Origin of the sequence: Clostridium sp. ATCC BAA-442, assembly GCF_964239415.1 — a bacterium.
GTDB classification, from domain to species: domain Bacteria; phylum Bacillota; class Clostridia; order Oscillospirales; family Oscillospiraceae; genus Flavonifractor; species Flavonifractor plautii.
On the sequence record NZ_CAXSQB010000006.1, the window covers coordinates 41,945 to 97,234 of the forward strand.

General features: G+C 60.2%; 61 protein-coding genes, 1 tRNA gene, 1 pseudogene and 1 other annotated feature. Of the genes and pseudogenes, 31 read left to right on the top strand and 32 right to left on the bottom strand.

Features of this window, described 5'->3' with window-relative positions; genetic code table 11:
• Positions 1-48: 48 nt before the first annotated feature.
• The 22 genes from ACESY8_RS04205 to ACESY8_RS04310 form a co-directional block, all read right to left on the bottom strand.
• Positions 49-1,218: an AI-2E family transporter gene (locus ACESY8_RS04205; RefSeq protein ID WP_009256828.1), complete on the bottom strand. Its 1,170-nt coding sequence runs from the start codon at positions 1,216-1,218 to the stop codon at positions 49-51.
• Between the two features lie 109 nt (positions 1,219-1,327).
• On the bottom strand, positions 1,328-2,557 hold the full coding sequence (gene tyrS / locus ACESY8_RS04210; RefSeq protein ID WP_007489385.1) for a tyrosine--tRNA ligase: 1,230 nt from the start codon (positions 2,555-2,557) through the stop codon (positions 1,328-1,330).
• Between the two features lie 108 nt (positions 2,558-2,665).
• Positions 2,666-2,912: a binding site (T-box leader), on the bottom strand.
• Positions 2,913-2,978: 66 nt separating this feature from the next.
• A complete protein-coding gene (recN, locus tag ACESY8_RS04215; RefSeq protein WP_054339249.1) occupies positions 2,979-4,682 on the bottom strand; it encodes a DNA repair protein RecN in 1,704 nt (567 codons plus the stop codon).
• A gap of 24 nt (positions 4,683-4,706) precedes the next feature.
• Positions 4,707-5,159 carry an arginine repressor gene (locus tag ACESY8_RS04220; protein ID WP_007489387.1) on the bottom strand — a complete coding sequence of 151 codons (453 nt, stop codon included), beginning with the start codon at positions 5,157-5,159 and terminating at the stop codon, positions 4,707-4,709.
• Positions 5,156-6,025: an NAD(+)/NADH kinase gene (locus ACESY8_RS04225; protein ID WP_054339246.1), complete on the bottom strand. Its 870-nt coding sequence runs from the start codon at positions 6,023-6,025 to the stop codon at positions 5,156-5,158. The genes ACESY8_RS04220 and ACESY8_RS04225 overlap by 4 nt, the downstream gene beginning before the upstream one ends.
• The gene (locus ACESY8_RS04230; protein WP_021631185.1) at positions 6,022-6,840 is read right to left on the bottom strand and encodes a TlyA family RNA methyltransferase; all 819 of its coding nucleotides are present in this window, start codon (positions 6,838-6,840) and stop codon (positions 6,022-6,024) included. The genes ACESY8_RS04225 and ACESY8_RS04230 overlap by 4 nt, the downstream gene beginning before the upstream one ends.
• The gene (gene dxs / locus ACESY8_RS04235) at positions 6,833-8,674 is read right to left on the bottom strand and encodes a 1-deoxy-D-xylulose-5-phosphate synthase (protein ID WP_054339247.1); all 1,842 of its coding nucleotides are present in this window, start codon (positions 8,672-8,674) and stop codon (positions 6,833-6,835) included. The genes ACESY8_RS04230 and dxs overlap by 8 nt, the downstream gene beginning before the upstream one ends.
• Positions 8,675-8,728: 54 nt before the next feature.
• Positions 8,729-9,190 carry a divergent PAP2 family protein gene (locus ACESY8_RS04240; RefSeq protein ID WP_007489392.1) on the bottom strand — a complete coding sequence of 154 codons (462 nt, stop codon included), beginning with the start codon at positions 9,188-9,190 and terminating at the stop codon, positions 8,729-8,731.
• 10 nt (positions 9,191-9,200) lie between these two features.
• Positions 9,201-10,082: a polyprenyl synthetase family protein gene (locus ACESY8_RS04245; RefSeq protein WP_021631187.1), complete on the bottom strand. Its 882-nt coding sequence runs from the start codon at positions 10,080-10,082 to the stop codon at positions 9,201-9,203.
• 2 nt (positions 10,083-10,084) lie between these two features.
• Complete coding sequence (gene xseB / locus ACESY8_RS04250) at positions 10,085-10,318, bottom strand: exodeoxyribonuclease VII small subunit (protein ID WP_009256822.1); 234 nt, start codon at positions 10,316-10,318, stop codon at positions 10,085-10,087.
• A gap of 16 nt (positions 10,319-10,334) precedes the next feature.
• The gene (gene xseA / locus ACESY8_RS04255; protein ID WP_054339248.1) at positions 10,335-11,540 is read right to left on the bottom strand and encodes an exodeoxyribonuclease VII large subunit; all 1,206 of its coding nucleotides are present in this window, start codon (positions 11,538-11,540) and stop codon (positions 10,335-10,337) included.
• Complete coding sequence (locus tag ACESY8_RS04260) at positions 11,537-12,466, bottom strand: tRNA (adenosine(37)-N6)-threonylcarbamoyltransferase complex transferase subunit TsaD (protein ID WP_434308003.1); 930 nt, start codon at positions 12,464-12,466, stop codon at positions 11,537-11,539. The genes xseA and ACESY8_RS04260 overlap by 4 nt, the downstream gene beginning before the upstream one ends.
• Before the next feature lies 1 nt (position 12,467).
• The gene (nusB, locus tag ACESY8_RS04265) at positions 12,468-12,965 is read right to left on the bottom strand and encodes a transcription antitermination factor NusB (protein ID WP_007489398.1); all 498 of its coding nucleotides are present in this window, start codon (positions 12,963-12,965) and stop codon (positions 12,468-12,470) included.
• A 200-nt stretch (positions 12,966-13,165) separates the two neighbouring features.
• Positions 13,166-13,555 carry an Asp23/Gls24 family envelope stress response protein gene (locus ACESY8_RS04270; protein WP_007489400.1) on the bottom strand — a complete coding sequence of 130 codons (390 nt, stop codon included), beginning with the start codon at positions 13,553-13,555 and terminating at the stop codon, positions 13,166-13,168.
• Positions 13,556-13,649: 94 nt separating this feature from the next.
• On the bottom strand, positions 13,650-14,234 hold the full coding sequence (locus ACESY8_RS04275; protein WP_009256819.1) for a SpoIIIAH-like family protein: 585 nt from the start codon (positions 14,232-14,234) through the stop codon (positions 13,650-13,652).
• Positions 14,235-14,244: 10 nt separating this feature from the next.
• Entirely contained in the window at positions 14,245-14,778 is a 534-nt protein-coding gene (locus ACESY8_RS04280; RefSeq protein WP_009256818.1) for a SpoIIIAG-related protein, read from the bottom strand.
• Entirely contained in the window at positions 14,775-15,266 is a 492-nt protein-coding gene (locus tag ACESY8_RS04285; RefSeq protein ID WP_009256817.1) for a stage III sporulation protein AF, read from the bottom strand. Before ACESY8_RS04285 ends, ACESY8_RS04280 begins: the two co-directional genes overlap by 4 nt.
• 5 nt (positions 15,267-15,271) lie before the next feature.
• Entirely contained in the window at positions 15,272-16,375 is a 1,104-nt protein-coding gene (locus ACESY8_RS04290; protein WP_498794646.1) for a stage III sporulation protein AE, read from the bottom strand.
• A gap of 18 nt (positions 16,376-16,393) precedes the next feature.
• Positions 16,394-16,780, bottom strand: coding sequence for a SpoIIIAC/SpoIIIAD family protein (locus ACESY8_RS04295; RefSeq protein ID WP_007489407.1), 387 nt, complete (start codon positions 16,778-16,780; stop codon positions 16,394-16,396).
• Positions 16,781-16,783: 3 nt separating this feature from the next.
• Complete coding sequence (gene spoIIIAC / locus ACESY8_RS04300) at positions 16,784-16,978, bottom strand: stage III sporulation protein AC (protein WP_007489408.1); 195 nt, start codon at positions 16,976-16,978, stop codon at positions 16,784-16,786.
• A gap of 13 nt (positions 16,979-16,991) precedes the next feature.
• Positions 16,992-17,504, bottom strand: coding sequence for a stage III sporulation protein SpoIIIAB (spoIIIAB, locus tag ACESY8_RS04305; RefSeq protein WP_498794647.1), 513 nt, complete (start codon positions 17,502-17,504; stop codon positions 16,992-16,994).
• Positions 17,498-18,415 carry an AAA ATPase domain-containing protein gene (locus ACESY8_RS04310; protein WP_007489410.1) on the bottom strand — a complete coding sequence of 306 codons (918 nt, stop codon included), beginning with the start codon at positions 18,413-18,415 and terminating at the stop codon, positions 17,498-17,500. The genes spoIIIAB and ACESY8_RS04310 overlap by 7 nt, the downstream gene beginning before the upstream one ends.
• A 312-nt stretch (positions 18,416-18,727) precedes the next feature.
• On the opposite strand from ACESY8_RS04310, the gene ACESY8_RS04315 reads away from it, so the two are divergent.
• The 6 genes from ACESY8_RS04315 (at position 18,728) to ACESY8_RS04340 (ending at position 23,261) form a co-directional block, all read left to right on the top strand.
• The gene (locus ACESY8_RS04315; protein WP_154249985.1) at positions 18,728-19,789 is read left to right on the top strand and encodes an ABC transporter permease; all 1,062 of its coding nucleotides are present in this window, start codon (positions 18,728-18,730) and stop codon (positions 19,787-19,789) included.
• Positions 19,786-20,784, top strand: a complete 999-nt coding sequence (locus tag ACESY8_RS04320) for an iron chelate uptake ABC transporter family permease subunit (RefSeq protein ID WP_154024772.1) — start codon at positions 19,786-19,788, stop codon at positions 20,782-20,784. The genes ACESY8_RS04315 and ACESY8_RS04320 overlap by 4 nt, the downstream gene beginning before the upstream one ends.
• Positions 20,785-20,787: 3 nt before the next feature.
• Positions 20,788-21,540, top strand: coding sequence for an iron ABC transporter ATP-binding protein (locus tag ACESY8_RS04325; protein ID WP_054339410.1), 753 nt, complete (start codon positions 20,788-20,790; stop codon positions 21,538-21,540).
• 50 nt (positions 21,541-21,590) lie between these two features.
• Complete coding sequence (locus ACESY8_RS04330; protein ID WP_498794648.1) at positions 21,591-21,944, top strand: hypothetical protein; 354 nt, start codon at positions 21,591-21,593, stop codon at positions 21,942-21,944.
• A complete protein-coding gene (locus ACESY8_RS04335) occupies positions 21,853-22,626 on the top strand; it encodes a siderophore ABC transporter substrate-binding protein (protein ID WP_498794649.1) in 774 nt (257 codons plus the stop codon). The genes ACESY8_RS04330 and ACESY8_RS04335 overlap by 92 nt, the downstream gene beginning before the upstream one ends.
• A 116-nt stretch (positions 22,627-22,742) precedes the next feature.
• The gene (locus ACESY8_RS04340) at positions 22,743-23,261 is read left to right on the top strand and encodes a methyltransferase family protein (protein ID WP_195446107.1); all 519 of its coding nucleotides are present in this window, start codon (positions 22,743-22,745) and stop codon (positions 23,259-23,261) included.
• A gap of 44 nt (positions 23,262-23,305) precedes the next feature.
• On the opposite strand, the gene lgt is transcribed toward ACESY8_RS04340, so the two are convergent.
• From lgt to yfmF, 3 genes are read right to left on the bottom strand one after another with little or no spacing between them, the layout of a single operon-like run.
• A complete protein-coding gene (gene lgt / locus ACESY8_RS04345; RefSeq protein ID WP_148341083.1) occupies positions 23,306-24,379 on the bottom strand; it encodes a prolipoprotein diacylglyceryl transferase in 1,074 nt (357 codons plus the stop codon).
• Positions 24,376-25,653, bottom strand: coding sequence for an EF-P 5-aminopentanol modification-associated protein YfmH (yfmH, locus tag ACESY8_RS04350; RefSeq protein WP_196058012.1), 1,278 nt, complete (start codon positions 25,651-25,653; stop codon positions 24,376-24,378). Before yfmH ends, lgt begins: the two co-directional genes overlap by 4 nt.
• Positions 25,654-25,657: 4 nt before the next feature.
• Positions 25,658-26,932, bottom strand: coding sequence for an EF-P 5-aminopentanol modification-associated protein YfmF (gene yfmF / locus ACESY8_RS04355; RefSeq protein ID WP_065534763.1), 1,275 nt, complete (start codon positions 26,930-26,932; stop codon positions 25,658-25,660).
• 176 nt (positions 26,933-27,108) lie between these two features.
• On the opposite strand from yfmF, the gene ACESY8_RS04360 reads away from it, so the two are divergent.
• The 18 genes from ACESY8_RS04360 (at position 27,109) to ACESY8_RS04445 (ending at position 41,241) form a co-directional block, all read left to right on the top strand.
• Complete coding sequence (locus tag ACESY8_RS04360; RefSeq protein ID WP_054339408.1) at positions 27,109-27,888, top strand: formate/nitrite transporter family protein; 780 nt, start codon at positions 27,109-27,111, stop codon at positions 27,886-27,888.
• Positions 27,889-27,984: 96 nt separating this feature from the next.
• Complete coding sequence (gene ylxM, locus ACESY8_RS04365) at positions 27,985-28,353, top strand: YlxM family DNA-binding protein (RefSeq protein ID WP_054339407.1); 369 nt, start codon at positions 27,985-27,987, stop codon at positions 28,351-28,353.
• Between the two features lie 3 nt (positions 28,354-28,356).
• Positions 28,357-29,715 (top strand): signal recognition particle protein, encoded by a 1,359-nt coding sequence (gene ffh / locus ACESY8_RS04370; protein ID WP_009256807.1) that lies wholly within the window; start codon positions 28,357-28,359, stop codon positions 29,713-29,715.
• Between the two features lie 67 nt (positions 29,716-29,782).
• On the top strand, positions 29,783-30,022 hold the full coding sequence (gene rpsP, locus ACESY8_RS04375; RefSeq protein WP_007489428.1) for a 30S ribosomal protein S16: 240 nt from the start codon (positions 29,783-29,785) through the stop codon (positions 30,020-30,022).
• A 17-nt stretch (positions 30,023-30,039) separates the two neighbouring features.
• Positions 30,040-30,270, top strand: a complete 231-nt coding sequence (locus ACESY8_RS04380) for a KH domain-containing protein (protein WP_054339406.1) — start codon at positions 30,040-30,042, stop codon at positions 30,268-30,270.
• A gap of 83 nt (positions 30,271-30,353) precedes the next feature.
• Positions 30,354-30,854, top strand: coding sequence for a ribosome maturation factor RimM (gene rimM, locus ACESY8_RS04385; RefSeq protein ID WP_007489430.1), 501 nt, complete (start codon positions 30,354-30,356; stop codon positions 30,852-30,854).
• The gene (gene trmD / locus ACESY8_RS04390) at positions 30,847-31,596 is read left to right on the top strand and encodes a tRNA (guanosine(37)-N1)-methyltransferase TrmD (protein ID WP_021631157.1); all 750 of its coding nucleotides are present in this window, start codon (positions 30,847-30,849) and stop codon (positions 31,594-31,596) included. The genes rimM and trmD overlap by 8 nt, the downstream gene beginning before the upstream one ends.
• Positions 31,597-31,703: 107 nt before the next feature.
• Entirely contained in the window at positions 31,704-32,540 is an 837-nt protein-coding gene (locus ACESY8_RS04395; RefSeq protein ID WP_434308001.1) for a DegV family protein, read from the top strand.
• Positions 32,541-32,646: 106 nt separating this feature from the next.
• Positions 32,647-33,144, top strand: coding sequence for a GNAT family N-acetyltransferase (locus ACESY8_RS04400; protein WP_054339405.1), 498 nt, complete (start codon positions 32,647-32,649; stop codon positions 33,142-33,144).
• The gene (locus ACESY8_RS04405; protein ID WP_054339404.1) at positions 33,144-34,370 is read left to right on the top strand and encodes a zinc ribbon domain-containing protein; all 1,227 of its coding nucleotides are present in this window, start codon (positions 33,144-33,146) and stop codon (positions 34,368-34,370) included. The genes ACESY8_RS04400 and ACESY8_RS04405 overlap by 1 nt, the downstream gene beginning before the upstream one ends.
• Positions 34,370-34,798, top strand: coding sequence for a DUF3788 domain-containing protein (locus ACESY8_RS04410; RefSeq protein WP_434308000.1), 429 nt, complete (start codon positions 34,370-34,372; stop codon positions 34,796-34,798). The genes ACESY8_RS04405 and ACESY8_RS04410 overlap by 1 nt, the downstream gene beginning before the upstream one ends.
• Before the next feature lie 165 nt (positions 34,799-34,963).
• Positions 34,964-35,626 carry a GNAT family N-acetyltransferase gene (locus ACESY8_RS04415; RefSeq protein ID WP_065534771.1) on the top strand — a complete coding sequence of 221 codons (663 nt, stop codon included), beginning with the start codon at positions 34,964-34,966 and terminating at the stop codon, positions 35,624-35,626.
• Positions 35,610-36,470 carry a 16S rRNA (adenine(1518)-N(6)/adenine(1519)-N(6))-dimethyltransferase RsmA gene (gene rsmA / locus ACESY8_RS04420; RefSeq protein WP_054339403.1) on the top strand — a complete coding sequence of 287 codons (861 nt, stop codon included), beginning with the start codon at positions 35,610-35,612 and terminating at the stop codon, positions 36,468-36,470. The genes ACESY8_RS04415 and rsmA overlap by 17 nt, the downstream gene beginning before the upstream one ends.
• 119 nt (positions 36,471-36,589) lie before the next feature.
• Entirely contained in the window at positions 36,590-38,353 is a 1,764-nt protein-coding gene (locus ACESY8_RS04425) for a phosphoenolpyruvate carboxykinase (GTP) (RefSeq protein ID WP_434307999.1), read from the top strand.
• Between the two features lie 118 nt (positions 38,354-38,471).
• Positions 38,472-39,212 (top strand): N-acetylmuramoyl-L-alanine amidase, encoded by a 741-nt coding sequence (locus ACESY8_RS04430; protein WP_009256798.1) that lies wholly within the window; start codon positions 38,472-38,474, stop codon positions 39,210-39,212.
• Between the two features lie 9 nt (positions 39,213-39,221).
• Positions 39,222-40,502 (top strand): LysM peptidoglycan-binding domain-containing protein, encoded by a 1,281-nt coding sequence (locus ACESY8_RS04435; protein WP_054339402.1) that lies wholly within the window; start codon positions 39,222-39,224, stop codon positions 40,500-40,502.
• A gap of 378 nt (positions 40,503-40,880) precedes the next feature.
• Positions 40,881-41,036: a hypothetical protein gene (locus ACESY8_RS04440; protein ID WP_162861049.1), complete on the top strand. Its 156-nt coding sequence runs from the start codon at positions 40,881-40,883 to the stop codon at positions 41,034-41,036.
• Positions 41,037-41,164: 128 nt separating this feature from the next.
• Positions 41,165-41,241, top strand: a tRNA-Arg gene (locus ACESY8_RS04445).
• A 38-nt stretch (positions 41,242-41,279) separates the two neighbouring features.
• On the opposite strand, the gene ACESY8_RS04450 is transcribed toward ACESY8_RS04445, so the two are convergent.
• Positions 41,280-41,540, bottom strand: a complete 261-nt coding sequence (locus ACESY8_RS04450) for a hypothetical protein (protein WP_243427561.1) — start codon at positions 41,538-41,540, stop codon at positions 41,280-41,282.
• Positions 41,541-41,683: 143 nt separating this feature from the next.
• Between ACESY8_RS04450 and ACESY8_RS04455 the strand changes: the two genes are divergently transcribed.
• From ACESY8_RS04455 to ACESY8_RS04475, 5 genes and pseudogenes are all read left to right on the top strand, one after another.
• Positions 41,684-43,360 (top strand): formate--tetrahydrofolate ligase, encoded by a 1,677-nt coding sequence (locus ACESY8_RS04455; protein ID WP_204681315.1) that lies wholly within the window; start codon positions 41,684-41,686, stop codon positions 43,358-43,360.
• A gap of 139 nt (positions 43,361-43,499) precedes the next feature.
• A pseudogene (locus ACESY8_RS04460) lies at positions 43,500-43,577 on the top strand (formate--tetrahydrofolate ligase); the annotation flags it as partial.
• A gap of 270 nt (positions 43,578-43,847) precedes the next feature.
• On the top strand, positions 43,848-44,465 hold the full coding sequence (locus tag ACESY8_RS04465) for a cyclodeaminase/cyclohydrolase family protein (RefSeq protein ID WP_054338577.1): 618 nt from the start codon (positions 43,848-43,850) through the stop codon (positions 44,463-44,465).
• A complete protein-coding gene (locus tag ACESY8_RS04470) occupies positions 44,465-45,325 on the top strand; it encodes a bifunctional 5,10-methylenetetrahydrofolate dehydrogenase/5,10-methenyltetrahydrofolate cyclohydrolase (protein WP_204681317.1) in 861 nt (286 codons plus the stop codon). Before ACESY8_RS04465 ends, ACESY8_RS04470 begins: the two co-directional genes overlap by 1 nt.
• A gap of 65 nt (positions 45,326-45,390) precedes the next feature.
• Positions 45,391-46,749 (top strand): MATE family efflux transporter, encoded by a 1,359-nt coding sequence (locus ACESY8_RS04475; protein ID WP_434307998.1) that lies wholly within the window; start codon positions 45,391-45,393, stop codon positions 46,747-46,749.
• Between the two features lie 39 nt (positions 46,750-46,788).
• Here the strand turns inward: ACESY8_RS04475 and ACESY8_RS04480 are convergent, their stop codons facing one another.
• The 6 genes from ACESY8_RS04480 to ACESY8_RS04505 form a co-directional block, all read right to left on the bottom strand.
• A complete protein-coding gene (locus tag ACESY8_RS04480) occupies positions 46,789-48,033 on the bottom strand; it encodes an MFS transporter (RefSeq protein ID WP_434307997.1) in 1,245 nt (414 codons plus the stop codon).
• A 48-nt stretch (positions 48,034-48,081) separates the two neighbouring features.
• Entirely contained in the window at positions 48,082-49,371 is a 1,290-nt protein-coding gene (locus ACESY8_RS04485; RefSeq protein WP_434307996.1) for an amidohydrolase, read from the bottom strand.
• Between the two features lie 17 nt (positions 49,372-49,388).
• Positions 49,389-50,822, bottom strand: coding sequence for an aminotransferase-like domain-containing protein (locus tag ACESY8_RS04490; protein ID WP_007495246.1), 1,434 nt, complete (start codon positions 50,820-50,822; stop codon positions 49,389-49,391).
• 121 nt (positions 50,823-50,943) lie between these two features.
• Positions 50,944-52,644 (bottom strand): recombinase family protein, encoded by a 1,701-nt coding sequence (locus ACESY8_RS04495; RefSeq protein ID WP_204681318.1) that lies wholly within the window; start codon positions 52,642-52,644, stop codon positions 50,944-50,946.
• Positions 52,641-52,988 carry a helix-turn-helix domain-containing protein gene (locus tag ACESY8_RS04500; protein ID WP_338154733.1) on the bottom strand — a complete coding sequence of 116 codons (348 nt, stop codon included), beginning with the start codon at positions 52,986-52,988 and terminating at the stop codon, positions 52,641-52,643. Before ACESY8_RS04500 ends, ACESY8_RS04495 begins: the two co-directional genes overlap by 4 nt.
• Positions 52,989-53,298: 310 nt before the next feature.
• Positions 53,299-54,000, bottom strand: coding sequence for a helix-turn-helix domain-containing protein (locus ACESY8_RS04505; RefSeq protein ID WP_204681322.1), 702 nt, complete (start codon positions 53,998-54,000; stop codon positions 53,299-53,301).
• 244 nt (positions 54,001-54,244) lie between these two features.
• Between ACESY8_RS04505 and ACESY8_RS04510 the strand changes: the two genes are divergently transcribed.
• Both ACESY8_RS04510 and ACESY8_RS04515 read left to right on the top strand, forming a co-directional pair.
• Positions 54,245-54,604 carry a cysteine-rich VLP domain-containing protein gene (locus ACESY8_RS04510; RefSeq protein ID WP_441316695.1) on the top strand — a complete coding sequence of 120 codons (360 nt, stop codon included), beginning with the start codon at positions 54,245-54,247 and terminating at the stop codon, positions 54,602-54,604.
• Positions 54,605-54,720: 116 nt separating this feature from the next.
• Positions 54,721-55,119, top strand: coding sequence for a replication initiator protein A (locus tag ACESY8_RS04515; protein ID WP_204681325.1), 399 nt, complete (start codon positions 54,721-54,723; stop codon positions 55,117-55,119).
• Positions 55,120-55,290: the final 171 nt, after the last annotated feature.

Consider the following 55,290-nt stretch of genomic DNA (forward strand, 5'->3'; position numbering starts at 1 on the left):
GCGAAGCTTCGCTTCGCACCTCCCTTCACTACTCTACTCGTTCAGTTTTTAAGGAGCGCCGTCCAGAGGCCTCCCGTTTCCGTCCAGGCGCTTGAGTGCCAAGCGTTTGTTGACCCAGTCCCGCACCAGTGCATACAGCACGGCAAAGGTGGGCACACCCAGTACCATACCCGGGAACCCAAACAGGCCGCCGCACACCACAATGGAAACCAGCACCCAGATGGCTGACAGGCCCGTGCTGTCGCCCAAGATCTTGGGGCCGAGGATGTTGCCGTCAAACTGCTGAAGGCCGATGACCAAGGCAAAGAACCGCAGGGCCGCCCAAGGGTCGACGATCACCAGAATCATCAGACAGGGGATGGCGCCGATGATCGGTCCAAAAAAGGGGATAATGTTGGTGACGCCCACCACGACGCTGACCAGCATGGGATATGGGATGCGGAAAATCAAGCAAAGGATAAAGCAGAGCACACCGATGATGGCCGAGTCGATCAGCTTGCCATTGATAAAGCCTACAAATACCCGGTTGGCATGTCCGCATACCCCGAGAAGCCAGTCCGCCCGCCGCCTGGGCAGAATGGCGTAGAGCATCTTCTTGATCTGCGGAACCAGCCGCCCCTTCCCTGCCAGCATGTAAACCGAGGAGATCAGTGCGGTAATGCCCGAGATCACCCCACTGCCGATGGCGTAGCCAAAGTTCAGCAGATCCGGCAGAGCCTTGGAGAGATAGGCGGCAATATTGGTCATCAGGTCCTGATAAGAGCCAATAGCCTCATTCAGGGCCTCCGCCTCCAGTCCAAACTGCTCGGAGAGGGTCTGCACCAGGCTGTTCAGGCTGGTCAGATAGGTCTGCATGTTGGTGGCCAGATCTACCACGCTTTGCGCCACCTGCGGTATGATCAGGTTGAGCAGGACCACAACGATCGCCAGGGCGATCAGATAGACCGTCAGAATCGCCAGCCCACGCCGGTGCTTCTGCTTTTGGTAGAGCTTTCGCTCAAAAAAGCACATGGGCGTATTGAGCAGATAGGCGATAGCAAAACCTGCAATAAAGGGCGTCAGCACACCCATAAATGTGCGCACCCGGACCGCGATAACATCGAAATTGGTCAATCCCACATAAAACAGGATAGCGGCCAACAGGACGATCAGGAGAGATAACGATCCCCGATCCAGAATATACCATTTCTTTTCCCCTTGCTTGTCCTTATCCTCCATGCCGCAATCCCCTTCCGTATTGGCTATCCTGTTAAGATTGTATCATGATCCAATCACTTCCGCAACCGAAAAAGGGCGCCGGAGGGGAATTATCCTCCGGCGCCTTTTTTCATTCACCGAGCACCGCACGGTGGAAGACCTTTTTTCCCTTTTTGAGCATTATACCCTCGCCGGAGAGCTGTTCGGCGGTCACGGCTGCGGCCACATCGGTGACCTTCTGACCGTCCAACTCCACCCCTCCCTGCTCCACCAGGCGGCGAGCCTCCTTCTTGGAGGGCACCAGGCCGCACTTGAGCATCAGCTCCAGCACCCCGATCGCCCCGTCAGTCAGATCGCCGGTGTCCAGGGTGGTGGTGGGCACGTTGGACTTGTCGCCTCCCTGGGCGAACAGGGCCTTGGCCGCGTCCTGGGCCTTCTGCGCCTCCTCCTCGCCGTGAACCAGCTTGGTCAGCTCAAAGGCCAGGATCTCCTTGGCTTGATTGAGCTGGGCGCCCTCCCACTTGTCCATCTCGTCGATCTGCTCAATGGGAAGGAAGGTGAGCATACGCAGGCACTTGAGCACATCGCTGTCGCCCACGTTGCGCCAGTACTGGTAGAACTCATAGGGACTGGTCTTGTTGGGATCCAGCCACACCGCGCCCTTGGCGGTCTTGCCCATCTTCTTCCCCTCGGAGTTGAGCAGCAGGGTAATGGTCATGGCGTGGGCATCCTTGCCCAGCTTGCGGCGGATGAGCTCGGTGCCGCCCAGCATGTTGGACCACTGGTCATCACCGCCGAACTGCATGTTGCATCCGTAGTGCTGGAACAGGTGGTAGAAATCGTAGGACTGCATGATCATGTAGTTGAACTCCAGAAAGCTCAGCCCCTTCTCCATGCGCTGCTTATAACACTCGGCCCGCAGCATGTTGTTCACGCTGAAGCAGGCGCCCACCTCGCGGAGCAGCTCCACATAGTTCAGGTCCATCAGCCAGTCGGCGTTGTTCACCATCTGGGCCTTGCCGTCACCGAACTCGATAAAACGCTCCATCTGCTTCTTGAAGCAGGCGCAGTTGTGCTGTATGGTCTCCACCGTCATCATGGAGCGCATGTCGGTGCGGCCGGAGGGGTCACCCACCATACCGGTACCGCCTCCGATGAGGGCGATGGGCCGGTTGCCCGCCATCTGGAGCCGCTTCATCAGGCAAAGGGCCATGAAGTGGCCCACGTGGAGGGAATCGGCGGTGGGGTCGAAGCCGATATAGAACACCGCCTTACCCTCGTTGATCATCTTGGAGATCTCTTCCTCATTGGTTACCTGGGCAATGAGGCCACGGGCCTTCAGTTCTTCGTAACAGGTCATAGTTTCATTCTCCTTTTCTTTCGTCCATAGGGACGCCCCTACAGTAATTGCTAATTAGTATGTCTGCACTTTGTGTTTTAATATAAAAAACGCCCCCTGTCCTCACGGACAGAGGGCGTTGTCAAACGCGGTACCACCTCTGGTTCACCATCCCCTCACGGAGACAGCCTCATGGAGTGCCAACACACTCCGGCGCGGTAACGGGCGCACCCGACACACCCCTACTGTGCGCTTTCACGCGGTTCGGGCGGCTGCTCCAGGGTGTATTTCCCGGCCTGTCCCCTCCCCCTCACACCAAGACGGGGGCTCTCTGGGCGGGACATAAGACGGTACTTCTCCCTGTCATCGCAGTCTCATATTGAGTTGGATTATAGTACGGGGCAGCCAGTTTGTCAAGGGAAAGATTTAACTCAGCAAAAGATTACTTTTGTTGAGTTAAAGCCCGCTTGAACCGTTCCGCACTGTCCAGCAGTTCCCCCGCCGCCTCCAGTGTCGCGCCGGTGATGCGCTCACCAGAGGTCAGCCGGGCCAGCTCCTCCATGCGCCGCTCCCGGCTCAGGCGCTCTACTTCTGTGAAGGTTCTCCCCTTGCGCTCCCCCTTCTCCACGGAGAAATGGACGTCCGCCATGGCCGCAAGCTGGGGCAGATGGGTGACGCAGAGCACCTGCTTGGTGCGGGCCACGCCCGCCAACTTCTCCGCCACCTTCTGGGCTGCCCGGCCGGACACACCGGTGTCCACCTCGTCAAAGACCAAGGAGCCCACGTGGTCATTCTCTGCCAGCACATTCTTGAGGGCCAGCATGATGCGGGCCAGCTCACCGCCGGAGGCGATCTTCTGGATGGGCTTCAGATCCTCCCCTACATTGGCGGACATAAGGAACTGCACCTCGTCCAGTCCGGTTTCGTCCATGGCGTACTCCCCTGCTTTGGGCCGGAACTCCACCTGGAACCGCACTTTCGGCATGTCCAGTTGGGCCAATTCGGTTTGAATACGCTCCTCCAGCGCCTTGGCCGCTTCACGGCGTGCCTGGCTCAGCGCCTCACCCCGCCGCCGGACCTCCTCCATCGCTTTGCCCAGATCCCTTTCCAACCGGGCGATGGTATCGCTGGAGAACTGAATTTCGTCCAGCTCCTTTCTGCACCGCTCCAGGTAGTCCAGCATATCCTCCACGGAGTCCCCGTACTTCTTTTTCAGCCGGTAGATCACATCCAGACGACTCTCCAGCTCGTCCAGCTCACCGGGTTCAAAGTCGAAACCGTCCCGTAAATCCCGCACCTGCTCGGCCAGATCATCGGCCGAGCAGCGCAGCTCCGTCAGCCTGTCCACCAGCTCCGCCACCTGCCCGCTCAGCCGGGCCGCCGCGTGGAGTGAACTCTCCGCCGCGCCGATCAGGCCGGCGGCCCCCTCACGCTCCTCATCGCCTGAGAGGGCCAAATGGGCGCCCTCTACCGCCTCAATCAGCTTGCCCGCATTGCGCAGCAAATTGCGGCGCTCGGTGAGGGCCTCCTCCTCCCCAGCCTTCAGTCCGGCCCGCTCCAGCTCGGCGATCTGGAACTCCAAACTGTCAATGCGCCGGGCTTTCTCCGCCTCGTCGATCTGGAGAGCCGCAATCTCCCGGCGCAGGACCGCAAAGCGGCCAAAGGCCGCCCGGTATTCCTCCTGCAGCGATCCCGTTTCTCCGAATCCATCCAGATACTCCAGGTGGCACCGCTCGTCCAGGAGCTGCTGGCCGTCGTGCTGCCCGTGGATATTGAGGAGCTGCCGGCCCAGTTGCCGTAGCTGAGCTACGGTGATTAGCCGTCCGTTCAGGCGGCACACATTCTTGCCGTCCGGCTGGATCTCCCGCTGGATCAGCAGATTTCCATCCTCGTCCGGCCCTCCGCCGTTCTCCTGGAACCAGGCCAGCGGAGGCAGGCCGGTAAAGACGGCATTGACGAGGGCGGATCTGGCCCCTGTCCGAATCAGATCCCGGCTGGTTCGCTCTCCGATGATGGCGCCGATGGCATCCACTACAATGGACTTGCCGGCTCCCGTTTCCCCCGTCAGAGCGTTGAATCCCTTGTCGAACTGAATGTCCGCCGATTCGATGACTGCGATATTCTCAATGTGCAACAGTGAGAGCATGCCGACCACCCCGCCGTTTCCGCTTTATTTCAGCATTGTGTGGATCTCGTTGCAGAACTCCTGCGCGTCCTCGTTGGTGCGCATGACCAGCATCGCGGTATCGTCCCCCGCAAGACTGCCCACCAGTCCTGTGATCTCCATGCCGTCAATGGCTGCGCAGGCCGCCGATGCCACTCCCGGCATGGTCTTGAGCACAATGATGTTCTGGGCCAGATCAAAGGAGATGACCCCCTCCTTGAAAATCGTGCGCAGCCGGCTGGCGACATTCAGCGACGCCTTGCGCTCTGACACCGCGTAGCGGTAGGTCCCGTAGCCAGTAAGCTCCTTGATCAGATGCAGCTCTTTGATGTCCCGGGAAATGGTCGCCTGGGTAGATTGGAGTCCGCGGGCCCTCAGCTCCGCCAGAAGCTGATCCTGTGTATCAATATCCTGTTCCTCAATAATGCGCAAAATCTCCTGCTGACGTTTTCCCTTCACGCCTTGGCACCTCCCAGTTTCTGACTTAGTATATCATAAAAGCTCCGACCTGTCACCCGTACCAGACGGGTCTTGGAGCTGGACATCTTCAGCTCCACCACATCGCCGCTGCCCAGACGAAACGCCTTGCCGCCATCTACCGACAAATAGGCAGTCTTGCGTGACTGCTTCCCCATTTTAATGGACACCGTACGCTCCCGTCCCAAGACGATGGACCGGGCGGAGAGGGCATGGGGACAGATGGGCGTCACAATCATATTCTCCGCCGTAGGCTCCACGATGGGGCCGCCCGCCGACATGGAATAGGCTGTAGAGCCGGTGGGCGTACTTACAATCACGCCGTCAGCGGAAAAATTGGCGATCATCACCTTGTCGCCATATACCTCCAGATCCACGACCCGGGCCACAGCCCCTTTCGTGAGGGCTGCGTCGTTCAGGGCGATGTCATTGAACAGCACCTTTCCATCCCGGCGGACCGCTACATCCAACATCATACGGGATTCGATCGTGTACTTCCCGGCCGCCAGCTTGGACAGCATGGACAGCTCGCTCTGCTCCAGCTCGGCCATAAAACCCACGCTGCCCAGATTGACCCCCAGTATAGGCACCTTGTGGGCGTTGGCGTCCTTGGCCGCGTGGAGGATGGTTCCGTCTCCTCCGAAGCAAACCAGCATGTCCGCGTTTTTCAGCTCCTCCTGGGTGTCCTTAAACTGGATATGCTTGGGAAATTCCAGATTGCTGCCCTCCGGGAGGAAGGGCAGACACATGGCGGTCTCCACCCCCACGTTCCGCAGAATCTTTTCCGCGGCCTGGGCCGCCCGCAGGCCCCGGTCCCGGTATGGGTTTGGGCTCAATACCACTTTCATTGTCCGGTTCCCTCCAATGCCCCGTGCGATGCCTCGACCAGAGCTGAAAGGTCGCCGTTCCAGGGCTCGCCCGCCCCGACACACAGGTGTCCCAAATATTCGATGTTGCCCTCCGGTCCTCGAATGGGCGAAAAGGTCATTTCCTTTACAGTAAAGTCCGCCTCATGAGCGTTCTGCAAAAACTGCCGCAGCACCTCCAGATGGACAGCGGGGTCCCGCACAACCCCCTTCTTGCCCACCTTCTCACGGCCCGCCTCAAACTGGGGCTTCACCAGACAGACTACCTGTCCGTCCGGCTTTAGGATACCCCGTAGGGCGGGTAAAATCAGCTTTAAGGAGATAAAGGACACATCCACTGTACCGAAGTCCAGCGGCTCTGGAATCTGCTCCGCCGTCAAATAGCGCACGTTGGTCCGCTCCATGCACACCACCCTGGGATCACTGCGCAGGCTCCAGGCCAACTGTCCATAGCCCACATCCACTGCATACACCTTTTCCGCCCCATTTTGGAGCATACAGTCGGTAAAGCCGCCGGTGGACGCCCCGGCATCAATGGCATGTACTCCCTTTAAGCGAATGCCGGAAAAAGTCTTGAGGGCTTTCTCCAGCTTCAGCCCGCCCCGGCTCACATAGGCCAACGCCTGTCCACGCACCTCAATCGGGGCGTTCTCCTCAACCTGCGTCCCGGCCTTGTCCACCTTTTGTTCCCTGACATAGACTTGACCGCTCATGATCACCGCCTGGGCCCGCTGCCGGCTTTCAGCCAGACCTCGTTCCACCAGCAGGACATCCAGCCGCTTTTTTACATTAGCCATGACGGCAGACCTCCAATGCTCTGTGATATAGGCTCGCCCCGTCCAAACCGCACAGCCTTTGAAGCTGGGGCACCGTTCCATGGGTAACAAAGGCGTGTCCGGTATTCGCCAAGGCCAGCCTTCGCACCTGGATGCCAGCGTCAAACAGGCCTGCGGCGATGCGCTGCCCCACACCGCCCGCCGCCGCGCTGTCCTCCGCAACCAGAAGCCGTCCTGTCTTTTGAACAGAGGCAGTCAGCCGCTCCAGCGGAATCGGTGTAATGGTATTTAACTTCACAACCTCTGCCTGGATGCCATTCCGTGCCAGACGGTCAGCGCAGTCCAGAAGCTGGTTAAGCATCATACCATAGCCCGCCAGGGTAATGTCCGCTCCCGTCCGCAGCAGGGTGGCTGGCTCCACCGGGACGCTGCCCTGGTAGGCGCCCTCCCCTCCCCTGGAGTAACGGACTGCCACTGGACCCTCCACGTCATAGATGGCATAGCGCAGCATCTCCCGCAGCTCCTGAAAACTGCTGGGGCAGAGCACCGTCATGCCGGGGATGGTATCGAGAAAGGCTGGATCAAAGACGCCGTGGTGGGTCTCGCCGTCCTCCCCCACCAGCCCGGCCCGGTCCACCGCCAACACCACATGGAGCTGCTGAAGCGCCACGTCGTGGAGCAGCATATCGTAGCTGCGCTGGAGGAAGGAGGAGTACACTGCAAAGACCGGGCGCATCCCCTGCTTGGCCATTCCCGCTGCCATGGCCACCGCATGGCCCTCGGCAATGCCCACGTCAAAAAAGCGCGCCGGAAACTGACGGGCAAAGCGGTTCAAGCCGGTTCCCCCCTGCATGGCGGCCGTAATGGCACAGAGCTTGCCGTCTTGCTCTGCCAAGGAACAGAGGGTCTCTCCAAACACGGCGGAAAAGCTCTCCCCTGAACCATGCACCAGCTCCCCCGTCTCTACACAGAAGCGGCCAACACCGTGAAACTGATCCGGATTGCGCTCCGCTGGTGTATAGCCTTTTCCCTTCACAGTTCTTACATGGAGCAAAACAGGTCCATTCAGCTCCTTTGCATAGCTCAAAAGCTGCGTCAGATACTTGACATCATGCCCATCCACTGGTCCCAGGTAGGTAAAGCCCATATCCTCAAACAGGCTGCACGGCAACAGACTGTCTTTGATGGCCGTCTTGATCTTGTGGGTTGCATGGTAGATGTGACCGCCCAGCGGCAATACGCTCATGACCTTACGGTAGCCCTTCTTAAAGCGCAGGTACTGGGGCTTCAGCCGCTGGCGCGCCAAATGCTCCGCCACGCCGCCCACGCTCTTTGTGATCGACATGCCGTTGTCGTTGAGAATGACGATGAGCGGTTCCCCGCTGTCCCCCGCATCGGACAGGCCCTCATAGGCGAGCCCGCCGGACAAGGCGCCGTCGCCGATCAACGCCAGAACATGATAGTCCGCATGTTGTAATGTTCTTGCCCTTGCCATTCCAATGGCCACCGATACTGAGTTAGAGGCGTGTCCCGCGACAAAGGCGTCGCTTTCACTCTCCACCGGTTTGGGGAAGCCAGCAATTCCGCCGAAGGTACGCAGCGTTTCCATCGCCTGATTGCGGCCGGTGAGAATTTTGTGGGCGTAGCACTGGTGTCCCACATCGAACACCAAACGATCCCGTCCGGTGTCGAACACCCGGTGGATGGCGACAATCAACTCCACCGCTCCCAGGCTGGAGGCCAGGTGGCCGCCGGTGCGGGAAACCGTGTCGATCAGGCGCGCCCGCAGCAGCCGGCACAGCTCCACAGCCTCACCGTCGTTCAGTTCTCCCAGTTGATTTGGTACGTGATTCAGATCAAAATTCAGAATGGTTCCACCTCCCGGCCCACAAAGGCCCGGAATTCAAAATTACGTCCACAGCCAAGCGCCCAGCAATCCTACACTGATACCCAATAGGCCGCCCATCAGCACTTGGAACGGCGTGTGCCCCAGGAACTCCTTGAGCTCCTTACCGAAAATGGCGGGCTTCATCTCAGTCCAGTGTTCCATGATATAGTTCAGGATTTTGGCCTGCTCCCCCGCCGCCTTGCGGACATTGGCCGCGTCGTACATCACCACAATGGCGACCACGGCAGAAATGGTGAATACGGGCGACGCCCAGCCGTACATATAGCCCATAGCCGCCGCGCAGGCGCAAACAAAGGCAGAGTGGGAGCTTGGCATTCCCCCGCTGGAGAGAATATGGCGCCAGTCCAGCTTTCCCTGGGAAATCAGCGTGATGACAAACTTGAGCACCTGGGCGATCGCCCAGGCCAGGATGGACAGGTTTAAAATCAGATTTCCGGTCAGAAAATCTACGACATTGCTCATATAAGTCCTCTCATTTCTCGCGGCCGGCCAGCGACTGCGCCAGACCGCGGAGGCTCTCCGCCTCCGAACCGAAGGGCGCCAGGGCCTCCACCGCCCGGTCGGTCAACTCCGCCACCAGGATGCGGCAGTCCGCCAGACCTTTGAGCGCCACAAAGGTGGTCTTGTCGCTCCTGACGTCTGAACCGATGGGCTTGCCCAAGGTGGCCTCATCACCCACTACGTCCAGGATATCGTCCTGAATCTGGAAGGCCAGCCCCAGGCAGTCGGCATAGCGGCACAGGGCCTCCCGCTGTTCCTCCGCTCCGCCGGCCACGGCGCAGCCCATCTCCACAGCCGCTCTGATCAGCGCACCGGTCTTGAGGCGCTGAAGCTCCTCCACCTCGGTCAGGCCAAGGGCGCGGCCCTCGCCGGCCATATCCAGTACCTGTCCGCCCACCATGCCGCGGCCGCCGGCGGCCCGGGCCAGGATGCCCGCCGCCTCCAACACACGCTCCGGCGGAAGCTTCTGTCCCGGGGCCAGCATGGTCTCAAAAGCCGCCGTCAGAAGGCCATCGCCGGCCAAAACCGCGTTGGCTTCGCCAAACACCTTGTGGTTGGTAGGGCGGCCCCGCCGCAGATCGTCATCGTCCATGCAGGGCAGGTCGTCGTGAATCAGGGAGTAGGTGTGAATCATCTCAATCGCCCCGGCAAAGGGCAGGGCATCCTCCACTGCTCCGCCGCACAGGCGGCAGGCCTCCAGCACCAGCACGGGCCGGAGGCGCTTTCCGCCGGCCAGAAGGCTGTAGCGCATGGCGTCATACAGGTTCCCACGGGGCGCACAGTCCTGGAAACAGGCGTGCAGCCAATCCTCGATCCGGGCCCGGTGCTCATCCAGCCGTTCCAGCTCCGCCATGGCTATCCCTCCCCCTCAAACGGCTCCTCTACCGGTTTTCCATCCGGCCCGGCCAGGAGCTTGGAGACCTTCTGCTCCGCCTTGTCCAACTGTGTGGTGCATTTCTTCATCAGTCTGGTCCCTTCTTCAAAGAGGGCCAGCGCATCCTCCAGAGGAGCGTCACCCTGTTCCAACTGTTTTACAATCTCCTCCAGCCGCGCCATGGCCTGTTCAAAGGTTACTTTCTTTTCCGCCATCTATTTCGTCCTTTCCCTATCCGGCAGGTTCAATCACTTTACAGGAAACCTTGCCATCCGTCATGCGCAGGCGCAACGTCTCGCCCGGCATGGCCTCCTTCGCGGAGCGAAGTACCGCCCCGTCTGACCGCTGGGGAATGGCATAGCCCCGGCCCAGTACCTTGAGGGGACTCAGGGCGTCCAGCGCCGCTGCCAATCGGGCAAAGCGCTCCCGCTCCCGGCCCATGGCCCCGGTCAGTCCGTGGGCCAGCCGGTCCCGCTGGTAGTCCAGCAGCATCCGCCGGTCATTGATATAATTCATGGGGTCCTGTAGCGCCCGGCAGCGCCCGGCCTGCTCCAGTTCACGGCAGGCCCGCTCCAGTCGGCGGCCCATTGCCCCGGTCAAGCGGCCTTCCATCTGCTCCAGCCAGCCATAGCACTCGTTCTGATCCGGCACCGCCAGCTCCGCGGCGTTGGAGGGGGTGGCCGCCCGGAGATCCGCCACAAAATCCGCAATGGTCACGTCGGGCTCATGGCCCACGGCGGAGATGACCGGAATCTCAGAGGTGTAGATGGTACGGGCCACGTCCTCGTCGTTGAAGGCCCAGAGATCCTCCATGGAGCCGCCGCCCCGTCCGGTAATCAGCAGGTCGGCCACCCTATGCCGGTTGGCCCAGGCGATGGCCGCGCAAAGCTCCCCAGGGGCCTCCGCCCCCTGTACCCGCACCGGCAGCACCAGCACCTCCGCCAGCGGCCAGCGGGCCCCCAGTATGCGGAGCATATCCCGCACCGCCGCCCCCGCCGGGGAGGTAATGAGGGCGATTTTTCGGGGATAGCGCGGGATGGGCTTCTTGTGGGCCGGGTCGAACAGCCCCTCTTGGTAGAGCTTCTGCTTGAGCTGTTCAAAGGCCACATGGAGGTCCCCCACGCCGTCGGGGGTCAGCTCACTACAGTAGAGCTGATACTGCCCGTCCCGTGGAAAGACCGTTACCCGGCCAAAGGCCACCACCTTCATGCCGTTTTCCGGACGGAACCGCAGGCCCATGGCCTCCCGCCGGAACATGACACAGCGGATGGCCCCCTCCGCGTCCTTCAGGGAGAAGTAGTGGTGTCCGGAGGGATAGGCCTTGTAGTTGGAGAGCTCTCCCCGCACAAAAAGGCCGGCCAGAGCACCGTCGCGGTCCAGCAGGCCTTTGATATATTGGTTGACCTGGGTTACGCTGTAAATTGGGGCGTTCTTCATGCCTCGGCCTCCTGTCTCAGACTGCGCCAGGCCAGAATGGCCGCCCCCATGGCGTTGTCGGTGGAGTACTGGGGCGCGGCAAAGGCTGCGTCGCTCATAACAGTACGCAGCAGGCGGTTGGAGGCCACGCCGCCGGAGCACAGCACCGGCAGGCCGGGCCAGCGTTTCCGGGCCGCGTCGGTGGCCCGACGTACTGCCGACGCCACCGTCTCCAGGGTAAAGCGGGCGATCTCCGCCGGCGGCTCTCCCTGCTCTGCCAGCGCCTTTCCCTTATTTTCCATCCCGGAAAGGGAGAATGTCAGGTCGTTCAGCTTTACAGGAAATCCCCGTACCGGGCCGCTCTCCGACGCCAGGGCATCCAGCGCCTTTCCCGCCGGGAAGGGCAGGCCCAGGAGCACGCCGGTGCGGTCGATGAGCTGTCCGGCGGAGATGTCGCTGGTGCCGCCCACGCATTGCGCCCTGACATTGACCCCGTCCGGCTCCACATAGAGCAGCTCTGTGGTGCCGCCGGACAGGTGCCAGGCCAGCATGGGCCGGTCCAGCAGCTCCAGCCGTCCCGCTGACCAGGCGGCGGCGGCGATGTGGCCCTGCTGGTGGGATACGGGGTAAAACGGCACGCCCAACGCATCCGCCAGTGTCCGCCCCTGCCCCTCTCCCACCAGAAAGCAGGGCATATAGGAGCCCTCCACCGCCCTCGGCCGGGCACTGGCCCCCACGGCGGACAGGCCGGTCAGCCAGCCCTCCGCCCGCAGCTCGGCAAAGCGCCCAGGCAGGTGTTTGATGTGCTGGAACAGCGCGTCGCTCTGCCGCAGACCCAGCTCGCCGGGGCGCACCTCCAGCAGCCGGCCGGCGTTATAGCCGCCGCTGCCGTCAAATACCGCCGCCGAGGTGGTGTAGTTGCTTGTGTCGATGCCCAGTGCGCGCATATTACGCCTCGTCCTGCGGCCGCTCCGCCGCTGGCTTGAGGCCCACCGGCTCCGGCGGGCACTCGTTGCGGACGAAGGAGCCCAGGATGCCGTTGACAAAGGACACGACCTCCGGCTCCTCATAGTGCTTGGTCATCTCCACCGCCTCATTGATGGCGGCGGCGTTTGGGATATCCTGCATATACAGGATCTCATACATGGCCACCCGCATGATCGCGATGGCCACCCGGTTCAGACGGGAGTATTTCCAGCCGATGGCATACTTCGAGATGTATTCATCCAGCTCGGGGCTGTGCTCATACACGCCCTTCACCAGCTTGGAGATATACTCCCGCTGCTTCTCATTGGGGAACTCCGCATAGAGCGGCTCCTCCTCCCCAATCTGCTCAAAGGTCTTGCGGTTCAGCGCCTCCGCCAGCAGTTCCTCTGCCGTCTGGTTGGTAAAGCCCAGCTCAAAGGCAAAGTGGACGGCAATCTCTCGGGCAGCAGTTCTGGTCATTCCGGTTCCTCCATGGCGGGATAATCCCGCGGCTTTTTGTCATAGATGATTGTATTATACAACAACCATGCATAAAAAGAAAAGAGCAAATTCCACGCAACGTCAAAAAGCCCAGGGCGCGCCCTCCGCACCCCGGGTTTTCCAGGAAAAACATACACAGACGCGGGCCGGAACCCGGCCCGCGTCTGGTGCTTCTCCCTTTACTGGGCCTTCTTTCCATCCCGGTCGAAGGCAACGCCCAGCACATGGACGTTGACACACTCCACCGTCAGGCCGCTGGTGTTCTCGATGGCACTGTATACCGCGTTTTGGACCTCCTTCGCCACATCAATAATGGTATAGCCATACTTGATGAGTAAGGAGACATCCACGCGGATGCTCTCCTCCTCCACTGCGATATGGATGCCCTTGGACAGGTTCTTCTTTCCGCCCAACAGTTCGGCGATATCACTGCCCAGATTGGCGGCGAGGCTTCCAACCCCCTCCACCTCCATGGCAGCGGCAGCGGCGATCACCGCCAGAACCTCCTCAGAAATATGGATGTTCCCAAGCTCGTCAGGGCGGGAGACATATTCCTTTCCATCCGCCATTCCGGTCACGCTCCTTTTCTCTACTCGGTCGTTTTCATTGTACCACAAAATAGAGAAATTACAACTGGTTTTTCACCGCGCGCTCCAGAACCACCTATCCCTCGGCCTCGATGATCTTCACCTGGCTGGCCTCCATCCCGGTCTCGTCGGTGACAATTTCAGTGATTTTTGCCACGTCCGCATCGGTGAGGCCGCCCTCCCGGGCCGATACCACCACGCTGACGCTCTCATCGCCGATAAAGGCCACGCAGTCGGTGTAGCCCTTGGCCGTCACCAGGTTCTCAATCTGCGCCTCGGAGACGGTATAACTGGCCAGGGTCTGGATTGCCTCGCCGTTGGCCTCCTTCATGGTCTCATCGGCGCTCTCATTGGCGATGGAATCCTGGAGGATCGCCAGGGCGCTGTCCCGCGCCTGCTGCCGGTTCAGACGGGCCGAGTCGAAATAGCTCCCGCCGCCGGTGGTCCCTGCCTCGGGCGAGGCGGAGGATGCCGGGTCGGGGCTCGCTGCCGTTCCTCCCACCAGCGGGTCGCTGGTCTGGCCGTTCACCAGGGCCGCCTCCCCCAGTGTCTTGCCCGCATCCGCCGTCTCTCCACTCTGATACGACCAGTTCAGATAGACGGCCACACAGACAAAGAGCACGATCGCGGCCACCACGGCATTTCGTTTCCACACTTTCATCTTTGCTTCCTCACTTTCCTTTACAAACTGATATCTTGTCCGCGCCAAGTCCCGTTAACGCGGAAACCGCCTCCACCAGACGAAGCTGGACCGTCGGCTCTCCGCCTCCCGAGCATACCACAAGAGCCCCCTGGAATTGGGGCGAAAGCTGCTGTAACGTCACCGTTCCCTCTACACCGGAGCCGGCTGAAATCACTACATTGGTTACTTCCGCCTCCGTCCTCCCCTCATCTACTGTGCTCTGGGAGTCCTGGGCCAGAATCCGGCGCGGGCCGCTCTGCAGGGTCAGCACCACCCGCACCTCCCCAACGCCGTCGATCTGGGCCAGGGCCTGTTCCAGCTTCCGCTCCAGCTCCTCCACCTGGAAAGGGTCGGAACTGGATTCCTGACTGCTTTCAACCGCCCCGCCGTCGCGCTTCTCCCCGCCGAAGGAAGGCAGCAGCAAAAGCACCACTCCGGCCAGAATCACCACAAGTACAAATTTGTACCGGTCAAACAGGCTGCGCAGCTTGCTGCCCCATACCCCGAAGCCCTCTGTTTTCATTCCTCGTCCCCGCTTTCGTACCGCTGCCGCTCCGCCGGGATGGCGAAGTCTTCCTCAATGGTCCGCTCCAGCGCCTCCTGCTGCTCTGCCGTCAGGCTGCCCATGACGGTAACCGACTGTGGAATAGGCCACTCTTCCTCCCCGTCCGCCTCCACTGTAACTTGGCAGTCGATGCCCAGGGCGGCCGCCTTGTCCTGAATATATGCGCCGGACTGTTCTTCTATGATGTCCTTCATTAAGATTTCGTTCTCCTCCTCCAGATCCGCGCTGTATGCGCTCAGCTCTAGCTTGTACTCCGTCAGTGCCCGGGTCAGCGCCGTGGTATCCAGCTTTAGCAGGGGGTTCAGGATAGCCGCCAGCAGCACCAGCCCCCCGGTCAGGCGGGCAATGCGCCTGATACTCCCCGCCGGAATCAGGCTCTCGGCCAGAGCCACGAGCATAGCCGCACAGGTGATCCCAACCAGCCAATGTCGAATCAGTTCCAGCATAGCCCCTACCTCACCACCGCCGTAATGGCGGAAACCATGGAGATGAGCAGCAGCAGGGCGCTGGCTCCGGTCATCCCAAGTACCAGCCCGAAGGCGCCGCCGATCTGGTCAATGAGCCCCGCCACCCGGCCGCTGGAAACGGTAGCGCTGAGGGCGGAGGTCACTTTATACGTCAGGTAGTGGATACCGAGCTGGAGGAAGGGTGCCACGCACATGCACAGCACCGCAAGCATGCCGAACACCCCCACCGCGTTTTTCAGTATTCCGGCCCCGGCCAATACGGTTTCCGCCGCGTCGGACAGGATACCGCCCACCACCGGAACCAGGCTGGACATGGTAAATTTGGCCGCCTTGACGGTTACCGCGTCGGTAGAGCCCGCAATCACACCGCTGACGGTCAGATAACCCACAAAAACCAGCAGGACCACGGTCAGTACACTGGTCACCACCCACTTCAGGGTGCCTGCGATGCGCTTGAGCCCCTCGTTCCCCACCGCCGCATAGGCCACACAGGCGGCTATGTAGGTATAGACCAGGGGCAGCAGCAGGCGGTTGATGAGGGTAATCAGTATGTCGGAAAAGAGCATGGTGGCCAGTTGGCGGGCCACTGCCCCACTGGGAGAGCCTGCGGCGGCGGCCGCCGCCGTAATCGTGGGCAGGAGTATCTTTGAAAAGGTCTCCATCTGTTCCAGCGCCTCCCGTCCCATTCCGATGAGGGAGTTGGCGTCCGCCACCGCCACCGCAGTGATGGCCAGTGCGCCCACAATGGCCACTACATCGGTGGTCTGACTCACCCCCATGCCGCCATACAGCCCCTCGGCCAGGCCGCACAGCAGTACCACCGTCAGCAGCAGCACACCGCTGCGCACAGCCTTGCGCACCACACCGGAGATCTGTCCGCTGCCGGTATCCAGAATGGTTTGGAGCCCTTCATCCAGACTGATGCCCGCCTCCAGCGCTCCGTCGGGCAGATAGCCCCCCGCCGCGTCCTGGAGCGCATCCAGATCCAGCGCCTCCGACTGGGCGGCCAGCACATCGCTGCCCGAGGCCGCCCCCATGCCCGACAGCAGAAGCAGAACCGCCAGGCACATCAGTATTCTTCGTCTCATTCGTATCCCCTTCGTCTTTTACAGCAGTCCCGTCACAGTATCCAACACCGCCCGCAGCAGCGGAAGGGCCACGCACAGGGCCACGGCGGCCCCCGCGGTCTCCACGAAGGCCGCGATGCCGCTCTCCTTCGCGTCCCGGCACACCTCGGCGGAAATGTGGGTCAGGATTGCAATACCCACGGTCTTGAGCACCGGAGCCAGCACCGCCGGCGACAGGCCGGCGGCCTCGCCCAGCTCGTCCATCAGGGCGCGCACGCTCTCCACCGCCCCCAGGGCCATGGTCAGAACCAGCGCTCCGGCGGCCAGAGAGAGAACCAGACCCACCTCCTGCGCCCGCTGCTTCACCACCACGGCGCACACAGCGGCGGCTACGGCGGCGGCGGCAATCTTCAGAATATCCTCCATGGTTCACAGCCCGAACAGGTTTTTAACCAGTTCAAACAGGCCGCTGATCTGCTGCACCACCATCATTAGTACCACTACCAGCCCGGCCAGGGTGGTCATGGTGGCCTGTTCATCCCGCCCCGAGCGGGAGAGCACCTGATTGAGCACCGAGACCAGAATCCCAATGGCCGCAATCTTGAAAATCAAATCCACATCCATATCGCACGCTCCCTCACAGCAGCAGGATAACCAGGAATGCCCCGGCCGTGATACCGAGCACCTGGTACATCCTCCCTTGTTTTTCACGGGCCTCCCGGGCCTGCTCCAGCGCCCGGGACAGCTCCGCACGGGTGTGGGCGAGGGCTTCCCGCTGCCCGTCCCCGTCATAGCGGCCCAGCACCTCCCCCAGCTCCTCCAGGGCCAGCCGCCCCGGGCCGTCCAGCCCCAGGGGCACCTGCTCCAGGGACTCCCGCCACAGCTCCGCCATGGACCGCTCTCCAAGCTCGTCCAGCAGGGCCCGGCAGCGGGCAAACAGCATGCACACCGGCGGAGGGCTCTCCGCCGCGGCGCGCTCCAGTAGCTCCGGCATGGGCGTCAGGCGGAAGGCAATCTCCCGCTCCATCCCCTCCAGCGCCCCCAGCAGAGCCCGAAGCACCGCCACCCGGCGGGAGAGCTGGGCGGCGGCGGCGCCGCCCAGCGCCCCCGCCCCGCCGGCCAGCAGCAGCGCCCCGATCAGCTTCAGCATAGCTCCACCACCTGGTAGCGCCGTTCCCTCCCCGCCCGCTCGATGATCACCAGCCGCCGGAACAGCCCCTCGTCCAGCAGGCGGCGGTACAGGGGACGGGCCTTCAGCTCCTCCAGACTCCCCGCATGGGCGGTACACAGCAGCGACACGCCGCAATTGGCCGCCATCTCCAGCGCCGCGGCGTCCTCCGGCGCGGTGATCTCATCCGCCGCCAGCACTTGGGGGTTCATTCCCCGCAGGAGCATCAGCAGGGCCGGCCCCTTGGGGCAGCCGTCCAGCACGTCGGTCTGCCGCCCGATGGAGAACTGCGGCTCCCCCTGATACATGGCGGCCAGCTCACCCCGCTCGTCCGCCACCCCCACACGGAGGGCGGGGCCGCCCTCCCCGTCGGAGACGGCACGGATCAGATCCCGCAGCAGGGTGGTCTTTCCGCCTCCCGGCGGCGAGAGGAGCAGTGTGCTCTGGAGCACGCCCCCACTCCACAGCCTGTCCAGGACCGCCGCGGAGAGCCCCGGCACCTCCCGGGCCACCCGGATGGCCAGCGAGGAGAGCTGCCGCAGATTTCGCACCTCCCCATCCCGCACCACGCCGCTTCCACAGATGCCGATGCGGTGCCCGCCGCGTACGGTAAAAAAGCCGTTGCGCACCCGTTCCAGCGCCGTATGGGCGGAGGCCTGAGTGGCAATCTCCAGCACCAGGCTCAGATCCATGGAACGCACCGGCGCCTCCGCACCAGGAACCGTCCGCTCACCCTCCGGGCAGACCAGAGTCAGTGGACGCCCCGCCCGCAGGCGGAGCTCCTCCGCCCGGGCCTGGCTTGTCCCATCCAGCCGTTCCACCGGCCGCCTGAGATGGGGCGGCAGCAGAGCCGCCGCCTGGCGGAACCGGACTGCATTTCGTTCTTCCGACATACCCTCACGTCCTTCTTTTGTACTTGGCACATCCTATGAACGCCTGTCCCCGTTTATGCCCCTTCTATTTATATTCACTATTCCTATCTATTTTGTATATTTTCCATAGATTGGCGGTCATAATTTTGTCGGAATCACCGCTTGCACAGTTCTCCCCGGATATGGTACCCTATGGACGAACTCAGTTTGTTATTGCTAACCACTTTACTGAGTCCCGAGCGACGTGCAATGTGATGCGGCATGTAAGTCCAGTTTGCTCACAAGGTGCGCTGTCTTTTTTTGCCCAAAAGTTAGTTATAGCTAATTACAACCTTGAGAGGAGGACCTCCCATCAAACGACATCTTTCCACCCTGCTCTTGGCACTGGCCCTTCTGGTGCTGTCGATCTGGTCACTGTTTCTCGGCGTGATCGATATAAACCTGTCCGGGCTGCTGTCGGGAGAGCTCGAACAACTGGAGATTTTTCTGATCTCGCGTCTGCCCCGCCTGCTGGCGATCCTGTGTACCGGGGTCGGTATGAGTGTGGCCGGTCTGATCATGCAGCAGCTCTGCATGAACAAATTCGTCTCTCCCACCACCGGAGCCACCATCTCCTCGGCCCAGTTCGGCATTCTTCTGGCCCTCCTGTTCCTGCCAAACTCCACTCTGTGGGGACGGGCGCTTTTCTCCTTCGTCTTTGCCGTTCTGGGTACCTGGACCTTTGTCTGGTTCATTCAGCGCATCCAGTTCAAGGACGTGGTCATGGTTCCCCTGGTGGGCATCATGTTCGGCAATGTCATCGGCGGCCTCACCAACTATCTGGCCTACCAGTATGAGATGACTCAGGCCCTGTCCACCTGGACCGTGGGCCACTTCTCCATGGTGCTCCGCGGCCGGTATGAGCTGGTCTACCTGATCGTACCGCTGGTCACCCTGGCCTTTCTGTTTGCCAACCACTTCAATATTGTCGGTATGGGGAAGGACTTCTCCAAGAACCTGGGCGTGCCCTACAACTTGGTGCTGTTCCTCGGGCTGACCATCGCCGCGATGATCACCGCCAGCGTGGTTGTGGTCGTGGGCTCCATCTCCTACATCGGCCTGATCGTCCCCAATGTGGTGGCCATGTTCAAGGGGGACAAGATCCGCGGCACGCTGATGGACACGGCCCTGTTCGGCGCCGTCTTCGTGCTGGGGTGCGACATGATCGGCCGGGTGGTCATCGCCCCTTACGAGCTCCCCATCGAGCTGATTGTGGGCATACTGGGCAGCCTTATCTTCGTGGTGCTGCTGCTCTACCGTCTCCGCCACGGCCGCAAGGCGATCCGTCTCACGGGAGGCGGCGCCGGCTGCGGCTGCGCCCCGGCGGCCCATCTGGATGGAGGTGACGCCGCATGAACCGGACAAGCACGGCCCTTCCCTCCGCCTCCTACCGGGCAAACGTCCGCAAGGTGACTCTGCTGGCCCTGCTGGTTCTGCTGGCCGCGGTGTGCTACATGGTTGTGGCGGTCAACTTCGGCAACCAGCAGTTGATGCTCTACTCCATGAAAATCCGCACCCCCAAGCTGGTAGTCATGCTCATCACCGCCTTTGCCATCGGCGGCGCCTCCATCGTGTTCCAATCCATCATCAACAATACCATCGTCACCCCCTGCCTGCTGGGTATGAACTCCCTCTACACCCTGATTCACACGGCGGTGGTCTTTTTCGCCGGCTCGGGCAGCCTTCTGGCCCGCAACGCGAACCTGTCCTTCGCGGCGGATGTGATCCTGATGGGCATTGTGGCCACCATTATCTACAGCTATCTCTTTCAAAAAACGAACCACAATGTACTCTATGTCCTGCTCATCGGCACCGTGCTCTCCTCCTTTTTCTCCAGCATCCAGACCACGCTAACCCGGGTGATGGACCCCAATGAGTACGACAGCCTGCTCTCCACCCTGGTGGCGGACTTTGAAAACATCAACTCCGAGATCATCGTCTTCGCCCTGGTGCTGCTGGCGGGGCTGATCTTCGTCCTGCGGCGGGATCTGGCCCTGCTGGATGTGCTCACCCTGGGCAAGCACCAGGCCATCAATCTGGGAGTGGACTACGACCGGAGCATCCGCCGCCTGCTGCTGGGCGTCACCCTGTGCATCGCGGTGGCCACTGCCATGGTGGGCCCCATCTCTTTCCTCGGCCTGATTATCGCCAACATCGCCCGTCAGCTCTTCAAGACCTACCGCCACACCTATTTGATTCTGGGCTCCGCCCTGGTGGGCATGGTGGTGCTGGTGGCGGGACAGCTTGTGGTGGAGCGTATCTACCACTACGCGGTGCCCATCAGCGTGTTCATCACCGTGGGCGGCGGTATCTACTTTCTCTATCTTCTTTTGTCCAACAGGAGGGTGTAACCCATGCGTGTCAAGGATCTGACCAAACAGTACGACGGCAAGACGGTGGTGGACTCCGTCAGCTTTGAAATCCCGAAAGGCAAGGTCATCTCCATGATCGGCCCCAACGGCGCGGGCAAGTCCACGGTGCTCAACATCATCTCCCGCCTGATCGCCCGGGACAGCGGCCTGGTGGACTTCGACGGCCGGGACATCGGCAAGTGGAAGAGCAAGGAGCTGGCCAAGCGGCTGGCCATCCTCACTCAGAGCAACAACATACAGATGAAGCTCACGGTTCGGGAGCTGGTGACCTTCGGCCGCTTCCCCTACTCGGGCAGCCATTTGAACGAGGAGGATCAGCGCATCATCGACAAGGCCATCGCCTACATGGAGCTGGAGCCCTTTCAGGACCGCTTCATTGACGAGCTCTCCGGCGGCCAGCGCCAGCGGGCCTATATCGCCATAGTCATCGCCCAGGACACCGAGTTCATCCTTCTGGACGAGCCCACCAACAACCTGGATATCTATCACGCCACCAATATGATGAAAATCGTCCGCCGCCTCTGCGATGAGCTGGGGAAGACGGTGATTCTGGTCCTCCATGAGATCAACTACGCGGCCTTCTACTCCGACTACATCTGTGCGTTCAAGGACGGAAGGATCGCCAAATTTGGAACCGTAGAGGAGGTGATGACCAAGGAAACGCTGTCGCAGATCTATCAGGTGGACTTTGAGATCATGGAGATCGAGGGTCGCCCCCTGTCCATCTACTATTGACCCTGCCGCTCAAACAACCGCGAACATTCGCTTAGAACAGGAGAACACACATGAAAAAAGGAATCTCTCTTGCACTCGCCCTGGCCCTCGCACTGGGCCTGACCGCCTGCTCCACCGGTGGAGACGACACCCGATCCACCGGCAGCCCCTCCCCCGCCGTGGAGAGCCCTGCGGCCGGCACCGAGGCCCCCTCCGCCCCCGAAACCGTCACCATCACCTCCCTGAACGCCGACAAGGAGTCCGTGGAGCTGGAGGTCCCCTACGATCCTCAGCGCATCGCCATTCTGGACATGGCCTCCCTGGATATTCTGGATGCCCTGGGCGTGGCCGGGGGCCGCGGTGGGGGGGGGGGGGGGCTCCGCCGACACCTCCCTGGACTACCTCCAGAGCTATGTGACCGATGAGAACGTGGCCAATCTGGGCACCATCAAAACCGCCGATCTGGAGGCGGTCATGGCCGCCCAGCCCGATGTGATCTTCATCGGCGGCCGCCTGGCCAAGTCCTACGACGCCCTGAGCGAGATCGCCCCCGTGGTCTACCTCGCCACCGACAGCGAGCTGGGCGTGGTGGAGAGTGTCCGCCAAAACGCCGCTACCATCGCCTCCATGTTTGGCCTGGAGGACAAGGTGGACGAGCTGATGGCCGGCTTTGACGTCCGCATCCAGACCCTGGCCGACTTCGCCGCGGACAAGACCGCCATCGTGGGTATGTGTACCAGCGGCGGCTTCAACGTGTTGGGCAACGACGGCCGCTGCTCCATCATCGGCCGGGAGATCGGCTTTGAGAACATCGGCGTGGATGCTGACATCGACACCTCCACCCACGGCAACGAGGCCTCCTTCGAGTTCGTTGTGGAGAAGAACCCCGACTACATCTTCGTCATGGACCGGGACGCCGCTATTCAGACTGACGGCGCCCAGCTCGCCCAGGAAATCATGGAGAACGAGCTGGTCATGGGAACCGATGCCTACAAGAACGGCAATATCGTCTATCTGGCCCACCCCGCCGTATGGTACACCGCCGAGGGCGGCATCACCGCTCTGGACATTATGCTCCAGGATCTGGAGAGCAAGCTGCTGGGCTGAGCCCGGCAAACAACAGGAAGGGGCGGGATACCTATGGGTATCCCGCCCCTTCCTCCTCTTCCACTCCTCGCCGTCCCGTGCTATAATGGGTTATCATGACACAGGGAGGACATATCATGGCGGCCGTTCTGCTGATTCCATTTCTGAGCCTGCGCTTCGGAGTGCTCTCCATGCTGGACAGCAGCGCACTCCGGCGGGCTGCCCACTTCCCACCGTTCCGCGGGCCCGAAAAGCCTGCCTACTGGCTCTATCAGTTCTCCAGCGCCGCCCTGCTGCTGGGCCCCTTCTTCGCGTCGGTCCATACTGCGCCCGCCCCCCTCTTCTGGAGCGGAGCGGCCCTCTATGCATTCGGCCTGCTCCTTCTCCTGCTCTCCGTCATCGGCTTCGCGGCCCCCTCGGAGAGCGGCGTGCGCCACAAGGGTGTCTACCGCATCTCCCGCAATCCCATGTATGTCTCCTATTTTTTCGTCTTTCTGGGCTGCGTCCTCCTCACGCAGTCGCTACCGCTTCTGGCCGCCCTCCTCGTCTTTCAGCTCACCGCCCACACCGTCATCCGGGCCGAGGAGCGCTGGTGCCGCCAGACCTTCGGCGCGGCCTACGAGCGCTACTGCGGCTCGGTCAGACGCTACCTATAAACAATAGAGGCGGCGGACATCCTGTCCCCCGCCTCTGTTATTTTTTATCTGCCCGCTTTTGGCTGGCGTACCTCGCTGAGATCCTCCCGGGCCTTGAGGGAGGCCACCAACTCCGCAGCCTCCTCCGCCGGGGTTCCCTTAGGCAGTGCATACTCCTCGGTCTTGGCAAACTCCTGCTCCAGGCTCTTCTTCTGGGCCTTGAGCCACTTCTCCGCCGCAGGCACTCCAGCCGGATACACCAGCGCCACCCGGCGGGCCCGCCGCTTCATCTGATTCACCCACAGCTTGGCCGGGTCATGGTTGCGGAAGCCCAGGTTGACCACCAGCAGCACGATGGCGACGGCCGCGGTGACAAATCCGAACAGTTGAGACACCCGGATGGAGGTGCCGAACAGGTACAGGCTGTCGGTGCGCAGGCCCTCGATAAAGCCCCGGCCCACGCCGTACCAGGCAAAATAGCTCAGGAACATCTGGCCGTCAAACTTCCGCCAGCGCCGTGCAATCTGCACCAGAAGGGCAAAGCCCAGTAGATTCCACAGAGACTCATAGAGGAAGGTGGGGTGCACCTCCATGTACTGCCGCACTCCGTCCACATAGGCATAGATGCCCATGCGCCAGGGCAGTTCTGTGGGGCCGCCGTAGGCTTCAATATTGACAAAGTTACCCCACCGGCCGATCATCTGGCCGATGAGCATACCGAACACCCCCAGGTCTGCAAAGGCCAGAAATCGGATCTTCCGCACCTTGCAGAACACCAGCAGGACGACAACCGCCATGATGACGCCGCCGTAGATGGCAAGGCCCCCGTCCCAGATGCGGACCATAGCTCCAAAGTCCAGGGAACCGTCCTCCCGGCGGTAGAGGTCCAGGTAAAAGAGGATGTAGTACAGCCGCGCCCCTACGATGGACAGGGGCACGGCAAAAAAGAGCATGTCGATGATGTCGTCCTGCTTGATGCCGAAGCGCTTGGCCGCATGGCAGCAGTACAGGACGGCCAGCAGGAATCCGGCGGCAATGATGATGCCATACCAGTACACCGGCCAGCTCCCGATGTGGAAGGCCACCCGGTTCAGGTGGAATTCCAGACCCAGGCCGGGAAAGGAGACGGTTCCCATCATGCCTCCTCCCCCGGCCGGACCACGGCCAGACCGCACCGCTCCGGCGTCACCCAGCGGCGGATGCAGTCCTCCACATCGGCTTTGGAGATACCGTCGAACACCTCGGGGAAGGTCAGGTACTCCACACCGGCAAAGTGGGCCTGGGCCAGTTCGATGCACACGTTTTCAAAGGAGTTGAGGCCCCGCACCTTGGCGCCGTACACCCCCTTTTTCAGCCGGCGGAACAGGCCCTCGTCCACACCCTCCCGGGCGATGCGGGCCCCCTCGGCCAGCACGGCGTCCCGCACCGCACGGGGATCACGGCTCTCGCCGCCCGCCGCCATCAGGGCGCAGCCGGGATAGAGCTCAAAGCCGTAGCCAAAGTTCTTGTTGATGAGGCCCTCGCTGTAGAGCCTGGCATACAGGGGGCTGGAATTGCCCAACAGCGCCTCGCAGGCCAGCTCGCCCATGAGCTGGCGGCGCAGGTGCTCCTCCCCGGCGGGGGCGGGCTCGGCCTTGAAGCCCAGTTGGAAGATGGGGGTGGACACCTCCATGCGCAGCTCCTTCTCCGGCGCGGCCGCTCCGCCATCCTCCTCCCCGCCGTAATCCCGCTCAATGTGCCCGCCCGGCTCCTTCGGCAGGATTTCCCGGGCAATGCGCACCACCTCTTCCGGCTCCACGTCCCCCGCCACAGTGAGCACCATGTTGGAGGGGGTGTAGAACGCCTTGTGGCAGGCGTAGAGGGTGTCGGCGGTGATGTGGGAGATGGACTCCTGGGTGCCGGCGATGGGCACCCGGATGGGGTGGTGGTCAAACAGGCACTCCATCAGGCCGTAAAACACCTGGTTGTCCGGATCGTCCTCCACCATGCGGATCTCCTGGCCGATGATCCCCTGCTCCTTGTCCACGCTCTCCTGGGTAAACCAGGGAATGGACACGAAGGAGAGGAGAATTTTCAGGTTGTCGCAGAATTTCTCCGTGCTTTCAAAATAGTAGCCGGTGAGGGCCGAGCTGGTGAAAGCGTTGGGGGAAGCCCCGTTGGCCGCCAGATCCTGGAGGGCGTTGCCGTCCTCGGTATCGAACATCTTGTGCTCCAGGAAGTGGGCCACCCCCGCCGGAGTGTCCCGCCACTGGCCATCCAGCCGGAACTTCATATCCATGCCGCCGTAGTTGGTGGCAAAAAAGGCGTAGCTCTTCTGAAACTCGGGCCGCCGGTCCACATAGATGTGCAGGCCGTTGGGCAGCTCCGCGTGATAGATTTTCTCCCCGATGCGGGGGTATTCTTTGCTTACCATGGGCTCACTCCTTGCCTTTCAGGAAATAGACCGTGTCCAGCGTCAGCTTCTGGGCCGCCGCCTGTACCTGCGCCCGGGTGGTGCGCTCCACCCGCTGGGCCAGCTCGTCGGGCGCCTCGGTGAGGCCGGCGGCCGCCTGACCCAGCCAGTAATCCTCCAGACGGCTCTGGGCGTCCAGGGTGGTCATCAGGGTGCTCACCACCGAGCGGCGGGCCCACTCCAGCTCGTCGTCTGTAAAGCCGCCGTCCTTGCAGGCCTGAAGCTGGGCAAGGATCTCGTCCTGCGCCTGGCCCACCTTGGAGAACTCCACGCCGGAGGAGACCAGCATCACGTCCTTGTACTTCATCAGGCCGGAGCTGGCATAGTAGCACAGGGAGAGCCTCTCCCGCACGTTGAGAAAGAGCTTGGAGGTGGTGGTTCCGCCGTAGACCGCATTGAGCAGCATCAGGGCCGGGTAATCCTCGTCCCAGGCATCAATGCCGGTGCGGAACCCCATAGCCAGCTTGCCCTGGGTCACGTCCAGCGCCTCCTCCACCCGGCGGGGCTGGGCGGGAGCGTTCCCCTTTTCGGGGCGCGCGAGGGGCGCGCGCTCCCCTGCGGGCAGGCCGTCCACGATGGCCTGAACCGCCGCCCGCACCCGCTCCAGGGGGGCGGAACCGCAATAGTAGAACTCTATCGGGGCAGTGCGAAGCACCTGCTGGTAGCAGTCCCACAGCTTTTGGGGTGTGATGGCCGCCGCGGACGCCTCATCCCCCAGCTTGTCCACCCCGAAGGGCTCTCCGGCGCACATCTCCGCCACCACACGCACCTGGGCATACTGGCGCTTGTCGTTGACCTGGGCGCGGATACGGGTGACCAGGTTCTCCCGCTCTTGGCGGGTGTAGTCGGGGCAGAAGGCCCCGTCCCGGGTGTAGGGACGGAGCACCAGCTCCCCCAGCAGGGCGGCCGACGGCTCCAGCACGGCGGAACCGTCCAGAGTATAGGCGTCATCCAAGAAGCTGCCCACAAAGCCCACGCACTGGGTCTCCCCCTTTTTGCGCACCGTAGGCTCCAGGGAACCGCCGTACAGCTCGTCCAGAACGGCGGAGAGGGATTCCATATCCGGGTGCTCTGCGGTGCCCCGGCGGAGCACCATGGGCAGCAGCGCGTGGAGCGCGGCCTGTTCACGGGCCAGGGGCAGCAGGAACTGCATCCCCAGCACGCTGGATTTAAATTTCTGCGTCTGCACCGCCGTCAGATGGACGCCGGGCAGAAGCTGTGTCCGGGTGACCTCAATCACAGCTTTACCATTCCTTTCCTTATGGGAACTGCCAAAGTATCAACATCGGATATTATACAACGTTTTGACGGTTTTGACACTAGGAAAACGAAAAAAGATTGGTGCCGCGGCAGCTTGCTCCCGCCCCCAACCTCCGGTAAAATGAAATTACCTATATTTTATAAGGAGGCCACACCATGACACGAACCGTTGTGGAACAGATCACGCAGGCCGGAGTGCAGAAGCTCCGCTTCTCCGGCGCCGCGCCGGGCCGCTACTTGACCCGGGCCGCCCTGGCGGGGGCATTTATCTTTGTGGGCGCCCTGCTCTCCAGCCTCTGCGCCGCCTGGTTCTACGACGCCAATCTCCCTCTGGCCAAGCTGCTGGGGGCCCTGGCCTTCTCTGCCGCTCTCACCCTCATTGTCCTGCTGGGCGGTGAGCTGTTCACCGGCTGTACCCTGGTCATGAGCGTATCCCTCTACGACGGCCGGGTCCGCCTGGCCGGAACCCTCCGTGTCTGGGCGCTGGCCTACCTGGGCAATCTCCTGGGCATTCTGGTGCTCTGCCTGCTGCTGGCCGGCTCCGGCTCCAGCGGAGAGCTGTTGGGGGCCTATCTGGCCCTGATCGTCCCGGGCAAACTGTCCGCCCCCTGGTATCTGCTCCTCCTCCGGGGTGTGCTGTGCAATTTTCTGGTATGCATCGGCGTGTTCGCCGGCTTCCGCCTCCAGAGCGAGACCGCCAAGGCCCTGGTGATCGCCCTAGCCATCACCACCTTCGTCCTCACCGGACTGGAGCACTCCATCGCCAACATGGCCTATTTCGCACTCCATGCCCTGCTGAACGGCGGCGCGGACTGGGCCGCCATGGGCTGGAACCTGCTGTGGGTCACCCTGGGCAACCTGCTGGGCGGCGCGGTTTTGCTGGGCCTCCCCCTCTGGTACGCCGCAGAGCCGGAAAAGACGCAATCTTTCTCTTGACAATCCGGCCAATTTATAGTATCATCACTTCTGTTGTAAAGCTCCGTAGCTTTACCACCTTTACAGAAAACCGGCACACGGGAGGAGGCGGCAGCGATGAAAAACCAGGCATACCGCATGGCCCTGCTCTACGATTTCTACGGCGACATGCTCACCGACCGCCAGAAGGAGTTCTATGACCTCTACTACAATGAGGATCTCTCCCTGGCCGAGATCGCGGAGAACTACGGCATCACCCGCCAGGGCGTCCGGGATGTGATCGTCCGCGCCGAGGCCATCCTCACCGAGCTGGAGGACAAGACGGGCATCATCCGCCGCTTCCACAAGATGCAGGAGCAGTTCGGCCAGATGGAGACGGCGGTGGACGCCATCGCCCAACGCAACGAGGCCCATTGGCAGGACGACGAGCTGGAGGCCCTGTGCGGACAGCTCAAGGGCGTTCTGGCCCAGTTGAAACAGGAGTAATCCATGGCATTTGAAGGACTGACTGAAAAGCTCTCCGCCGCCTTCAAGAAGCTGCGCGGCAAGGGCCGCCTCTCCGAGGCCGACGTGAAGGAGGCCATGAAGGAGATCCGCATGGCTCTGCTGGAGGCCGACGTGAACTTCAAGGTGGTCAAGCAGTTTGTGGCCACCGTCACCGAGCGGGCCATCGGCTCCGACGTGCTGGAGAGCCTGACCCCCGCCCAGATGATTGTCAAAATCGTCAATGAGGAGCTGACCGCCCTGATGGGCGGCGAGAACACCAAGCTGACGATTTCCCCCAAGCCCCCCACGGTAGTGATGCTTGTCGGCCTCAACGGCGCCGGCAAGACCACCAACGGCGCCAAGCTGGCGGGCTTTATGAAGAAGCAGGGCAAGCGGCCCCTCCTGGTGGCCTGCGACACCTTCCGCCCCGCCGCCATCACCCAGTTAGAGGTGGTGGGCCAGCAGGTGGACGTTCCGGTGTTCCAGATGGGCCAGATTGACCCGGTGGACATTGCCAGGGCGGGCATCGAGCACGCCAAGAAGCACGGCAACGATATTGTGTTCATCGACACCGCCGGCCGGCTCCACGTGGACGAGGAGCTGATGGAGCAGCTCAAGGTGATGAAGGCCGCCATTGACCCCACCGAAATCCTGCTGATTGTGGACGCCATGATCGGCCAGGATGCGGTGAATGCCGCAAAGACCTTCGACGAGGCGCTGGACATTACCGGCGTCATGCTCACCAAGCTGGACGGCGATGCCCGGGGCGGTGCGGCTCTCTCTATCAAGGCGGTCACCGGCAAGCCCATCAAATTTGTGGGTGTGGGCGAGAAGCTGGACCAGGTGGAGCTCTTCTACCCCGACCGCATGGCCTCCCGTATTCTGGGCATGGGCGACGTGCTCTCCCTCATCGAGAAGGCCCAGCAGACCTTTGACGCCAAGAAGGCCGCCGAGTTGGAGCAGAAGCTCCGCAAGAACAAGTTTACCCTGGCTGATTTTTACGATCAGCTGGTTCAGATCAAGGGCATGGGTTCCCTGTCCGACATCGCCGGGATGCTCCCCGGCATGAACGCCAAGGCACTGGAAGGGGCCAGCGTGGACGAGAACGCCCTGGCCCGCACCGAGGCCATCATCCTGTCCATGACCCCGGCGGAGCGGGAGAACCCCTCCCTGCTGAACAACAGCCGGAAAAAGCGCATCGCCGCCGGCTCCGGCACTCAGGTCGTGGACATCAACCGCCTGCTCAAGCAATTCGAAATGATGCAGCAGATGACCAAGCAGTTCTCCGGCAAGCAGATGAAGCGCATGGGCAAGCTTGGAAAAATGGGAAAGCTCGGCAAGCTGCCGGGACTCCCCTTCTGACCGGTTGGTAAGCGCGCTGCGGCGCGTTTCCATAGATGTGCAACAATTACATGGAGGTGAAGATACAATGGTTAAGATCAGACTGCGCCGGATGGGCGCCAAGAAGGCTCCCTTCTACCGCATCGTGGTGGCGGACTCCCGCTATCCCCGTGACGGCCGTTTCATCGAGGAGATCGGCACTTACAATCCTCTGACCCAGCCCGCCGAGATCAAGGTGGACGCGGAGCGCGCCCAGGCTTGGATCAAGACTGGCGCCCAGCCCACTGAGACCGTGAAGGCTCTGCTGAAAAAAGCTGGCGCCATCTAATGGAGGTCACGGCTGGCATGAAGGAATTGCTGACCTATATCGCCCGTAACCTGGTGGACCACCCTGACGCGGTGTCGGTCACCGAGCACAAGGGCGAAGGTGAGACCGTCCTGGAGCTTCGGGTGGCCCCCGATGACATGGGCAAGGTGATCGGCCGCCAGGGCCGCATCGCCAAGGAGATCCGCACGCTGATGCGCTCCGTGGCCCAGCGCCAGGGCACCAAGGTTTCCGTCGAAATCGTCGACTAAAAAGCGGCGGGGTAGCGAGCCCCGCCGCTTTTTCAATGTAGGGCGCGGCCTCCTGGACGCGCCGCCTGCGGGAGGTATTTCAAATGAAAAATCAGTTTCTGGAGGCCGGACAGATTGTCAACACCCACGGCATTCAGGGGGAGGTCAAAATCGTCCCCTGGTGCGACAGCCCCGAGTTTCTGCTCCAGTTCGATACCCTCTATCTGGACGGAGCGCCCGTAAAGGTGCGCGCCGCTCGGGTACACAAGGGCAATGTCCTCGCCGCGCTGGAGGGCGTCGCCGACGTGAACGCCGCCATGGCCCTCAAGGGCAAGACCGTCTCCATCGACCGTTCCGGCGTGGTGCTGCCCGAGGGGCGGCACTTCATCGCCGATCTGCTCGGCCTGGAGGTTCTGGACGCCGGCAGCGGAGAGAAGCTGGGGGTTGTGGCCGACGTGCTCACCCCGCCCGCCCACGAGGTCTATGTGGTGAAGGGCGAGCATGAATACATGATCCCCGCCGTGGACGAGTTCCTGGCGGAGACCAATGTGGAGGGCGGCTATATCAAGGTTCGTCTGATCGAGGGGATGCGTACCGATGTATAGGATCGATATTATGACCCTCTTTGATCTGACCGTGGGCGATATGATGAACGAGTCCATCCTGGGCCGCGCCCAGGAGCGGGACATCATCCGCATCGAGGCCCACCAGATCCGGGATTACACCCTCAACAAGCAGAAGCAGGTGGACGACTATCCCTACGGCGGCGGCCACGGTGCGGTCATGCAGGCCGACCCCCTATACCAGTGCTGGAAGCACATTGTGGACACCTTCGGCCCGGGACATACCATCTACATGTCCCCCGCCGGCAAAACCTTCGTGGAGGCCGACGCCCGCCGCCTGCGGGACGATTACGACCACCTGATTCTGGTGTGCGGCCACTATGAGGGCATCGACGAGCGGTTCATTGAGGAGTGTGTGGACGAGGAGATCTCCATCGGCGACTTTGTGCTCACCGGCGGTGAGCTGGCCGCCATGGTGGTGGCCGACGCGGTGGCCCGGCTGGTGCCCGGGGTGCTCTCCGACCCGGAGTGCTTCGAGGAGGAGAGCCACTGGAACGGCCTGCTGGAGTACCCCCAGTATTCCCGCCCCGAGGAGTGGCACGGCCGGAAGGTCCCCCCCATTCTCCGCTCCGGCGATCACAAGAACATCGCCCGTTGGCGGCGCAAGCAGTCCATCCTCCGCACCCGCCAGCGCCGCCCGGATCTCTACGCCAGACTGGATCTTTCCTCCAAGGAGGATCAAAAGCTGCTGCGGGAGCTGGACGAGGAAGCCCCCCAATTCTAACGCAATCATTTGTTTACAGGTTTCCCCTTTACTTTTCCGCCCGCCCGTGCTACAATGACTGCACACTAGTAATCTAATTTTCATTATTATATAAGAGGGTTCCAGCTATGAGTTTTAAGATCATTGTCGACAGTTGCTGCGATTTAACGCCCGCCCAGCTCCGGGAGGACTGCTTTGTCAGCGTCCCGCTGACCATCCGGGTGGGTGAGCATATCGTGGTAGACGATGCCTCCTTTGACCAGGGTGCCCTGCTCTGGCGGATGAAGGAGAGTGCCACGGCTCCCCAGTCCTCCTGCCCTTCCCCCATCCAGTATCTGGAGGCGTTTGACTGCGGCGCCGACGACCTGTATGTGGTCACTCTTTCCGCCCTGCTCTCCGGCTCCCACAACGCGGCGGCCCAGGCGCGGAGCCTCTGGCTGGAGGACCACCCCAACTCCAATGTGCACATCTTCAACTCCTGCTCCGCCTCGGCGGGCGAGGTTCTGGTGGCCCTGAAAATCCAGGAGCTGGCCCAGTCGGGCATGGACTTCACCACGGTGGTCAGCCAGGTCTCCCGCTACATCAATGAGATGGAGACCTACTTTGTGCTGGAAACCCTGGACAACCTGCGGAAAAACGGCCGGCTCACCAGGGTGCAGTCCCTGGTTACCAGCACCCTGCACATCAAGCTGCTCATGGGCGCCACCCCCGAGGGTGAGATCTGCAAAAAGGGCCAGGCCATGTCCATCAAGCAGGCCCTGGGCAAGATGGTTGCCCTCATGGCAGCCGACCCCAAGCACGAGGGGCGCCGGCTGTCCATCGTCCACTGCAACTGTCTGGAGCGGGCCTTCCATGTCAAGGAGCTGGCCATGAAGCAGTGCCGTTTCGGGGAGATCCTCATCAGCGACACCGGCGGCATCAGCACCGTCTATGCCAACGACGGCGGCATCGTCGTGGCCTATTGATTTTGATCAAGCCATTTCGCAACCGTCTGGAGGAAATTCCTCCGGGCGGTTGTTTTTTGCCCCTGCCTGTGCTATCATGGCAAAAATAGTTTTGGGAGGTGCTTTTATGAACTACACCATCCGCCCCATCGGGCCGGAGGACGCGGAGGGGTCCGCAGCCCTGCGCCGCATGCCGGGCGTGTTTGAGAATACGCTCGGCCTCCCCTCCTACCGCACCGCCGACAGCGAGGCGTTCATCGCCGGGCTGGGCCCTGACGACCATAACTTTGTGGCCGTTCTGGACGACGGTACGGTAATCGGCTGCGCCGGCCTCACGGTCTGCTCCAATCCCCGGATGCGCCATGTGGGCGCGGTGGGCCTCTTTGTGCATGCGGACTACCAGGGCCGGGGTGTGGGCACCACCCTGATGGAAACACTGCTGGATCTGGCGGACCACTGGCTCATGCTGGTGCGGGTGGAGCTGGAGGTCTTTGCCGACAACGAGCGGGCCATCCGCCTCTATGAGAAGCTGGGCTTTGAGAAGGAAGGCCTGCTGCGCATGACCACGGTGCGGAACGGCCGCTATGTGGATGAGTACAAGATGGCCCGGCTGAGAAACCGCTGATGTCCCAGGGCAGATTGTTTGAGCTGCTCTGTCTCCTGCTGGAGCGGGGCCGCATGACCGCGCCGCAGCTGGCGGAGCACTTCGAGGTATCGGTGCGCACCATCTACCGGGATATCGACGCACTGTCGGCGGCCGGGGTGCCGGTATACAGCACGCCGGGCAAGGGCGGCGGGGTGTCCCTGCTGGAGGGCTATACCCTCCACCGGGCCGCTTTCACCGAGGAAGAACAGCAGCTGCTGCTCACCGCTCTGCGGAGCCTGCCCGGGGACGCCGGTCAGGGGACGGCGGGGACCCTGTCCAAGCTGTCCGCCCTGTTCCGGCGCCAGGAACCGGACTGGCTGCAGGTGGAGCTGTCCCGCTGGGGGAGCGCCGGAGCCGACAACGCCAAATTCGTCCAGCTCAAGGAAGCCATTCTGTCCCGCCGCGTCCTGTCCTTCACCTATGTGGGTGCCTCCGGCCAGACCACCCGCCGCAGCGTCCTCCCCGCGCGGCTGGTCTTCAAGGGCCGGGACTGGTACCTCCAGGGGTTCTGTCTGGAGCGGGCGGCCTACCGCACCTTCAAGCTCACCCGGATGCTGGAGTCGGAGCCGGGCGCCCCCTTTCAGCGCCCCCTCTCTCCCCCGCCCATCGAGGCCGGAGAGCCGCCGGAGGGCTTCTGCATCCCTGTCCGCCTGCGCTTCTCCCCCGCCCTTGCCTACCGGGTCTACGACGAATTCGACGAGGGCTGCGTCACCCGCGGGGCGGACGGCAGCCTTGTGGTATCGGTGAGCTTCCCGGAGGATCCGTGGCTCTATGGCTATCTGCTCTCCTTCGGCCTGGGGGTGGAGGTATTGGAACCGGAGCGCCTGCGGAAACGGCTGGCGCTGCTGGCGGGAAAAATGGCGGCGCACCACGGAAACCATGACACGGGGTGTCAGGATAACTGTGATAGGATGGAGCCATCTCAATCACAGGAGGAATCTCACATGAATCACACCTTTTGTCAATCCTGCGGCATGCCCATCGACGCCCCGGCCCTCCGCGGCACGGAGCGGGGCGGCACGCCCAGCGAGCACTACTGCAAATACTGTTATCAGGAGGGAGCCTTTACCGGAGAGATGACCATGGAGGAGATGATCGACTTCTGCACTCCCATGATGGTGCGGGCCAACCCCGAGCTGACCCCCGAGCAGGCCCGGGCGCAGATGGCCCAGTTCTTCCCCAGTCTGCTCCGGTGGCGCAAATAATGGACTGGAACGCCATCTATCCCGGGCCGGAGGAGCCCACCGCGGAGCAGCTCTCCGCCTATGTATCCCATCCGCTGTGGGAGCCATTGAACCGCTGGATCTGTGAAGCTTATTCCCTTTCCCCTATTTACAGCTACAGCAACTGTTCCATGGGGCGGGGCTGGAACGTCAAGTACCGTTCCGGCGGCAAGGCCCTGTGTACCCTCTACCCCGCCTCCGGCGCCTTCGTCTGCTTGGTGGTGGCCCCGGCCCAGGCGGAGGCCCTTCTCCCCACCCTCTCGGAGTATACCCAGGCCTGCTGGCAGGCGGTCAAGCCCATGGGCTCCGGGCGGTGGCTGTCCCTGGAAGTGGACTCCCCGGAGGTTGTGGAGGACATCAAGACCCTGCTGATGTTGAAGCGCCCGCTGAAAAAACAGGGACAGGCATAGCCTGTCCCTGTTTTTTATGGTATAATAGCCGTAAAGTAGCTCTTACGCTTGTATTTCAGCCGTTTTCCCGCCCCTTGCGGGGCAGCCGGAAAACATATCACAATTATACCATTCCGCTCATGCTTCCTGGTATACGAACAAAATCTGCTGCTTGAGGTATTCACTATGTCACTGACCCTTCGCCACGAGGCCACCGCCGACCGCCGCGCCGCGGAGACGCTGGTGCGGGAGGCCTTTTGGAACGTCTACAAGCCCGGCTGCGACGAGCACTACTATCTCCATCTGCTCCGTCAGTCCCCCGCCTTCCGCCCGGAGCTGACCTTTGTATGCGAGGCGGACGGCGTCCTGGCCGGGCAGATCACCTGCGCCTCCAGCTCCATCGAGCTGGAGGTGGGCGGGTATCTGGACACCGTCACCTTCGGTCCCCTGGCCGTCCTCCCCTCCTTTCAGGGAAAAGGACTGGCCCGCGCCCTGGTGTGCCATGCCCTGCGGCAGGCCCAGGCCCTGGGGGAACAGGCCGTGGTGATTCTGGGCGATCCCCGGCACTACGGCCGCTACGGCTTCTGGTGCGGAGAGCGCTGGGGCATCTCCCTGGAGAACGGCCAGTACCTGCCCGGCCTCCAGGCAGTGGAGCTGGCCCCCGGCTCCCTGGCAAACGCCGCCGGGCGCTTCCGCGAGGGCTTTGCCTATGCCCCCGACGCGGTCGCGCTGGACGCTTTTGACGCCCTTTTCCCCGTAAAGGAAAAAGCCATTACAGATTTTCAACAGGAATTCCAGGTGATGTGCTCCCTGGGACACGAGGTGATTCCCAATGGATTTATGCAATGAAAAGGACATTCGCGCCCTGCTGGGCCGCCACGGCTTCCGCTTCTCCAAAAGCATGGGCCAGAACTTTCTCATTGAGGGATGGGTACCCAGGGACATCGCGGAGGCCTCCGGCGCAGGCCCGGATACCGGCGTGCTGGAGATCGGCCCCGGCATCGGCCCTTTGACGGTGCAGCTGGCCCGGCGGGCGGCCAAGGTAGCGGCCATTGAGCTGGACCGCACCCTCTATCCCATTCTGGCCGAGACGCTGGCCCCCTACCCCAACGCCGAGGTGGTGCCGGGGGACGCCATGAAGCTGGATCTGGCCGCTCTTGTGTCTGACAAGTTTTCTGGCCTTACAGCGATTGCCTGTGCCAACCTCCCCTATAACATCACCACACCGGTACTCACCGCCCTCATTGAGGCCGGGTGCTTCGCCTCCATCACGGTGATGATTCAGCGGGAGGTGGCCCTGCGCATCTGCGCCGCCCCCGGTTCCAGCGATTATGGGGCGTTCTCTGTGTTCTGCCAGTATCACACCCAGCCGGAACTGCTCTTTGAGGTGGGGCCGGAGTGCTTCCTCCCCGCCCCCAAGGTCACTTCGGCGGTAATCCGGCTCGTCCCCCGCTCCGCCCCCCCTCAGAATCTGGTGGACGACAGCTTCTTCTTCCAGGTGGTCAGAGCCTCCTTCGCCCAGCGGCGCAAGACGCTCCTCAACGGCCTCTCCTCCGCCTTCGGCAGCCGCCTGTCCAAAAACGCGTTGCGGGGGGCCATCGATGCCGCCGGACTGCCCGCCGATATCCGGGGCGAGCGGCTGGGTATCCCTGAATTTGCCACTCTGGCCTCCGCCCTCCAGAACCGTCTCTGAGCCAGTAGACCGGGCAGTTTTTGCAAATCCGACGAAAAGGACTTGCAAAAACCGCCCGTTTCTTTTACAATACAGCTAACAGAATTTTCTGCATTACATCACAAAAGGGGGACACTTTCATGGCATTGACCAAAAACCGCGCGGTACTGGCATGGATTGACGAGATGGCGGCCATGACCCAGCCGGACCAGCTCGTTTGGATTGACGGCAGCGAGGCCCAGCTGGAGGAGCTGCGGAAGCAGGCCTGCGCCAGCGGGGAAATTGAGAGGCTGAATGAGGAGAAGCTGCCCGGCTGCTACCTCCACCGCACGGCGGTGAACGACGTGGCGCGGGTGGAGGACCGCACCTTCATCTGCTGCAAAAAGCAGGAGGACGCCGGCCCCACCAACCACTGGATGGACCCCCAGGAGATGTACGCCAAGCTGAAAAAGCTTTACACCGGCGCCATGAAGGGCCGCACCATGTATGTGATCCCCTATTCCATGGGTGTCGTGGGCTCCCCCTTCGCCAAGTACGGCATCGAGCTGACCGACTCCATCTATGTGGTGCTCAACATGGCCATCATGACCCGGGTAGGCCGGGCCGTGGCCGACGTGATGGGAGACGACTTTGTCAAGGGGCTCCACGCCAAGGCGGACATTGACCCCGAGAACCGCTACATCGTCCACTTCCCCGAGGACAACACAATCATGAGCGTCAACTCCGGCTACGGCGGCAACGTGCTATTGGGCAAGAAGTGCTTCGCCCTGCGCATCGCCTCCTACCTGGGCCGCCAGCAGGGCTGGATGGCGGAGCACATGCTCATTCTGGGCGTGGAGAACCCCCAGGGGGAGGTGCGCTATCTTGCCGCCGCCTTCCCCTCCGCCTGCGGCAAGACCAACCTGGCCATGCTCATTCCCCCGGAGCACTACCGGAAGGCGGGCTGGAAGGTCTGGTGCGTGGGGGACGATATCGCCTGGCTGCGTATTGGCGAGGACGGCCGGCTGTGGGCCATGAACCCGGAGTACGGCTTCTTCGGCGTGGCCCCCGGCACCAATGTCAAATCTAACCCCAACGCACTGGCCACCACCCGACAGGGCACCATATTCACCAATGTGGTTCACAACCTGGACGACAACACCGTGTGGTGGGAGGGTCTGGACAGGAATCCCCCGGAGCACGCGGTGGACTGGCAGGGCCGCCCCTGGAACGGCAAGACCTCTTCGGAGAAGGGGGCGCACCCCAACTCCCGCTTCACCGCGCCGGCCAAAAACTGCCCCTGCATCTCCCCCGAGTTTGAGAGTCCCCGGGGCGTGCCCATCTCCGCCATCGTCTTCGGCGGCCGCCGGGCCTGGACCGCCCCCCTGGTCTATCAGTCCCGGGACTGGACCCACGGGGTATTTGTGGGCTCCATCATGGCCTCGGAAACCACCGCCGCCGCTGCCGGCGCGGTGGGTGTGGTACGCCGGGACCCCATGGCCATGCTCCCCTTCTGCGGCTATCACATGGGCGACTACTGGCAGCACTGGCTGGGCATGGGGGAGAAGCTGGGCGGCAAGGCCCCCAAGATCTTCAACGTCAACTGGTTCCGCACCGACGAGGACGGGAAGTTCCTCTGGCCCGGCTTCGGGGACAACCTGCGGGTGCTGGAGTGGATCTTGAAGCGCTGCTTCGGTGAGGCCGAGGCGGTGGAGACCCCCATCGGCTGGGAGCCCCGGCCGGAGGACATCGACCTAGAGGACTCCGGCGTGGAGCCGGACACTCTCAGGGGCCTGCTGGGCGTGGACACCGCCCTCTGGCGGGACGAGGTCAAGGGCATCCGGGAGTTCTACCAGAAGTTCGGCGACAAGCTGCCCCGTCAGCTCTCGGAGGAGCTGGATATCCTGGATGCCCGGCTCAACTGAATCGAGCCGATGGGAATAAGCAGGGCCCGCCGTGCCAACACGGCGGGCCCTGCTTTTATCTCTGCAATGACCCTACGGCGTCTCCGTGCATAGGATGGAGCAAAAAGGAGGTATCCCTATGCCCATCATCTATCTCTCCCCCTCCACCCAGGAGAACAACCTGTATGTCAACGGAGGCACCGAAGAGGAGTGGATGAACCGCCTGGCCGACGCCATGGAGCCCTATCTCACCGCATCCGGGATCCGTTACTCCCGCAATACCCCCGACATGACCGCCGCCTCGTCCATCCGTGCCTCTAACGCTGGCAACTACGACCTGCACCTGGCCCTCCACTCCAATGCCGCCCCGGAGGGGCAGTACGGTCAGATCCGTGGAATTCTGGTGTTCTACTATCCCGGCTCTGTCCAGGGGCAACGGGCGGCCACATTGGTGGCGGATGGGCTGAAAACCCTTTATCCACTGCCCAACCGGGTACGGGCGGAACCAACCACCTCCGTCGGTGAAGTGCGCCGCGTCCGCGCTCCCTCCGTCTTTCTTGAGCTGGGCTACCACGACAACGCGGACGATGCTGCGTGGATTAAAAACAATCTGGAGGCCGTGGCCCGCAACATCGTGCTCTCCCTGACCGAATACTTCGGCGTGCCCTTCCTGGAGCCTCGCCCCTCGCGTCCTGCCGTAGTGGATGTCTCCTGGGGCTATCTCAATATCCGGGATAAGCCGGACACCTCTTCTCCCGTCCTGGCCAGGGCCTATGATGGGGCGCGGCTCACCGTCCTCAACCAGTGGCAAAACTGGTATGTGGTGCGCTTTGACAGCGTGGTGGGTTGGGCCAACGCGGATTTCATCACCCTGCTCTGAGGTACTGCCATGCTCATCCACGTAGTCAAACCCGGCGATACTGTCTACTCCATTGCCCTGGAGTACGGCATTCCCATGTCCCAGCTCATCTTGGACAATGGCCTGGAAACCTCCTCCCGTCTGGCTGTAGGGCAGGCGCTGGTGGTTCAATTTCCAACCCAGACCCACACGGTCCAGCCCGGAGAAACCCTGGCCTCCATCGCCGCGGCCTATCAGCTCCCACTGCGCCAGCTCTACCGCAACAATCCCATACTCGGCGGTATCCCGGAGATCTATCCTGGCCAGACCCTGGTGCTCGCCTACGACAGCACGCCGGAGGCCACCCTCTCCGTCAACGGCTACGCCTATCCCTTTATCGACCCGGCGCTGCTCCAATCCACCGTCCCTTATCTCACCTATCTGACCCCCTTTACCTATGGCTTTACCCCTGACGGCACGCTGGTGGAGTTGGATGACGAGGCCCTGCTCGCCGCAGCACGCCAAGGTGGAGCCGCTCCTCTGATGCACCTGTCCACCCTGACCGAAGAGGGCGGCTTCTCCAATGAGCTGGCCCACTTGGCCCTCACTCAGCCTGCGGTACAGGATACGCTGGTTGACAATCTGGAGGCCATGCTGGTGCAAAAGGGCTACCGGGGGCTGGATGTGGATTTTGAATATGTCTACGCCGAGGATGCGGGGGCCTATGCCACATTTCTGGGCCGCCTCACAGAGCGGCTCAATCCCCTGGGCTATCCGGTTATCGCCGCCTTGGCCCCCAAAATTGCCGCCGATCAGCCCGGAACACTTTATGAGGGCCACGACTTCGCCGCCATTGGTGCGGCGGTCAATCAGGTACTCCTTATGACCTATGAGTGGGGCTATACCTATGGTCCGCCGATGGCGGTGGCTCCCCTGCCCAATGTGCGCCAAGTGGTGGAGTATGCCCTGACAGAAATTCCATCTTCCAAAATCTGGCTTGGCGTCCCACTCTACGGCTACGACTGGCCGCTCCCCTTTGTGCAGGGACGTACCAAGGCTCAGTCCATTTCCCCCCAGGAGGCGGTGGCCAGGGCGGTCCGCTACGGTGTGGATATCCAATACAGCGAGCAGGCCCAGGCCCCCTGGTACCGCTATACTGATGGCTACGGCATAACCCATGAGGTCTGGTTTGAGGATGCCCGTAGCATACAGGCCAAGCTGGCCTTGATCCCCGAATATGGTCTATACGGGGTTGGCTATTGGAACCTGATGCGGCCCTTCCCCCAGAACTGGCGGGTGCTCAACGCCCTGTACCGCATTCGTACCGTGTAGCACTTCATGCGCTGCGGGTACACTCGCTCATTGGCATGCCTGGCGGTATATGGCCATTTTTCTTTCCCTTTACCCAGGGAAAAAGTCGTTTTCCGCGTTCATAAAACGTTCATACTAAATTTGAAAATGGTTCATCACTTTGGGCTTAGACCTGTTAAAATAGAGATTGTCAGGATACCAGAGCAATCAATCAAGACTCCTCCTCTCTTTCCTCTCTTTTCAAACACCCAAAACCACTGTACCCCCGCAGGGTGGCAGACGCCTCTCTGTGGGGGACAGACCAAAAACTCCCGCGCTCCGGTTCCGGAGCGCGTTTTTATTGCCTTTCATGGTATGAATTTCCGTACCCCTGTCCATACTATCGGCGAGGTGATTTCCATGTCCTATGTCAATCCCGCTATCCGTGCAAAGTTTGACTCCATGCCACCCGAGCTCCGGGAGCACATTTTGCAGATGGATGTCAAGCTGGAGACCATGTCGGATCTGATGGCCTGCCTGGAGCGCATTGTTGCAGAGGGAGAGCGCTCCACTTGACCCGGTCCTCTCCCGGCCGAAGAAAATTTTTGGAGAAATTTTTATTTTCCTCTTGCATTCTGTTCCAACCTGTGCTAATATAATCAAGCCGTCAGCGAGCAGGACAAATACAGTCCTCTCAATGACATGCGGCTGTAGCTCAGTTGGATAGAGTGTTTGACTACGAATCAAAAGGTCGGGGGTTCGAATCCCTTCAGCCGTACCAAAAAAGAAAGACACGACGTACGTCGTGTCTTTCTTTTTTTACTCCAGCCTCCACGGGTGACCTCCACATTTCTGAATTTTAATACCTAGGGCTTGTTTGAAAAATGTCAACATGCCCAATCGACGGGCCTTTTGACCGCTGGACGGCGCAATTTTTCCTTGAAATCCGTCAGGATCCCTGCGAAAAAATTGCTTGCCAGCAGCCCAAAATTCCTCGCCGCTGGGCACATCGCCAATTTTCAAACAAGCCCTAGGCAAGCTGAATTTGCCTTTTCCGTTTTTGTCCCCCGGACCTTCCATTTCCCGTTCCCCCTCCGGTTGACAAGGCGGGCAAAGGATGTTACGATAAACTTGAAATTCTGGAAGGTGAACGGAAGATGTCGGGGGCACACCGCCATCTTCCTCTCTCTTTCCAGCCGAAGTGTATAAAGGAGTGTGTGGATGTGGAAGTGAAGTCGGATATTGAAATCGCACAGGCCTGTGCGATAAAGCCCATTCGGGACATTGCAGCCGTGGCCGGTGTGGACGAGGAATACCTGGAGTACTACGGAAAATACAAGGCCAAGATCGATCTGAAGCTGCTGGACGACCGGGCGGACCGCCCCGATGGAAAACTGATTCTGGTGACCGCCATCAATCCAACCCCGGCGGGCGAAGGCAAGACCACCACCACGGTGGGTCTGGCGGACGGCATGCGCCGCCTGGGCAAGAATACGGTTGTCGCCCTGCGGGAGCCTTCTCTGGGGCCCGTCTTCGGCGTCAAGGGGGGCGCGGCTGGCGGCGGCTACGCCCAAGTTATCCCTATGGAGGACATCAACCTCCACTTTACCGGCGACTTCCATGCTATCGGCGCAGCCAATAACCTTTTGGCCGCCATGCTGGACAACCACATTCAGCAGGGCAATACTCTGGACATCGACGTGCGGCGTATCACCTGGAAGCGCTGCGTGGACATGAACGACCGCCAGCTGCGCAACATCGTGTGCGGCCTGGGCGGCAAGGTCAACGGTGTTCCCCGGGAGGACGGTTTCGACATCACCGTGGCCTCGGAGATCATGGCCGTCCTTTGCCTGGCCGACAGCCTCACCGACCTGAAGGCTCGGCTGGGCCGGATGGTGGTGGCCTACAGCCGCTCCGGCGCCCCCGTAACCGCCCACGATCTCAGGGCCGAGGGAGCTATGGCCGCCCTGCTCAAGGACGCCATCAAGCCCAACCTGGTGCAGACACTGGAGGGCACCCCCGCCTTCATCCACGGCGGCCCCTTTGCCAACATCGCCCACGGCTGCAACTCCGTCATGGCCACCCGGGTGGCCCTCAAGATGGGCGACTATGTGATCACTGAGGCCGGCTTCGGCGCCGATCTGGGCGCAGAAAAGTTCCTGGATATTAAGTGCCGTCTGGCCCGGCTCCACCCCGATGCGGTGGTGGTGGTGGCTACTGTCCGCGCCCTCAAGCACCACGGGGGCTGCCCCAAGGCCGAGCTGGGGAGTGAAAACCTGGCCGCCCTGGAGGCCGGCCTTCCCAACTTGCTCCAGCACGTGGCAAATATCACCGAGGTCTACGGCCTGCCCTGTGTGGTGGCCGTCAACCGTTTCCCCACCGACACCGAGGCGGAGCTGGAGCTGGTGGAGAACCGGTGCCGCGCACTGGGGGTGAACGTAGCCCTCTCCGAGGTGTGGGCCAAGGGCGGCGAGGGTGGCGTTGCCCTGGCCGAGGAGGTCATCCGCCTCTGCGATGCGCCCAACCACTTCACCTTCTCCTACGAGCTGGACGCCTCCATTGAGGACAAGCTGGCCGCTATCGTAACGAAGGTCTATCACGGCGACGGCGTGGTGCTCACCCCCACCGCCCAAAAGCAGGCGGCGGAGCTCACTGAGCTGGGCTTTGGCTCCCTGCCCATCTGCATGGCCAAGACTCAGTACTCCTTCTCTGATAACGCCGCCCTGCTGGGCGCGCCCAGGGGCTTCACCATCACGGTACGCAATATTAAGGTGTCCGCCGGCGCCGGGTTCCTGGTCGCCCTCACCGGCGACATCATGACCATGCCCGGCCTGCCCAAAGTGCCTGCGGCCGAAAAGGTGGACGTAGACGAGAACGGCAGAATCTCCGGCCTGTTTTAAGACGGGCATGGGCATGCCCGCCGCAAATGCGGCGTACAAGCGTTTTGCGCCAGTAAAACCTTGATGCCGGGCGAATTTACTTCGCCCGCGCAGATAAGATTATATGGGACCCCACGGGAGATTCTCGCGTGGGGAGTCCATGCCCGGCCTGCCCAAAGTGCCCGCGGCCGAAAAGGTGGACGTAGACGAGAACGGCAGAATCTCCGGCCTGTTTTGACGGGCATGGGCATGCCCGCCGCAAATGCGGCGTACAAGCGTTTTGCGCCAGCAAAACCTTGATGCCGGGCGAATTTACTTCGCCCGCGCAGATAAGATTATATGGGGCCCCCACGGGAGATTCTCACGTGGGGAGTCCTTGCCAGGCCCGCCCAAAGTGTCCGCGACCGGGAAGGTGGACGTGGACGAGAACGGCAAAATTCTTAGCCCATTGAAACGGCAGATAGGCGGCCGTAGGCCGCCTATCCGAATCATGAAGGAGGGATTGCGAATGAATACCGCGGAACAGAGCTGCGGCGCGTTTCTGGACGCACTGGCCTCCAAGGCCCCCGTCCCTGGCGGCGGCGGGGCCTCCGCCTTGGCGGGCGCCCTGGGCGCGGCCTTATGTACCATGGTTGGCAACTACACCGTGGGCAAGCAAAAATACGCCGCTGTGGAGGAGGACGTCAAGGCACTGATGGCGCGGGCGGAGGACCTCCGCGCCCGTTTGCTGGGCCTGGTGGATACCGATGCCGCCGCCTTTGAGCCCCTCTCGCGGGCCTACGCCATCCCGAAGGAGGACCCGAGCCGGGGCGAGGTGATGGAGCGCTGTCTGCGGGACGCCGCCGCCGCACCCATGGAGATCCTCCGGCTTTGCTGTGAGGCAATTGACCTTCACAGCGAGATGCTGGACAAGGGGAGCGTGATGGTGCTCTCCGATGTGGGAACCGGGGCTGTTCTATGCTGGGGTGCCCTCTATGGGGCATGGCTCAACGTGAAGGTGAATACCAAGAGCATGGCCGACCGGCCATACGCGGAGGCCATGAATGCCGAGGCTGACGGTCTTGTGGATCAGTACTGGAAGCGCGCCGAACAGATCTATGAGTCGGTGATGGGGAGGTACACCTGATGGCGGAGCTTTGGAAGGGTGCGCCAGTGGCCGCCGCGCTCACCGAACGCCTGTGCGGACAGGCGGAGAGGCTGCGGGCCCGCGGCATTTCTCCCACCCTGGCCATCGTCCGGGTGGGAGAGCGGGCGGAGGATCTCTCCTACGAGCGTGGGGCCAGCAAGCGCTGTGAAATGATCGGAATTTCTGTAAAGCATTTTATCCTGCCAGTCAATTGCACCCAGGAGGAACTGCTGACGGTCATCCGCCGGATCAACGAGGACGGGGCCATTCACGGCTGCCTCCTTTTCCGTCCTCTGCCCAGACACTTGGACGAGGCGGCGGTGTGCGCCGCCCTCTCCCCCGTCAAGGATGTGGATGGCATCACCAGCGGTTCCCTGGCCAGTGTATTCTCCGGTGACGGGCAGGGTTATCCCCCCTGCACCGCTCAGGCCTGCCTGGAACTGCTGGACTACTATGGCTTTGAGCCTACCGGCAGGCGCGCCGTGGTGGTGGGGCGCAGTCTGGTTATCGGAAGGCCGGCAGCTATGCTGCTGCTGAACCGGAACGCCACCGTCACCCTCTGCCACACCCGCACCGCCGATTTGGGGGCCGAATGCCGTCGGGCAGAGCTGCTGATCGCGGCCGCTGGAAGGGCCGGGATTATCGGTGCCAACTGCCTCTCCCCCGGCCAAGTGGTCATCGACGTGGGCATCAATGTGGACGCCGCCGGCCATTTGGTGGGTGACGTGGATTTCGCTGCGGCCGAAGCCGTGGCGGGCGCCGTTACCCCCGTCCCCGGAGGCGTGGGGGCCGTGACCACCTCCGTGCTGGCCCGCCACGTGCTCGATGCCGCCGCAAAGTCCGCGGACATTTCCCTGTAGTGCAGGCGGCCGCCGGCGGAGCGCCGGGCTGTACTCTATCAAACAGAAAGCCGTGATCGTACCGCATGGATGAAACCGACCAGAACCGTCTGACCGAAGGCAGTGTGCCCCGGAAGATGCTGGCCTTCGCCCTGCCTATTTTCCTCAGTAACCTGTTTCAGCAGCTCTACAACGCCGTAGACTCCCTAATTGTTGGCAATTTCATCGGCAGCACCGCTCTGGCGGCGGTGGGCTCCTCCGCCAGCATGATTATGCTGCTGGTAGGGTTTATTAACGGAGTCTCCCTGGGTGCCGGGGTGGTTATTGCCCGCTTTTACGGCGCCGATGACCGGGAAAATCTCTCCCGCGCCCTCCACACCACCGTAGCGCTGGGCATCGCGGCCGGGCTTGTGCTCACCGTGGTGGGCGTTCTGCTGACCCCCCAGATTCTGCGCTGGATGGGCACACCCGGCGATGTCATCGGAAATTCCATTGCGTATTTTCGAGTGTACTTCCTGGGCTCCAGCGCCGTAGTGCTCTACAACATGTGCGCCAGCATCCTCCAGTCTGTGGGGGACAGCCGCAGTCCCATGAAGTATCTGATTCTCGCCTCCCTCACCAACGTGGTACTGGATCTGTTGTTCGTGGCCGTCTTCCGCTGGGGCGTGGCCAGCGCGGCTCTGGCCACCATCCTCAGCCAGACCCTCAGCGCCCTCCTGGCTTTCCGCAAGCTCACCCACACCGGGCACAGCTACCGCCTGTCCTGGCGGCAGGTACGCTTTCACGGCGATATGCTCCGGCAGGTCGTCTATCTGGGCATTCCCTCCGGCGTTCAGAACTCGGTCATCTCCCTGGCCAACGTCATCGTCCAGGCCAACATCAACGCCTTCGGCTCGGCGGCTATGGCGGGCTGCGGTGCCTACAGCAAAATCGAGGGCTTTGCCTTTTTGCCGGTCTCCTGCTTTTCCATGGCCCTGGCCACCTTTGTAAGCCAGAACATCGGGGCGCGGCGCTATGACCGGGTCCGCTCCGGCATCTGGTTCGGGCTGCTGTGCAGTCCCCTGCTGGCCGAGGCCATCGGGCTGGGCATCTTCGTCCTCTCTCCCCTGCTGGTTGCCGCCTTCAACAGCAGCCCGGAGGTCATCGCCTACGGCGTGGCCGACACCCGGACCGTCAGCCTGTTCTACTTCCTCCTGGCCTTCTCCCACTGCTGTGCAGGCATTCTCCGGGGGACTGGGCGGCCAATCATCCCCATGGCTATCATGCTGGCCACCTGGTGCGCCCTGCGCATCGCCTACATCACCGCCGTCACCCATTTCATTCCCGATATTCGGGTGATCTACTGGGCCTATCCGCTGACCTGGTTCCTGGGCGGCCTGCTGTTTGCCGTCTGCCTTCTCCGGCTCCGTTTCCCCTCAGATGCCGCACTGGAAACGTACAAATAAAATAGAGCTGGTATCCGGACTGGATACCAGCTCTTTTGTTTACTTGTTCAGTGCTTTCTGCTTTTTCATGCTGCGGTTCCAGATCATAATACCCACAATACCGATGAGCATAATGATACCGACGGCAAGGAAGTAATACTTATAGCCCGCTTCGGTAAATGTATCCAGGATGATACCGGCAGTCGCGGGGCAGACCACCTCGGGCAGATAGCCGATGGTACAGATCACGCCCACGGCGGTGCCGGAGACCTCCATGGGAATACCGCCGTCATCCATCAGGGAGAACACGATGCCGTAGTTGCAGTACATACCCACATACACCAGGGCGCACAGGGCCACAAAGACGGGCACGCTCATCTTGGGGAACAGGGCGATGGCAAACGTACCGACCGCCATGATGGCAAAGGCGATGGTCATGATCCTGGGCCGGCCCAGACGGTCTGCCAGGACGCCGCCGCCCACAGAGGCAAAGGGACGGATGTAGTCCGCCATAATCGTTACAATGGTGCCGCCCACCATGGCCACGCCCAGAGTAGAGGTGGCGTAGGGGTTGAAGTAGGCATAGGACATGTTCATGACATAGGTGCAGCACAGGATCAGGCAGAGGATCCACACCTGGGGCAGCTTCATCACGGTCAGAACCTGCTTGAAGTTGAAGCGCTCGGACTTGTCAGAGGTCTCAGGATCCTTAAAGAAGAGGAGCACTAGGATGCCCAGCACAATCACAACGACAGAGTAGAAGATGATGCCTCCCTTGAGGCCGGCGGCGCTGCCACGCTTGCTGGTGATGGCGGTGATGATGGCCAGAGCGATAGCGAGATGGGCCGCGTTGGTCACGCCGCGTCCAGCCTCCATGAAGCCGTAGGCCTTTCCCTGCTCCTCAGAGGAGGCCAGACTACGAATACCCTTGACCAATGCGGGCCAGAACGCAAAGAGCGCTGTAAAACCCCACACCAGGTAAATCACCAGGAGCATGGAATAGTTGGTCACGAACAGGTGGCAGAATCCAGCCACCCCGGTCAGGATCAGTGAGATGGAGATCAGCTTCTTGGGAGAGATAAAGTCGGCTACGACACCGCCGAACAGATAGGAAATCATGCCGAATACGCCAAAGATGGAGCCCAGCGAGCCCATCTGGGTGTTGGTCAGGTTATACGCCTGGAGATACGCGTCATAGTAATAGGTCCTGAAATAAGGCAGTCCGTAGATCAGGGAGCCGGCCACTGCCAGAATGATCAGCCGCCACATGTTCCCCCTCAACTTGGATACAACTTTCTCAGCCATCGTTCTCTTTACCTCCTAATGTTTTTACACTGTCCTCTTCTTTCTAAGTCAAGCATCCATCCCATGGAGCTCCTCCAGGGCATACACACACAGCTCCATGGCGGCCTGCAGACAGTCCTCGTCAAAGTCAAATTCGGGATTGTGAACGGGGCCGGTGGTATCCGCACCAATGCCCACATAGGAGCCAATTCCTCCGTTCTGCTGTACCTTGGTCAACATTACGGCGGCGTCATCCGTACCGCCGACATTGCCCTCAAAATATACTGTCTGGAACCAGGGCACCTTTTTGGCCGCCCGCTGGACAACCTCCATCATGGCATAGTCGCTGGCGCCTGCGGGCACCTCTCCGTAATCCACATAGTGATACTTGAGGTCGTAGGCCTTTGCAGTGCCCTCCAGAATATCGAAGATCCGCTGGCCCGCGTATTCGGAGATCGCGGGCTTCTGCCCCCGGTACTCAATGCGCATCATGGCGTCCGGCGCAATGGTATTGGCACACACACCGGCGTGGATCTCGCCCACATTCACCCGGCACAGGCCCTCCTCGTGGGGGGCGATGCTGTGGATGTTTAATGCGGCGGAGCAGGCGGCCAGCAGGGCGTTCTTTCCCTCTTGGGAGGCCCCGCAGGGGTGGGCGGCCTTTCCCTCCAGATAGACATCCAACTGCCGGTCGCTGAGGAAATCCCGGCACCCGCAGGCTACGGCATGGGAGGGCAGAGGCTTGTTCTCCGCGCTCAGGGCGATATGTACCGCGATAAAGTTCATCACGTCGTCCAGGTGCCCCTTATCCACGATGGACTGGGCGCCATAGAACGTCTCCTCGGCAGGCTGGAAGAAGAGCTTGATCTTTCCCTTCAGCTCCCCCTTCCGTTTCATCAGCTCTGCGGCGATGCCCAAGCCGATAGCCGTGTGTCCGTCATGGCCGCAGGCGTGTACTGACTGGGGGTTGCAGGAGAGATAGCCCTCGTCACAGGGGCGGTATCCCGGCCTCTGAGGTTCGTCGTAGGGCAGGCAGTCCATCTCAAACCGCATCGCGGAGACAGGCCCCTCCCTTCCGGTGTCCAGCACCGCCATCACGCCGGGCCAGCCCTGGGTCCGCTTCACAAATGCCGGATCGGCTCCCTGCCGGACGGCTCGCTCCATCTCCTGACGGATCTGCTCCTCGCTCAGCCGCTCAGGCTCCCCCACGCTTCCGGGCTCGATCACGTCCGGTCCCATGGCCACATCATACCCCATCCCGGTCAGTATCTCGGCCACCCGGGCGCTGGTTCGAAATTCCCGCCAGCCGTTTTCTGGGTATTTATGGAACTCTCTCCGGTACTCTGTTAACTGGTTCATGCTATCCCTCCACAGGTTTATTCCACGCTGTGTTCCAGCGCTTCACTCAAAATTTGGACACCTCGTTCAATGTCGGCATCGCTGATATTGGAAAAGCACAGCCGAACATGACCGCCGCCCTCATAGCCCTTCGGGTAAAACAGGAAGCCGGGCATAATTAACAGCCCGCGGCTCTCCGCCTCGTGATACAGCCTGCGTTCATTGATGCGTTCTTCGAGATCACACCAGAGAAGCAGCCCACCCCGGGGCTTGGTATAGGTAATCCCCTTGTCCGCAATCCCGTCCAGACATTGGCAAAGGAGATCCCGCTTGTGCGCATAGTGCTTCACCAAGTGTCCGATATGGGTTTGATAATATCCGCGCTCGATATACTCATTAAGAATATATTGCCCTAGGCTGCTTACAAAGGTCTCGTCCACAACAATGAGCCGTTCCAGCGTTTCGATCAGGTCGGTAGGCCCCACAATATACCCCGTCTTAATCCCATAAGGAAAGGTCAGCGTGAAGGAGTCGATATAGATCACCGACCGGTACCGATCCTGAGCGTACAGGCTGGGAAGCCGGTTTCCTTCGTATCGAAAATCCCGCTGGGAGTCCTCTTCGATGATGGGAATACAATACCTTCCCGCCAGCTCCAGCAGCTTTTTCCGTTTCTCCAGGGACATCACAATGCCCGTAGGATTGTGATAGTTTGGCATGGTATAGATGAATTTCGGTGCGTATTTTCGGATCGCTGTCTCCAACTTGGCCAGATCCATCCCGTCCGGCTCCATCGGCACTGTTACGAGGTTGATCCCCTTGTTGCGGAAAATGCTGGCGTTGTCGGGTACCACCGGCTCCTCTGCTATCACGTAGTCCCCCTCTTCCAGATAGAGTGTCATGATATGGCTCAGTGCCTGATTGGTCTCGGCAACCAACTGAATATTCTTTGGGCTGACGTACATGTTCTCCTGAAAAAGTACAGAACAGATGTTTTTCTTCATCCGTTCGGCCTCGTTTCGCGGCTCCCGGGACATGTTCTGCAGAATCTTCTCTACGCCCTCTCTGGGATAAGCCGCATCATCCATGATGATCCCGCCCATCGAGATGCATTCCTCCCGCTCCGACCGGCTGAAGATGTCCAGAAACAGCTTCTCCTTGTCCGTAAAATGATAGCGAATCATTTTCTCCAGCGGGAAAAAGCGCTTGAATGGCACTCCGTCGTCGGCAATCTCCTTGACAAAGTAACCCTTCGGCCGCTTCGAGGAGACGATCAGATATCCCTCGTCAACCAGCTCTCCATATGCCTTGATGACGGTATTCCGATGTATATCCAGCTCTCCGGCCAGCTTTCGCTCTGCCGGCATCTTGTAGCCAGGGCTGAGCTCCCCCGATAAAATCAAATTCTGAATGGCGCATTTTATTTGGAGATAGATGGGGGTCTGGCTGCTGCGATTGATCCTGATGTTCATCCTTCTCCCACCTGCCGCCCAGCCCCTCTCTTTTGTGAAAAGTGTCTTGTGCACTCTCCAAGTATGTCTAACAATTTGTGAGAATTATATCAGTATCTTTCCTCAAGCAAAAGTACCATATTTATTTTTTGGTATAGTCCAAATCTTTTGCTGTATACCAAAATACCCCCAGAGATAAAATTGATTCAAAATTGTACATAATAATACCCTTTAAAGTTTCTGTCCCAGAACATGGTATCCGGGGTGTGTCATAATTACTGGTACCCACATCAGCGGATTGAACACAAAAAGAAAGACACGACTTTCGTCGTATCTTTCTTTTTGGTGGAGCGTCCGCAACCAACGACGAACACAAATTATGGTTGGCCAGGTCGTCATCCAAGCCCTCCTCGATCTCGTCCAGCAGGATGTCATCGATGACAATCGGCTTATCGCTGCCGTTTAGAATCAGGGTGAAGGTTTCGTCAAACAGATAGACGGCCCGAAGGAAGATATTGATAATTCCCCGTTTTGTATTCTCATCATTCTTATCGCCGTGTTTGAGCGCATAGAGGTACGCCCTGATGTCGGGCGCACTCAGCCTGACCTGCTTGTTCATCTCAATGGCCAGCTGTGCTTGTAGCTCTTCTTTTTCTTTCTGGCGCTTTTCAATCCGCTCGGTAATCATGTCAGCAGCCTGCCCTTTCTCCAGAGCTTTCCAGAGATTTTCGATGGCAGTATCAGCTTCCTGAATGGCAGCTTTGATTCTCTTGACGGAAATTGTGTCCCAGTCGGACTCACAAACTGCGGCTACTGAGGCCGCGATATGCTCGATATTGCTGTCTGTCAGCAACTTGCGGCATTCCAGCACCACACGGTTTTCTATCTTCTCTTTGTTGATAACCTTCTTTTTGCACTTGCGCCGTTTGAAATTATTGCAGGCATAGTAGTGATACGCCTTGCCGGATTTTCCTGTACCGCCGTAACCGGTCATCATCTCCCGGCAGTAGCCGCAGAACAGCTTGGTGGTCAGCAGATATTCCTCCCTGCCCCTGGAACGGGCAGGGGCTTTTTTGTTGCGATTCAAAATGTGCTGCACCCGCTCAAACAACTCGTCCTCCAAAATTCGGGGCATCCCATTTGGAGTTTCCACCCCTTTGTAGATGTAGTAGCCGATATACCGTCGGTTCCGCAGCAGACGATGCAGGCTATTCTTGTTGAACGCTTTTCCCTGGGAGGTCTTGATTTGTCTGGCGTTAAGGGACTGGATAATCTCCGTCACAGTCTTTCCGCTGGCATACTGTTCAAAAATTTCCCGGACGACCGCAGCACCCTCCGGATCAATATGAAACCGTCGTTCTTCATCCACACGGTAGCCAAGTCCCGGATTGCTACCGTTGCTCAAGCACTTCTCAGCATTGATGTCCATACCCCGGCGAATCTTTTGGGAAAGCTCTGCGGAGTAGTATTCTGCCATACTTTCCAGAACACCTTCCACCAGGATGCCGCTGGCATCATCGCTGATGTTTTCCCGTGCGGAGATCACTCGCACACCGTTCTTTTTCAGTTTTGCCTTGTTGATGGCACTGTCATATCGGTTGTGGGCAAAACGGTCAAGTTGGTAAACCAGAACACCCTCAAAGGTATGCTTATCACTGTCGGCAATCATCCGCTGGAACTCGGCGCGGCTGTCGGTGGTTCCGCTCTGAGCGCGGTCAATATACTCTCCGACAACGAGATAGCCATTGTTTTTAGCATACTCATAGCAGGTATGGAGCTGTCCCTCAATGGATTGCTCAGTCTGGCTATGACTGGAGTAGCGAGCATAGATGACAACATTCATTGTTTCGCCTCCCCAAACATCCGCAGCAGTGCTTCCTTGAGTCGTGCATTCATAGGAGATGTGGGGTCAAAGCACATTTCCACAAACTTCTGCATCTGGGAGTCGTTCTGCTGAATTTTAGGCTTGTACTCATACAGCTTGCCCTGAGGATTGTCCGTGCGTCCAAAGATATAGTCCATAGATACATCAAAGTAATCCGCATATCGGGTAAGTGTTTCAAATGTCGGTGAAGCCTGATTCAGCTCATAACGGTTCAGGCTGGATTGCTTGACGCCGACGATCTCGGCCATTTTAACCTGGGATAGCTTGACGCTTTCCCGCAGAGACCGCAATCTTTCTGCCACTTCCTTCAAGAGATACACCCCCATTTGTCAATTTCATTTTATCATATATGAGAATAATATTAAACCCTATATTAACATAATTGTAATGATAAAATGCTGTTAGCGCATAGTTTTCAAATACCACGTTTTTAAGGAGAGCATATTGACGCAAGCAATGCTTGTGGCTATCCACAGCCACAAGCTTGCTTGTTGAGGGCAGTGCCCCCAAGCCCCCTTTAAACGCAGAATTTCATTCTGCGGCTACGCGTTCTGCGAACGCTTTTTTATCTATGTCCCCTCGTATTTACTGACTATAAATATTGAACGCCTGTTACCAAGCGAGACGTTCTTTGTTTGCTTCATAAAGCCGCTCCGGCAGCTTGCGCAGATAGGTGTTTAATGCACCAATCGCGTTTTCCATGTGAACTTGGGAAATCAAATCATACTCCACAGAACAATATCCGCACGCATCCAACACTCGTTGAGCTTCTTCCATCTGCTCGGATTTTTCCTCGCGTATTTGTGCCGAAATACTGTCGTGAGTGACCTGGTACATATGATAGGCAAACAGGCTTTGTTTGATTTTTTCCATTACAATTTCGAACTCCGTGCTGGTGAGAAAATCATTCAGAACCACTGTGTCTTTGGTAAAATACATCTGCGGCTCTTCTTCGTTGCTGGAATTTTCTTTGCATCGAACCAATTCTTCGATTGCTCCGTCGCACAGCCCCAGCTGTTCGGAAATATCATGGTATTCCCGTTTGCGAGAATTAGAGAGTCCCAGCAGATACTCCACCGACACATCATAAAAATCCGCAAAGGCGACCAGATACTCGATGCTCATGCTGCGGGTACGGCCATACAGAGAATGTACTGGATCGTTAATTTCATAATTTTTAAGATTTGTATGGCTGATGTTGATGCCACGCTCTGCAAGTTGCTTGGAAAGCTGTTCAAAGGACAGCTTTTTTTCTTTGCGCAAATCTTCCAGCCGCTCTTTGGTCAGCGTCATCCCCGCTTCGTCATACAGCATGAGTTTATCCCCCCGTCTATATATAAACTATAATTTATATTCATGTATTTTTTGAAACTAAAATAATTCGTGGTTGATATACCGCATTCAGACTTTTTCTACGGTATAATTCAATTATAGTTTATGGTTTACGTTTATTATAAACCATAAATCTTATAAAATCAATTCTCTACATGAAATGGAGGAAAGCGCATGGAAAAATGCCTGCATAAGCGGCAACCGAAAAGCTGGGAGGAAAAACAATTTGTCAATTCAAATGACACCCAAGCAAAGGAGAAAAGCCAATGCGCTGATTCGAAAATCCTGCTGTAATTATGACGGCGGCAATTGTATTGCGCTGGATGATGGCGAGCTTTGTGTCTGTGTACAGAGTATCTCTTATTCTCTGTGCTGCACCTGGTTCCGGGATTGGGTTCTGCCGGGCGCTCCAGCCTTACAAACTGAAATCACCAAACCCAAGGGAGTGAAGCTATGCTCAGAATGTGGTGCGCCGTTTCTGGCAAAATCCAACCGCGCCAAGTATTGTCCCGATTGTGCCCGCAAGGTACACCGCCGTCAGAAAACAGCAAGTGACAGGAAACGGAGGTCAAATACGGACAAATAGAGCTTCCAAAAGCCGGATATATGCTCGGTTTCCAGCCTGGCAACCATGGAGGTGAATAGCAATACCCCTTATCGCTCAGAAATCACGTTCTAATTGTCCGCATGGAGGTACCTGTCATGGCTACAAAACCCTTTTACATTCATCAGAAGCCACCGGCCCAAAGTTTTATACGACTACCCAATTTTCTGTTTGAGGCACCAAGTTTTTGCTCCTTGTCAAGCGAAGCCAAACTGTTGTATGCGATGATCCTGCGTCGAACGGATTTGTCCCGCAAAAACGGATGGGCCGACGATTATGGCAAAATTTATCTGTATTACCCCATCAACGAGGTGTGTGAACTGCTGCACTGTGGTCGTCAAAAAGCGGTGGACACGCTACGGGAGCTGCAATATGCAGATCTTGTATCCATCAAAAAGCAGGGTTATGGAAAACCCAACCGTATCTACCCAAAACACTATGAAGCGGTTTCGAACACCGACTTCAAGAAATCCGGTTACGGAACGCCGGAAGTCTGAATAATGAATTCGACAAGTACGGTAATCCGCTTTGTTGAAGTGCGAAAACCAGACGGAAGATAAAAAGAAAAAGATAAATATACCCAGTTTAATTCGATTCATTCCCTTCCTATCCGAGCTATTTTGTGCGGGCTTTTCCGGTGAAACCCCCGGAAGGGAAGGGATGGGAAA

Coding starts and splice junctions, on each gene's coding strand:
- ACESY8_RS04330 (WP_498794648.1), top strand. CDS start 21,591: ATGAAAAAAGGAATCTCTCTTGCACTCGCCCTGGCCCTCGCACTGGGC.
- ACESY8_RS04475 (WP_434307998.1), top strand. CDS start 45,391: ATGGATGAAACCGACCAGAACCGTCTGACCGAAGGCAGTGTGCCCCGG.
- yfmH (WP_196058012.1), bottom strand. CDS start 25,653: ATGGTAAGCAAAGAATACCCCCGCATCGGGGAGAAAATCTATCACGCG.
- ACESY8_RS04335 (WP_498794649.1), top strand. CDS start 21,853: ATGCCCTGGGCGTGGCCGGGGGCCGCGGTGGGGGGGGGGGGGGGCTCC.
- nusB (WP_007489398.1), bottom strand. CDS start 12,965: ATGACCAGAACTGCTGCCCGAGAGATTGCCGTCCACTTTGCCTTTGAG.
- ACESY8_RS04310 (WP_007489410.1), bottom strand. CDS start 18,415: ATGTCGGAAGAACGAAATGCAGTCCGGTTCCGCCAGGCGGCGGCTCTG.
- ACESY8_RS04295 (WP_007489407.1), bottom strand. CDS start 16,780: ATGGAGGATATTCTGAAGATTGCCGCCGCCGCCGTAGCCGCCGCTGTG.
- ACESY8_RS04490 (WP_007495246.1), bottom strand. CDS start 50,822: ATGAACATCAGGATCAATCGCAGCAGCCAGACCCCCATCTATCTCCAA.
- ACESY8_RS04480 (WP_434307997.1), bottom strand. CDS start 48,033: ATGGCTGAGAAAGTTGTATCCAAGTTGAGGGGGAACATGTGGCGGCTG.
- ACESY8_RS04515 (WP_204681325.1), top strand. CDS start 54,721: ATGGCTACAAAACCCTTTTACATTCATCAGAAGCCACCGGCCCAAAGT.
- ACESY8_RS04435 (WP_054339402.1), top strand. CDS start 39,222: ATGCTCATCCACGTAGTCAAACCCGGCGATACTGTCTACTCCATTGCC.
- xseA (WP_054339248.1), bottom strand. CDS start 11,540: ATGAAGAACGCCCCAATTTACAGCGTAACCCAGGTCAACCAATATATC.
- ACESY8_RS04245 (WP_021631187.1), bottom strand. CDS start 10,082: ATGGCGGAGCTGGAACGGCTGGATGAGCACCGGGCCCGGATCGAGGAT.
- ffh (WP_009256807.1), top strand. CDS start 28,357: ATGGCATTTGAAGGACTGACTGAAAAGCTCTCCGCCGCCTTCAAGAAG.
- ACESY8_RS04405 (WP_054339404.1), top strand. CDS start 33,144: ATGTCCCAGGGCAGATTGTTTGAGCTGCTCTGTCTCCTGCTGGAGCGG.
- rimM (WP_007489430.1), top strand. CDS start 30,354: ATGAAAAATCAGTTTCTGGAGGCCGGACAGATTGTCAACACCCACGGC.
- ACESY8_RS04430 (WP_009256798.1), top strand. CDS start 38,472: ATGCCCATCATCTATCTCTCCCCCTCCACCCAGGAGAACAACCTGTAT.
- rpsP (WP_007489428.1), top strand. CDS start 29,783: ATGGTTAAGATCAGACTGCGCCGGATGGGCGCCAAGAAGGCTCCCTTC.
- recN (WP_054339249.1), bottom strand. CDS start 4,682: ATGCTCTCACTGTTGCACATTGAGAATATCGCAGTCATCGAATCGGCG.
- ACESY8_RS04485 (WP_434307996.1), bottom strand. CDS start 49,371: ATGAACCAGTTAACAGAGTACCGGAGAGAGTTCCATAAATACCCAGAA.
- rsmA (WP_054339403.1), top strand. CDS start 35,610: ATGGATTTATGCAATGAAAAGGACATTCGCGCCCTGCTGGGCCGCCAC.
- ACESY8_RS04340 (WP_195446107.1), top strand. CDS start 22,743: ATGGCGGCCGTTCTGCTGATTCCATTTCTGAGCCTGCGCTTCGGAGTG.
- ACESY8_RS04280 (WP_009256818.1), bottom strand. CDS start 14,778: ATGAAAACAGAGGGCTTCGGGGTATGGGGCAGCAAGCTGCGCAGCCTG.
- ACESY8_RS04465 (WP_054338577.1), top strand. CDS start 43,848: ATGAATACCGCGGAACAGAGCTGCGGCGCGTTTCTGGACGCACTGGCC.
- ACESY8_RS04410 (WP_434308000.1), top strand. CDS start 34,370: ATGGACTGGAACGCCATCTATCCCGGGCCGGAGGAGCCCACCGCGGAG.
- ACESY8_RS04240 (WP_007489392.1), bottom strand. CDS start 9,190: ATGAGCAATGTCGTAGATTTTCTGACCGGAAATCTGATTTTAAACCTG.
- ACESY8_RS04425 (WP_434307999.1), top strand. CDS start 36,590: ATGGCATTGACCAAAAACCGCGCGGTACTGGCATGGATTGACGAGATG.
- ACESY8_RS04270 (WP_007489400.1), bottom strand. CDS start 13,555: ATGGCGGATGGAAAGGAATATGTCTCCCGCCCTGACGAGCTTGGGAAC.
- ACESY8_RS04285 (WP_009256817.1), bottom strand. CDS start 15,266: ATGCTGGAACTGATTCGACATTGGCTGGTTGGGATCACCTGTGCGGCT.
- ACESY8_RS04290 (WP_498794646.1), bottom strand. CDS start 16,375: ATGAGACGAAGAATACTGATGTGCCTGGCGGTTCTGCTTCTGCTGTCG.
- lgt (WP_148341083.1), bottom strand. CDS start 24,379: ATGATGGGAACCGTCTCCTTTCCCGGCCTGGGTCTGGAATTCCACCTG.
- ACESY8_RS04395 (WP_434308001.1), top strand. CDS start 31,704: ATGAGTTTTAAGATCATTGTCGACAGTTGCTGCGATTTAACGCCCGCC.
- ACESY8_RS04495 (WP_204681318.1), bottom strand. CDS start 52,644: ATGAATGTTGTCATCTATGCTCGCTACTCCAGTCATAGCCAGACTGAG.
- xseB (WP_009256822.1), bottom strand. CDS start 10,318: ATGGCGGAAAAGAAAGTAACCTTTGAACAGGCCATGGCGCGGCTGGAG.
- ACESY8_RS04205 (WP_009256828.1), bottom strand. CDS start 1,218: ATGGAGGATAAGGACAAGCAAGGGGAAAAGAAATGGTATATTCTGGAT.
- spoIIIAC (WP_007489408.1), bottom strand. CDS start 16,978: ATGGATGTGGATTTGATTTTCAAGATTGCGGCCATTGGGATTCTGGTC.
- ACESY8_RS04415 (WP_065534771.1), top strand. CDS start 34,964: ATGTCACTGACCCTTCGCCACGAGGCCACCGCCGACCGCCGCGCCGCG.
- ACESY8_RS04320 (WP_154024772.1), top strand. CDS start 19,786: ATGAACCGGACAAGCACGGCCCTTCCCTCCGCCTCCTACCGGGCAAAC.
- ACESY8_RS04450 (WP_243427561.1), bottom strand. CDS start 41,540: ATGGAAGGTCCGGGGGACAAAAACGGAAAAGGCAAATTCAGCTTGCCT.
- ACESY8_RS04380 (WP_054339406.1), top strand. CDS start 30,040: ATGAAGGAATTGCTGACCTATATCGCCCGTAACCTGGTGGACCACCCT.
- ACESY8_RS04440 (WP_162861049.1), top strand. CDS start 40,881: ATGTCCTATGTCAATCCCGCTATCCGTGCAAAGTTTGACTCCATGCCA.
- spoIIIAB (WP_498794647.1), bottom strand. CDS start 17,504: ATGCTGAAGCTGATCGGGGCGCTGCTGCTGGCCGGCGGGGCGGGGGCG.
- ACESY8_RS04505 (WP_204681322.1), bottom strand. CDS start 54,000: ATGCTGTATGACGAAGCGGGGATGACGCTGACCAAAGAGCGGCTGGAA.
- trmD (WP_021631157.1), top strand. CDS start 30,847: ATGTATAGGATCGATATTATGACCCTCTTTGATCTGACCGTGGGCGAT.
- ylxM (WP_054339407.1), top strand. CDS start 27,985: ATGAAAAACCAGGCATACCGCATGGCCCTGCTCTACGATTTCTACGGC.
- ACESY8_RS04400 (WP_054339405.1), top strand. CDS start 32,647: ATGAACTACACCATCCGCCCCATCGGGCCGGAGGACGCGGAGGGGTCC.
- ACESY8_RS04260 (WP_434308003.1), bottom strand. CDS start 12,466: ATGCGCGCACTGGGCATCGACACAAGCAACTACACCACCTCGGCGGCG.
- tyrS (WP_007489385.1), bottom strand. CDS start 2,557: ATGACCTGTTACGAAGAACTGAAGGCCCGTGGCCTCATTGCCCAGGTA.
- ACESY8_RS04225 (WP_054339246.1), bottom strand. CDS start 6,025: ATGAAAGTGGTATTGAGCCCAAACCCATACCGGGACCGGGGCCTGCGG.
- ACESY8_RS04325 (WP_054339410.1), top strand. CDS start 20,788: ATGCGTGTCAAGGATCTGACCAAACAGTACGACGGCAAGACGGTGGTG.
- ACESY8_RS04360 (WP_054339408.1), top strand. CDS start 27,109: ATGACACGAACCGTTGTGGAACAGATCACGCAGGCCGGAGTGCAGAAG.
- ACESY8_RS04230 (WP_021631185.1), bottom strand. CDS start 6,840: ATGGCTAATGTAAAAAAGCGGCTGGATGTCCTGCTGGTGGAACGAGGT.
- ACESY8_RS04275 (WP_009256819.1), bottom strand. CDS start 14,234: ATGAAAGTGTGGAAACGAAATGCCGTGGTGGCCGCGATCGTGCTCTTT.
- ACESY8_RS04470 (WP_204681317.1), top strand. CDS start 44,465: ATGGCGGAGCTTTGGAAGGGTGCGCCAGTGGCCGCCGCGCTCACCGAA.